This window comes from Polyangiaceae bacterium (genome assembly GCA_020633235.1).
In the GTDB taxonomy this organism is placed as follows: domain Bacteria; phylum Myxococcota_A; class Polyangia; order Polyangiales; family Polyangiaceae; genus JACKEA01.
On record JACKEA010000001.1, the window covers coordinates 1,486,946 to 1,544,616 of the forward strand.

At 65.6% G+C, this 57,671-nt stretch carries 33 protein-coding genes and 1 tRNA gene (2 of these 34 running past the window's edge); 16 read left to right on the forward strand and 18 right to left on the reverse strand.

Features of this window, described 5'->3' with window-relative positions:
• The 3 genes in view from H6717_06625 to H6717_06635 are tightly spaced (at most 8 nt apart) and all read right to left on the reverse strand, a layout consistent with a single transcriptional unit that may run on beyond the window.
• Window positions 1–141, reverse strand: partial view of a DUF1998 domain-containing protein gene (locus H6717_06625; GenBank protein ID MCB9576686.1) — the start only. It extends 3,009 nt beyond the left edge of the window; the window shows 141 of its 3,150 coding nt (coding positions 1–141); the start codon lies at window positions 139–141; its stop codon lies beyond the left edge, outside the window.
• Window positions 138–2,456 carry a hypothetical protein gene (locus H6717_06630; protein ID MCB9576687.1) on the reverse strand — a complete coding sequence of 773 codons (2,319 nt, stop codon included), beginning with the start codon at window positions 2,454–2,456 and terminating at the stop codon, window positions 138–140. The genes H6717_06625 and H6717_06630 overlap by 4 nt, the downstream gene beginning before the upstream one ends.
• 8 nt (window positions 2,457–2,464) lie before the next feature.
• Window positions 2,465–5,749, reverse strand: coding sequence for a hypothetical protein (locus H6717_06635; GenBank protein ID MCB9576688.1), 3,285 nt, complete (start codon window positions 5,747–5,749; stop codon window positions 2,465–2,467).
• Window positions 5,750–5,871: 122 nt separating this feature from the next.
• Between H6717_06635 and H6717_06640 the strand changes: the two genes are divergently transcribed.
• Window positions 5,872–7,032, forward strand: coding sequence for a hypothetical protein (locus H6717_06640; protein ID MCB9576689.1), 1,161 nt, complete (start codon window positions 5,872–5,874; stop codon window positions 7,030–7,032).
• Here the strand turns inward: H6717_06640 and H6717_06645 are convergent.
• From H6717_06645 to H6717_06660, 4 genes are read right to left on the reverse strand one after another with little or no spacing between them, the layout of a single operon-like run.
• Window positions 7,029–8,483 carry a cellulase family glycosylhydrolase gene (locus H6717_06645; protein MCB9576690.1) on the reverse strand — a complete coding sequence of 485 codons (1,455 nt, stop codon included), beginning with the start codon at window positions 8,481–8,483 and terminating at the stop codon, window positions 7,029–7,031. The two genes, H6717_06640 and H6717_06645, sit on opposite strands and share 4 nt — an antisense overlap.
• Window positions 8,483–10,549, reverse strand: a complete 2,067-nt coding sequence (locus H6717_06650; GenBank protein ID MCB9576691.1) for a VWA domain-containing protein — start codon at window positions 10,547–10,549, stop codon at window positions 8,483–8,485. The genes H6717_06645 and H6717_06650 overlap by 1 nt, the downstream gene beginning before the upstream one ends.
• On the reverse strand, window positions 10,549–14,238 hold the full coding sequence (locus H6717_06655) for a S8 family serine peptidase (GenBank protein MCB9576692.1): 3,690 nt from the start codon (window positions 14,236–14,238) through the stop codon (window positions 10,549–10,551). The genes H6717_06650 and H6717_06655 overlap by 1 nt, the downstream gene beginning before the upstream one ends.
• A gap of 50 nt (window positions 14,239–14,288) precedes the next feature.
• The gene (locus tag H6717_06660; protein ID MCB9576693.1) at window positions 14,289–15,020 is read right to left on the reverse strand and encodes an endonuclease/exonuclease/phosphatase family protein; all 732 of its coding nucleotides are present in this window, start codon (window positions 15,018–15,020) and stop codon (window positions 14,289–14,291) included.
• Window positions 15,021–15,075: 55 nt separating this feature from the next.
• On the opposite strand from H6717_06660, the gene H6717_06665 reads away from it, so the two are divergent.
• Window positions 15,076–16,299, forward strand: a complete 1,224-nt coding sequence (locus H6717_06665; protein ID MCB9576694.1) for a serine/threonine protein kinase — start codon at window positions 15,076–15,078, stop codon at window positions 16,297–16,299.
• Between the two features lie 42 nt (window positions 16,300–16,341).
• On the opposite strand, the gene H6717_06670 is transcribed toward H6717_06665, so the two are convergent.
• Both H6717_06670 and H6717_06675 read right to left on the reverse strand, forming a co-directional pair.
• Window positions 16,342–17,625, reverse strand: a complete 1,284-nt coding sequence (locus H6717_06670; protein ID MCB9576695.1) for a hypothetical protein — start codon at window positions 17,623–17,625, stop codon at window positions 16,342–16,344.
• A gap of 13 nt (window positions 17,626–17,638) precedes the next feature.
• Window positions 17,639–18,259, reverse strand: a complete 621-nt coding sequence (locus tag H6717_06675) for a CAP domain-containing protein (protein MCB9576696.1) — start codon at window positions 18,257–18,259, stop codon at window positions 17,639–17,641.
• A 346-nt stretch (window positions 18,260–18,605) separates the two neighbouring features.
• Here H6717_06675 and frr point away from each other — a divergent pair, with 346 nt between their 5' ends.
• Window positions 18,606–19,163, forward strand: coding sequence for a ribosome recycling factor (gene frr, locus H6717_06680; protein ID MCB9576697.1), 558 nt, complete (start codon window positions 18,606–18,608; stop codon window positions 19,161–19,163).
• Window positions 19,164–19,259: 96 nt separating this feature from the next.
• On the forward strand, window positions 19,260–20,174 hold the full coding sequence (locus tag H6717_06685) for a Stp1/IreP family PP2C-type Ser/Thr phosphatase (GenBank protein ID MCB9576698.1): 915 nt from the start codon (window positions 19,260–19,262) through the stop codon (window positions 20,172–20,174).
• Between the two features lie 4 nt (window positions 20,175–20,178).
• Here the strand turns inward: H6717_06685 and H6717_06690 are convergent, their stop codons facing one another.
• The 3 genes from H6717_06690 to H6717_06700 all read right to left on the reverse strand — a co-directional run bounded on the left by H6717_06690 (window position 20,179) and on the right by H6717_06700 (window position 22,100).
• Window positions 20,179–20,754, reverse strand: coding sequence for a hypothetical protein (locus H6717_06690; GenBank protein MCB9576699.1), 576 nt, complete (start codon window positions 20,752–20,754; stop codon window positions 20,179–20,181).
• Window positions 20,755–20,814: 60 nt separating this feature from the next.
• The gene (locus tag H6717_06695; GenBank protein ID MCB9576700.1) at window positions 20,815–21,978 is read right to left on the reverse strand and encodes a cystathionine gamma-synthase; all 1,164 of its coding nucleotides are present in this window, start codon (window positions 21,976–21,978) and stop codon (window positions 20,815–20,817) included.
• 50 nt (window positions 21,979–22,028) lie between these two features.
• Window positions 22,029–22,100: transfer RNA gene (locus tag H6717_06700), tRNA-His, on the reverse strand.
• Between the two features lie 118 nt (window positions 22,101–22,218).
• On the opposite strand from H6717_06700, the gene H6717_06705 reads away from it, so the two are divergent.
• On the forward strand, window positions 22,219–23,127 hold the full coding sequence (locus H6717_06705; protein MCB9576701.1) for an autotransporter domain-containing protein: 909 nt from the start codon (window positions 22,219–22,221) through the stop codon (window positions 23,125–23,127).
• Here H6717_06705 and H6717_06710 read toward each other — a convergent pair whose 3' ends face one another.
• The gene (locus H6717_06710; protein ID MCB9576702.1) at window positions 23,128–24,162 is read right to left on the reverse strand and encodes a histone deacetylase; all 1,035 of its coding nucleotides are present in this window, start codon (window positions 24,160–24,162) and stop codon (window positions 23,128–23,130) included.
• Between the two features lie 116 nt (window positions 24,163–24,278).
• On the opposite strand from H6717_06710, the gene H6717_06715 reads away from it, so the two are divergent.
• Both H6717_06715 and H6717_06720 read left to right on the forward strand, forming a co-directional pair.
• Window positions 24,279–25,727, forward strand: a complete 1,449-nt coding sequence (locus tag H6717_06715; GenBank protein MCB9576703.1) for a hypothetical protein — start codon at window positions 24,279–24,281, stop codon at window positions 25,725–25,727.
• A gap of 314 nt (window positions 25,728–26,041) precedes the next feature.
• Complete coding sequence (locus tag H6717_06720; protein ID MCB9576704.1) at window positions 26,042–26,794, forward strand: HEAT repeat domain-containing protein; 753 nt, start codon at window positions 26,042–26,044, stop codon at window positions 26,792–26,794.
• Between the two features lie 179 nt (window positions 26,795–26,973).
• On the opposite strand, the gene H6717_06725 is transcribed toward H6717_06720, so the two are convergent.
• The 4 genes from H6717_06725 to H6717_06740 form a co-directional block, all read right to left on the reverse strand.
• Window positions 26,974–27,807: a hypothetical protein gene (locus H6717_06725; protein ID MCB9576705.1), complete on the reverse strand. Its 834-nt coding sequence runs from the start codon at window positions 27,805–27,807 to the stop codon at window positions 26,974–26,976.
• Window positions 27,808–27,905: 98 nt separating this feature from the next.
• Entirely contained in the window at window positions 27,906–28,901 is a 996-nt protein-coding gene (locus H6717_06730; GenBank protein ID MCB9576706.1) for an outer membrane beta-barrel domain-containing protein, read from the reverse strand.
• 176 nt (window positions 28,902–29,077) lie between these two features.
• Window positions 29,078–30,316 (reverse strand): signal recognition particle-docking protein FtsY, encoded by a 1,239-nt coding sequence (gene ftsY, locus H6717_06735; GenBank protein ID MCB9576707.1) that lies wholly within the window; start codon window positions 30,314–30,316, stop codon window positions 29,078–29,080.
• A gap of 47 nt (window positions 30,317–30,363) precedes the next feature.
• Window positions 30,364–32,133, reverse strand: coding sequence for a carboxypeptidase regulatory-like domain-containing protein (locus H6717_06740; protein MCB9576708.1), 1,770 nt, complete (start codon window positions 32,131–32,133; stop codon window positions 30,364–30,366).
• A gap of 146 nt (window positions 32,134–32,279) precedes the next feature.
• Between H6717_06740 and H6717_06745 the strand changes: the two genes are divergently transcribed.
• Window positions 32,280–33,092, forward strand: a complete 813-nt coding sequence (locus H6717_06745; protein MCB9576709.1) for a HEAT repeat domain-containing protein — start codon at window positions 32,280–32,282, stop codon at window positions 33,090–33,092.
• A gap of 111 nt (window positions 33,093–33,203) precedes the next feature.
• Entirely contained in the window at window positions 33,204–33,989 is a 786-nt protein-coding gene (locus tag H6717_06750) for a HAMP domain-containing protein (GenBank protein MCB9576710.1), read from the forward strand.
• Between the two features lies 1 nt (window position 33,990).
• On the opposite strand, the gene H6717_06755 is transcribed toward H6717_06750, so the two are convergent.
• Window positions 33,991–34,533, reverse strand: a complete 543-nt coding sequence (locus H6717_06755; protein MCB9576711.1) for a YraN family protein — start codon at window positions 34,531–34,533, stop codon at window positions 33,991–33,993.
• A gap of 979 nt (window positions 34,534–35,512) precedes the next feature.
• Here H6717_06755 and H6717_06760 point away from each other — a divergent pair.
• From H6717_06760 to H6717_06790, 7 genes are all read left to right on the forward strand, one after another.
• Window positions 35,513–37,336: a hypothetical protein gene (locus tag H6717_06760; protein MCB9576712.1), complete on the forward strand. Its 1,824-nt coding sequence runs from the start codon at window positions 35,513–35,515 to the stop codon at window positions 37,334–37,336.
• Between the two features lie 5 nt (window positions 37,337–37,341).
• Entirely contained in the window at window positions 37,342–41,061 is a 3,720-nt protein-coding gene (locus H6717_06765) for a tetratricopeptide repeat protein (protein MCB9576713.1), read from the forward strand.
• 62 nt (window positions 41,062–41,123) lie between these two features.
• Window positions 41,124–42,539 carry a hypothetical protein gene (locus H6717_06770; GenBank protein MCB9576714.1) on the forward strand — a complete coding sequence of 472 codons (1,416 nt, stop codon included), beginning with the start codon at window positions 41,124–41,126 and terminating at the stop codon, window positions 42,537–42,539.
• Between the two features lie 270 nt (window positions 42,540–42,809).
• Window positions 42,810–43,076: a hypothetical protein gene (locus H6717_06775; protein MCB9576715.1), complete on the forward strand. Its 267-nt coding sequence runs from the start codon at window positions 42,810–42,812 to the stop codon at window positions 43,074–43,076.
• Window positions 43,077–43,133: 57 nt separating this feature from the next.
• Window positions 43,134–45,239, forward strand: coding sequence for an AgmX/PglI C-terminal domain-containing protein (locus H6717_06780; GenBank protein ID MCB9576716.1), 2,106 nt, complete (start codon window positions 43,134–43,136; stop codon window positions 45,237–45,239).
• A gap of 374 nt (window positions 45,240–45,613) precedes the next feature.
• The gene (locus tag H6717_06785) at window positions 45,614–46,495 is read left to right on the forward strand and encodes a tetratricopeptide repeat protein (protein ID MCB9576717.1); all 882 of its coding nucleotides are present in this window, start codon (window positions 45,614–45,616) and stop codon (window positions 46,493–46,495) included.
• 155 nt (window positions 46,496–46,650) lie between these two features.
• Window positions 46,651–57,671, forward strand: partial view of a tetratricopeptide repeat protein gene (locus H6717_06790; GenBank protein MCB9576718.1) — the 5' portion only. It continues 271 nt past the right edge of the window; only the first 11,021 of its 11,292 coding nucleotides appear in the window; its start codon is at window positions 46,651–46,653; the stop codon falls past the right edge of the window.

Sequence of the window (57,671 nt, forward strand, 5' to 3'; positions counted from 1 at the left end):
CTTCGAGCTCTGCCGAAGGGCCGACAGCAAGCGCCGCCCGACGAACGTGGCGATGAGCAGGGTGAGCCCGGTCTGCAGCACGGTGCCCAAGAGCGGCGAGTAGCGATACAGCGCCACCAGCTGATCGATGAGGCCGCTCACGACTTGCCCTCTCCGAGCACCACGATGCTCTCGCGGGTGAGGGCCGTACGCACCGTGACCAGGTGCACGCGATCTGGATCGCCGTGGGCCAGGGCTTGCGGCAAGCTGCGGGCGGCCTGTTTCGCTTCGCCCAGGGCGGCCAGCGCCCACTCCGGCGCGAACAGGTACTCGCGCTCCGCCGTGCGCTCGTCGAAGCCGGAAATTTCCAGCGGGACGCCGAGCTTGCCCGACAACTCCCGCACGAACTCCACCACGAAGGGGCCCGCGTGCTCCCCGAGCACTTCCGACGACGGCTCCACGTGGGGCCGCACGGCGGCGAGCACGTTGTCCGGCAACAGGTAGCTCGGTGCGTCCTCGGCGTCCGCGCGATCCTCGGACAGCGACTGCTCGAACAGCTTCTGCGCCAGATCCGGCGGCGGGCGCATGGCCTCATACGTCGAGGCCATCAGCTCCGACGACGCCCGCGTGCGGTACAAGAGGTCGCCGCCCTCGCCGCCCGCGGACTCGCTGGCCATGCGGCTCGCCTCGCCTTCGAACTCGCGCCGCAGGCGCGACAGCGCCGCCCCGATGCCGGTCAGCCGATCGACGTCGCGCGACGTGGCGTCGCGCAGGCGTGACAGGGCGCGGAGCGCCCAGGCGCGCATGACGAAGGCGAGCCGCGCCTCGTAGTAGCGCAGGATCGAGGGCTCGATGGCGTCCGACAAAAAGCGGCCGACGGCAGCGCGGAGATCATCGCGCGCCGCGAGCAGCGCTTCGTGACGTTTCTTCTTGTGCCGCGCGAGCCAAAAGCCGATGGCCGCGCCGAACAAACAAAAAAGCCAGAGGTAGACCCAGGGAGCTTCCACCACGTAGGCGAGGGGCCCCGTCACGCGGATGGAGCTCGCGGATGGAGCGAGGGACAAGAGCGGAACCTTGCGCCACAGCAGCGCCACCACGATCCACTTCGGCAGGAACGCGCAGAGCGCCGTGGCCACCGCCGCGGCCAGCACACCGAAGGCCACCAGCCGGTACGGCCGCGGTCTCAGGGTGCTCTCCTCTCGCAGCCCGCGAAACGCCGACTCGACCTGGTCCGGCTTCGGGAACGGCGGCAGCCGTTCGGTCCGGAGCTTCTTCGACAGCCGCTCGGTCTGCCGCGAGCTCTGGGCGTGCACCTGTTCCGCCAGGCGGAGGGCGAGGCCCCAACCGTGCGGCCCCGATCGCTCCAGCTCGAACAGCGCTGCCCGGGCGTCCGCCAACAGCTTGCGCGAGTGCGTGAGGCCGCGCTCGTCCGCCACCCGGCTGAGCTCGTCCATCTCCAGATCGTCCAGTCGCCGCACCAGCGCATCCACCGTTTGCTCCAGCGACTCGTAGAAGCCCCAGCCGTAGCTCTGATCGCGGATCTGTTCCGGCGTGTCGCGCTCGGAGATGCCGGGAAAGCTCACGTGCGGCGCCTGCGCGCGGAGCAGCTCGATCAGATCCTCGCCGGACTCGTGCTTCACGATGGCGGCTTCGAGATCCTCCGCGCTGGTCACCAGCCGGCTCGCGCGCGCCGCGCCCGATGCAGCACCCGCCGCCGGTACGTCGAGCATGCCCTCGACGAGATCTGCAGCGCTCTTCGCCACGCAGTACTGACCCAAGGTCAGCTCCAGCGTCGCGCAGCCGAAAGAGGCGAACAATCTCCGGTCCCGGAGCTCCCCCGGCGGGCTTCGGAGAAAGTCGCGGATGGGCTGTTCTTGTCGCAGCCTGCCGCGGAGCATCAGCGACAGGAAGCTCACCACGGTGCTGGACAGCTCCGAGAGAGAGAGCTCGTAGCGACTGGTTTGCTGCTCCACCACGAACACCCGGGGGACCAGGGCCGAAGGGTGTTGTTGGCTCGGCGCGGGAGCAAAAGCGTCGGCCTCGATGCGCGTCAGAGCCGCCGCGGCCTCCGCCGGGGCACGTCCGCTGCGCGACCCGCTGAGGCCGAGCACCGGCGAGAGCGTGAGGTTCGGCTGGTCGTGCGCCGAGAAAATGTGGCTGTACCGCGCTCGCAGGCGTGCTCCCACGCGCTGGATCAAATCCGGCACTGCGCTGCAGGCGTCCGCTTCACCCAGGTCCGCCACGATGAATACGTCCAGGGCCGGACGGCGATCGTCGCCGGGCGCGCGGCTCGAAAGCAAACCGGCGAGGCCCAGCAGGCGCTCCGCGGCGGCGAGCACGCGCTCCACGGGATCGCCGTCGCTCTGACCTTCGAGCAGGAGCGTCTGCGCCGTTTGCAGCGGACGGAGGCGCGCCACCACCTCGGCACCAAAGCTGCCGAGGCCGAAGACGATGGTGGGGCTCGAAACCCGGCTCAAGGCGCCACTTACATCTTGGCGAGCAGCGCCTCGAGGGCCTGCTGGGCAGCGGCGAGCTCTTGCTCGACGAACACTTGCTCCTTGCCTTCCAGAGCCAGGCGCAGGCGCTTGAGCTCATCGAGGTGCGCGCCCACCAGGCTGTTCGCGCCGGTCTTGTCGCGGTCTTCCACGAACTTGCTCTGCTTCTCGTCGATGGCCTGAACCAACCACTCCCGGATGGGCAGCTTGGCCTCGCGGAAGCGCGCGAAGGCGGCGTCGCGGAACCTGCCGAGATTGCGATCCCGCTCGGGAATGTCCTCGTTCGCGAAGCGGAACTCGCCATCTTCCGTCGCGGCCACCAGGCCCAGGCACTGCGCCCACACGAACTGCACCAGCTCCTCCGCGGCGCGGTTGGACTGCACGCGGTCGCGCTTCTCGAGCCAGGCCTTTCTGCCGTGCCCCGCGACCACCGCCTTGGGCGCGATGTCCGCCAGACACGACAGCTCGTCCGGCGCGCCCTCCCATCGCTTGTCGATGTGCAGCGGTATGTCCGGAACCTTGCGGCCTTCGCAGTGCTCCGCGTGGGTGGCCGCGTGCTTGGGTTGGAACGGCAAATCCTGCCAGCGGTACACCTTGCCCCGGGCGAGCTCGTCCCGCTTCACGTAGTGATAGCGGTCGTAGTAGTCGTCCATGCTCTCGATGCGATAGAGCGGCATGCCGAGCTCGCTCCAGTAGAAGGTGACCCGCTTGGGGTCGTCCTGTCGGAGCACGTCGCCACCCTTGACCGGGAAACGCTCGTTCTCGAGCAGCGCGGCTTTGACCTTGTCGTCGTCCAGGTACGCCGGGTGGGTGACCACGTAGCGCTTGGGCTCGATGCTGGTGGCGCGCTCTTCGCGCCGGAGGCGCAAGAACGGCGCGCACTTCTTCGCCGCGTAGTGGATCTTGTGGTGGATGTAGTCGTCCACGTCGGCGGTGGTCACCGACTCCATGGCCAGCTCCCACTCGCTCAGGTGGTCGCGATAGCGATGCGTGGCCGGGTCGCCGTGGTGCTTTCGCAGCTTGGACCAGGCCAGCGCCAGCCGCGCTTCTTCCCGCAGGCCGGAGGCGATTTCGAGGCCCATTTCGTCCAGGCCCCGCGGCTCGTCCTTGCCCAGCACGCGCTCCGCCCACAGCGTGCGACCGATCTCGACCAGGGCCTCGCTCACGGCCGCGCTCATGTGGCGCTCGTGGTGCACCGAGGCGTAGGCCTTCTGCACGGTGGGGAAGATCTTGCCGGGGTCGTAGTCCGCCGCGGGGTTCTCGCGCCGTTCGAACACCCAGTGCCACATGCGGAAGGGATCCGGATCCTCGTAGTTCTGGAAGATTTCCACGTCGAGCACGTGCTCGTTGGACAGGCCGCCCTCGTCTCGTCGCACGCCGAAGCGGCGCAGCTCCTCGCAGGAGGCCTCGAGCTTGGCGCGGATGTTGGTGAGCTCGGCGAACAGCGCGCCGAGGCGATTCTTCCGTTCCTCCACCGCCCGCAACAGGTCCTCGCACAGGTCCACGGTGCCGGCGCTGGCGAGACGGGTCTGCTCCGGGCCCTCCATGTTGCTCCGGTACCAGGCCATGAACTCGGGGACGATCTCCTGCCCGTAGTCGTTGCCCCGTACGTACTCGATGACGGTCTTGGGGGCGGCGTCGGTGAGCCGCTCGACCCATTGCATGTAGCTCTGATCGCGGGCGCGCAGCACCTGCTCCGCCGTGGACTCCGCGGCTCGCGCCTTGGCTTGGCGCTCTCGCAGCGCGGCGGCGACGCGGATCAAGAACAGCCGCTCGAAGATGGGGCCTTGCTCGCCCACCAGCTTGCCAAAGCTGTGCTCGTGCTGGTCTCCGGCGACCTCCTTGGCGATGAAGCCGGATTCCTGATCGATCTTCTCGCGGGCCTCGCCGGCGGCGGTCTTCCACGCCTCCAGCCGCTTGGGCATCTGGATGCGGACGCTCTCGGGATCCTCGTCGTACTCCAGCAGGCGGTCTTCGCTCCAGCGGGGTAGGGACACGTGCCCCGCCAGACGGCCGCACAGCTCGCCGTCGAACACGCGCAGGAAGCGGTCCACCGCGCCTTGAAGCTCCGGATTGCCGTCGCAGCCGTCCACGATGCGGCGGTAGAAGCCGCCCGTCTCTCCCGGCAGGTTCGCCTGCATCAAGAGGGAGCGGACGAACTCCTGGTCTCGCCGCTCGCGATCCGTGTGAGTGTCGCTCTCGGGCTCCGGCTTGTCGGGCAACGCGAAGGTGTGGTTCAGCGCCTCCACGGCGAAGCGATGCCCGCAGTACTCGAGGATGTCGTTGTCCGGTACCGCCAGCACGCTGAGGCCGAAGCTGCCGTAGCGCTTGGTGTAGTTCTGGTGATCCGTGACGCCCATCTCGCGTTCGTCGTTGTCCGCGGTGGACGCCTGACGGCCGAGGATGTCGCTGAAGATCTGCGAATAGGCGCTGTCCGCGATGGCCTGGAACACCTGTCGGGTGTCGGTGATCACCTCGCGCCCCGCGCCGATGTCATCTACCAAGTACACCTGGTCGAAGGCACGGCGCCGTACGATTTGCCGCTCTTTGGCCCGCGGATCGTACTGGAACTCCACCGGCTCGTCGTCGCTCGCCGCTTGCATGTGCTCGAGCTCCGTGAGCGCGGCGTAGCCGTTGGCCATGATCTTGTCGAGCTGCTGTGCCGGGAGCCCCGCGCGGCGGAACACCGCGGGCAGCACGAAGGTGCCGACCATCTGCGGCCGCGCGTGCTCGCGGAACAGGTCGAACAGCAGGTAGGCGAGGGGCAGGAACGCGCCGCTGCCGGTGCCGCCGGCAAGGCTCGCGTAGAAGTGCACCATGGGCGCCTTGTCCTGGTCCCGGAAGCGCGAGTCGATGCCGAAGGAGCGCCCTACGGCCTGCTCCAGGGAGGTGAAGACCTCGGGCTTGAACTTCAGCGTGAAGTACATGCTCAGGCGAGATTCGATGCGGATCTGCCCGGCGCCGGCGCCCGCCACGTCCCGCGGCAGGTAGTACTCGGGCCACCAGGAGGTGAACAACGGATCTTCCGGGGCGCCGCGCTCGCCGAAGGCGTGCGCAACGAAGGCGCGCTTGTCGAAGTTCGAGATCGGTACCCGGACGTCGACGCTCTCGGCCTGCTTCAGCTCGTGCTGATCGGTATCGAAAGCCATGAAGTGCACGAGGTCCGAGTAGCGCGCGTACTCGCCCTTGCGCCGCTTCAGCTTGCGCGCGATCTCGTTGACGATCTTGCTGCCGCAGCCGCCCAACCCGATGAACAGGTGGGGCGGGATTTTCATCTTTTGAATCATCGACTCCCCGCGTCCGAGTGGTGCGAGGGGAGCATATCGACCGGGCCCACGATGGGGAAGCGCTCCTTGACCAGTCGCGATCCGCTCCGGCCTTGTGGCAGGCTAGCGCCGTGGGTCCCGAGATTTTCATGTTCATTGCCGGGTTCGGCGGAGTGCTCGCCCTGCTGGCATACGTAGCTCGCAAGAGCGCCGACGCGCCCATGCTGCCGCCGCCTCCCCCCATCAAGGCCGAGAGCATCACGATTCCCGGCTCCGGCGATGCCAAGCTCGACGCCTTGGCGCGGGAGTTGGATCTGACGCGCGACGTGGACGCCGTGCGGCGTGCCGGCCCGCCGAAGGTCGTGGTGGAAGCGAAGCCCCACGGGGCAGCGGAGCCGGCGCAGTTGGTGCTGAACGCGGAGATCGAGATCGCGCCGCCCCTGGGGCTGCGGCTCAAGGTCGCGCCGCGGGGCATCGGCGCCTATTTGGGGCTGTCCCCCACGAACACCGTGGTGAGCGAGGCTTTCGACGCGCTGCTCGACGCCAGCGCGCTGCATCTGGATCAGGCGCGGGACTTGTTCGCCGGTGAGCTCGGCGACTGGGCGGAGCAGCTGGCGCGGGATGGCGTGAATCCACGCATCGACGACGACAGCCTACGTCTCTCGATCCCGGGCCGCGTGAGCGAATCGCGGGTCGTCGCGGCCGTGGAGCTCGCGGTTCGGCTGGCCAAGGCGCTGCCCAAGGCGCGGGCCAAGCTGCCGCGCCCGGAGATTGAGCGTGAGGTGCTCGAAGCATTGCGCCCGTTGGCGCTCGCGCTGGAAGGACGCCTCGACGAGCAGCGCTTGTCGATTCGATCCCAGCAGGAGCTGGCGACGATCGAAGTGGACGCACAGTTCTCCGAGGAAGACGGCTGGCGCACGCAGTTCTCCGCCTTCTTCGAGCGGCCGCTCTTGTGCGAGGTGCAGGTGACGGATCGCACCGCGCACTCGCGTTGGGAGCTTTGGCGATCGCCGGACATCGAGCTCGGGGACGCGCCGTTCGACCAGGCCTTCGTCATCCGTGGAGAGCCCGAGGACGAGGTGAAAAGCGCCCTTTCCGCGGCGGTCCGACAAGCCCTGCAGAAGCTGTCGGAGCTGACGGATGCAGTGAGCATGGATCGCTCCTCGCTGTCCGCCGTGGTGGAAGATCTGGTTCCGGACGCCGCGCGGGGGGAAGCGATCGTGCAGGCCCTGCTCGAGGTCGTGGCGCCGCTCACAGCTCGCAGCGGCGGCGACCAGGGCGCGTATCGTTAGAGCGGCGTGACGCGCACCACCAGCTGGTGCTCGGCGGAGCTGCCCTTGCCGCAGCCCACTTCGAACACGCCGCTGCCGGCGTCGGTGAAGCTCACGCTGGCGCCGTCGCACTCGGCGCTGATGGGCGTTCCCAAGACGGGCGCAACGGCGATGCGATGGGGCGCGCTCACCCGCGGGTTGCCGCTGAAGCTCAGGGTCATCACGCCGCTGCTCGCGTCGTAAGAAAAGCTCTTGGGCCAGCCAGCGACGGCGGCCGGACGCACGCGGGCGAGCGCGCGCTTCACGCTTTCGCGCTGGTGGAAGCTGCCGTCGTAGTCGAAGCAGCCCCAGTGCCCTTGGCTCTGTTCCTTCCACACCCAGAAGAAGGACGACGCGCGGTATTCCTCTTCCAGCTCGCTCTGCCAGCGGAAGTAGTTTTCGGCTTGGATGCCGTTCGGATCGTAACCCCACTCGGTGATCACCAACGGCGCGCTCCAGCTGTCCGCCTCGGTGCGGGCGTTCTCGTTGGAGCGGCGCAGGGTCTCCTTGGTCATCGCTTGCTTGTCGGCGTCGGAGCCGACGAAAGCGAGGGTGTACACGTGGGGTGAGTAGCCCGTCATGGGCCCGAGCGGCGCTTCCGCCAGGGAAGAAGCGTCGGTGAAGTTCCGGGTGACGGGCGGCTCGAAGAGATACAGCTTCCCGGGTGCAGCGACGCGCATGCGTGGGTACGCTTCCGAGTTCAAGCGCGCGACGCCGTCGTCCGTGGCCTGCGGCTCGTTGAAGATCTCGAAGCCGATCACCGTGGGATCGTCCGCGTAACGCGCGGCGACCTGCTCGGTCATGCTCGCGAAGCGCTGGCGGAGCTCGCTGCCCTTCGCGCCGTCACCGAAGAAGGTCTCGAAGGCGTCCAACACCTGCTTGCTCAGCCGGCGATCTTCCAGATCCGTCAGGGGCCCCTCGAGGAGCTGGGTCGGCGGCGGCGAGATGGCCCACAGCGGCGCTCCATCCTCGCCGATCTCCTTGCTGTAGGCGTCCTGATGAAAATCGATGAGCACCTGGAGGCCGGCGCTGGCCGCCGCAGCCACCGCGCCATCGACCTTGGCCAGGTAGCTCTCGCTCAGGCCGCCGTCCGCCGTGGGCTCGATGCCGCTCCAGCTCACCGGCAGGCGCAGCGCATCGAAGCCGAAATCCCGCATGGCCGTGGCGTCGGCGGCGTCGAAGGCCGGGATCTGTTCCAGAGGCGTGCGGCCGTCGTCGAAGGTCACGTCGAACACACCCTCCACCCGCGCGTTGACGCCGCGCAGGTACACCACGCGCCCCGCCGTATCGACGAGCTCGCCGCAGTGGACCCCCAGCGGATTGCCCTGGGCAGCGGCCGCGGCGCAGGGTGCGTTGTCGCTCGGCAGCGGCTCCGGCGCGTCGTCGCTGCCGCAGCCGGTAGTCGCCAGAAGGAGGAGAGCGAGGGCGCGCATCAAGTTCTAGTGAGCCACACTTCGTAGCGATCGCCCAGACGGTAGCGCTGCTCCCAGCTGCCGCGGAACGGCTTCGTGCGCTCCGCTTCCGGCACCGCGCCCACCTCGATCACCGGTGTGCCCTCGGGTCGAACCTCGAAGCCCGATCCCGAAGCCACGAAGCTCACCAGGGGCTTCGCCTTCTTGCCCAGCGGAAACCGAAAGCGCGCGCTCCGGTAGGCGCCGCGCTTCTGGTAGCGCTTGATGAGGGAGTCGCTCTCGAAGGGCTCGCCGAGCTCCTGGTAGTGGATGCGGGCCTTGGGCGGGAACTTCGCCGCCACGGCGCGCCCGACGAGCCAGATCAGCAGCAACAAGAGCCCGAGGCCGATGGCGATCTCCGTGCGGTATTCCCGCAGCCAGCGCGACAAGGTCCAGGCCCGCAGGGTGCCGTCCACGGGCGCGGTGAACTCGCTCTCGGTGCTCGAAAGCTCGCGCTCCGCAAGGCTCAGGCTGAGCACTCCGCCGTAGCGGCGATCCGTGCTGCGGAGCTCGCGGTCGTTGGCGAATCGGAACGAGAGCTCGGCCTCGCGTCGGTCCGGCCCGAGGCTCACGCGTTGGGGCTCGACCACCAGATCCTTCGCGGCCTCCGGCGGCAGCGTGACGTCGAAGTCGAGCGGCACCGGTAGCGTGGTGGGAGCCGTCAGCCGTACCTTGACGCGCGCGATGGTGCCCGGCTCCGCCATGGTGTCGAAGCGCAGCGGATCGATCGCAAGCGCGATGGGGATCTGATGGATGACGCGCAGCGAGAGCTTCTCGGGCTCCACTTGCAGGAAGCCCTCGGCGTGATCGGCGCTCAGCGTCACCTCGTAGGGCGCGTCCCGCGGGGCCAGCTTGCCGAAGTCGAAGGCGACGGTGTCCTTGCCCCGCGCCGGAATGTTTTTTTGCGGCCGGCCGCTCACGCTCACGTGGAAGGTGACCTTGTCGAGGTAGCTCGGGTCGCGCGCCACGGGCTTGCCCTTGCCACTTCGCAGGGCGGCCTCGCCGCGCAGGGGCGCGGTCTCCGCCAGTACCTTGGGCAGCTTCTCCAGCCTGAGCGACGTACCCACGTCCGCGATGGCCCACACCGAAAGCGGCCCCGAGCCGCTGGTGCGCCGCACGGTGAGGGCGCCGGGCTTGGGCGCCGAAAGGGATGCGATGGCGTAGCCCCGGGGTTTTCGTCCGCGTTCCACCCGCACGATGGGATGGCTCGGCTCTGCCACGCCACCGCGTTCGAGGCGAATGCTGGCCTTGGGGTCGTCGAGCCGCGCCACCACGTGGAGCTGTTCTGCGTCCGCGGGGATCTCCACGCGCACGCTGTCCGACGCCGGCGGCTTGAGCACCGCGGCCCCCACCAGCGCCGCGAACACGTCCGTGAAGAACTCCGGGACCCGGTCCGCGCTGCTCGCGAGCAAGAAGCGCCCACCGGTGCGCTGCGCGACGCTCTCGAGCAGCGCGCGGGAGCGCTTGGCACCGGCCACGGCCTTGCCCAGGCCGATCACGAACACCTTTGCGTGGCCGCGACTCAGCTGATCCGCGGCGCCAAGCACGCCTTTCTCCAGCCGAGCACGATCCGCCTCCGGCAGCCGAGGATTCTCGAATCGCGTCTGCGCGCTGCAGTGGCCGGTGTCGTCCGCGGGATCGTACTCGCCGTCGGTCAAGAATACGACGAGCCTCCGCTCTCCCTTAGGAGCTGGGCTCTTGAATGTTTGTGCGGCGCGGGCAAGACCCTTCGCGTAGTCGGTACACTTCTGGTCCGGCACGACCCCGTCGAGTGCCGCCTCCAGGGCGTCGTGGGCGTCCCCCTTGGCGCTCATCACGGTCTTCGCTTCGCTTCCGAAGCTCACCACGGTCACCTGGTCCCGGGCATCGGCCAGATCCACGAGCAGGCGCGCCGCCAGGCGGGCGAGCTGATCCGGATCGTTCTGCTTCATGCTCAGGGAGGTGTCGAGCACCACCACCACGCGGAGCCGCGCGGGGCTCTCCGCGCGCGCCGTGGCGCTGCACAAGAGCAGCGCTGCCCACAGAAACGCGACGAAACGCTTGGGCATCAGCGCCGCCGGCGGCGGGCCAAGGCCGCGCCGAGGCCCAGGAGCGAGAGCATCAGCGCGCCGCGCGGCGAGCCCTTCTCTCCGACGCGGCAACCGCTGCAGCCGCCCTTGGCAGACAGCGTGGGACGCGAGCTCGAGCCTGCCGTGATGGTCACGCTGGCGGTCGTCTTGTTGTCCGAAAGCGAAGTCTCGCAGCCGATGCCGGACGTGATCTTGGCGTCCACGTGGGCGTTGAAGTCTTCGACGGTTTCGTTCGCCGTCACCGTGAGCGCCACGTTGGCTGCAGCACCCGGCGCCAGGCTTCCGATGTCGCAGCTGAGGCCGCCTTCGGTGGTGCAGCTGCCTTGGGTGGGCTCGGCGCTCACGATGTGAACGCCGCTCAGCGTTGCCGTGAGCTTCACGCTGGCCGCTTCCACCGTGCCTTGGTTCGTGGTGGTGAGGTCCACGATGAACCCGCTACCCGCGTCCACGCTCTCCGGGCTCGCCGAGGTCAGGGCCAAGTTGCCGGTATCGCCGTTGGCCAGGGCCACGATCTCCATTCGCTTGCCGGCCACGTTGTTGTGGTGGAGCAGCAACAGCTTGGGCAGCTCGCCGTTCGTTGCCGCGTCCCCCGCGACGTCCACCAGCACCGGCTCCGAGCCGCTGTAGATGGGCCGCGCGTTCAGGCCGTGGGCGGCGGTGTCCAGCGCCGGATGCGCGGCATCGAAGCTGATCCAATCCGTCTGGTCTCCGCTCACCAGCTGTTCGGTCGTTTGCGTCGCGGCGAGGTAGGAGAACTGCGTGTGCTCTGCCGAGAGACCAATGTCCTTCAAGAACGCCGACAGCACGATGACCGAGTTGTGGAACGGCGCCGTGTCCAGCGTGTCGGCGCTGACCATGTTCAAGAAGCGCTTGGACGCGGTGGGCTGTCCGGTCTTGGCGTCGTACGTGGTGGCGGCCAACACGTCGCCGTAGGGGCCGTCCTTGGTCAGCGCTTCACCGCGAATCAAGTAGTCCTCGGCGCCGTCTTGATCCGAGTCGATCAGGATGTTGACGGTGCTGTAGGGGCCACGCACCGGCGTGGTCCAGTCGCCGGCGACGGCCACGCCGAAGAAGGCCGAGGCGTCGTCGAAGGTGTCGGCTTCGGCCAGGTCCGTCGCGACGCCCACGGCGCGGAGATCCGCCGCCGCCCGCGCCGGATTGCTCTGGCTCGCCGGATCCTCCGGGCTCTCCGCGCCCAGCTGGAAGGCGGTGACCACGGGGTTCGGGTGAGCGGAGGAGCCGCTGATCGTCACGCTCACGGGGCCATCGCTTTCGCCAGTCGCACACTCCGGCAGGGGATCGGCGTGGCGATCCGCCGCTGCGCGCACGATGCCGTAGTACGGCACCACCAGATCCTGCGCGCCGGCACTGGAAGTGTCCGTCAAGGTGACGCGCCCGTTCGCCTCGACCAGGAAGTGTCGCGGCTGACCATACTGCTCGGCGTCCGTCGCGGAGTCGGGGCCCGGCTCTCCGAGCTTCGTCGGATCGAAGTCCAGCGTGGTCGTGATGGTGGCGCTCTGCCCAGCGGCCACGGTGACTTTCGTCGGGGACACGCTGACGACCACGCCGCCCAGCTCGCGCGCCGGCGCGACGCCCACGTCGTAGCTGACGTCCGCGCTGCCGTGATTCTCGATGATGGACGTCTTGGCTTCGCTGGTCGGCTCGCTGGCGATCTCGGTCTTGAAGCTCATGCCCACCACGCCGCCGTCCGGATCTGCCATCGCGGTCACGGTGCGATCCACGGCGCGCTCAACGGCCAGACGGCCCGAGCCGGACATGCCCACGGGATACGGCGCGCCGCTCGGATCCAGCAGCGGATCGACGCTGCCCACCAGGGCCGCCTTGATACGCGTCGGTTCCCAGGTCGGTTGCGCTTGGCGCATCAGGGCGGCTGCGCCGGCCACGAAGGGGGACGCCATGCTGGTGCCCTGGGAGCGGCGCGCCTTGGTGCCGGAGCCGACGCGCGCGGAGTCGATGGAAAATCCGGGCGCGGCGATCTCGGGCTTCAGGGAGTCGTCCGCCGCGCTGGGCCCGCGCGAGGAGAAGCCGGCCATCAGCTCCGTCCCAATGCCCGAGAACTTCACGGCGGGGTCCAGCGTCGCGTTCACGCCACTCGCGAGGCCGCCCTTGATCGTCGCGCCGTCCTTCTTCGTGATCATCACGCCCGGGATCGCCACGCTGCCCGGATCCCCCCCGCTCATGGCAAAGGGGATGGGATCGTCTTGGTTGTCGACGATGACGACGGCGACGGCGCCCGCGGCTTCGGCGCTCTGGAACTTCTTCACGAAGGTGCAGGCGCCGCGGTCGATCAGCGCGATCTTGCCTGCGAGCTCCGACCCGTTCGAGATCCCGCCGCAGCCGTTCGCGGGCTGGGCCATGACCAGGGGGCCGCTCACGGCGCCGGTGTCCAACAGGTGCGTGGTGAAGCCGCCTTCCACGGCGGCGTACTGGCCCGCCACGGACGCGGGGCTCGTGATCGTCAACGCGACGATCTCGTTGTCCGCGCTGGCCGCGACGGTGAGCACCTCCGGAATCGAGCCGGGGCTGCTGACGGAATAGAACGTGGAGCCTTCGTTGCCGGCCGCGGCGACCAGCATGCTGCCGGCCTTGGTCAGATTGGTGATGAGCTCCTCGGAGACCCCGGCACCGAGCGCGTAGGACGTGCCCAGGGACGCGTTCAGCACGTCGAGGCGATCGCTCATGTTGCCGTCCTGGTTGGGATCCACCGCTCGCTCCAGGGCGGACGCGAGGGCGTTGGTTCCGCCCGAGCACCCGAAGATCTTGAGCGCGTACAGCTTGGCTCGAGGTGCCACGCCGGGAGCGACGAGGAAGGCCGCGGGATCGAAGGTCTGTTCGTAGGGGCCGTCGTAGCTCTGGCCGTTCTTGAGCACGCCGGTGCCGGCGGCGATGCCGGACACGTGGGTGCCGTGGCCGCCCGAGACGTTGATGCTCTCGGGCTTCAGGCAGTCCAGTGGATCCGGGTCGGGCTCCGGTGTGGCGTTGCCCGCGGTGGCGTCGTAGTCGTCCCCGACGAAGTCCCACCCCCCGACGACCTTCGCGGTGGGGAACGTCCCGGGCTCGATGATCTTGGAGTCGTTCCCCGCGTACACCCCGGGATCCCCGGGACCACCGAAGTCGGCATGGGTGTAGTCGATGCCGGAGTCGATGATGCCGATGGTGATGCCGTCGCCCTGGAGCGGAGTGCTCTTGGCCCACACCTCGGGCGCGCCAACCACGGGTATGGCCGATGCCAGGGACGGTTCGAGCAATGGAACTCGTTCCGTGCGTCGCACTCCGGGAATGTGCTCGATGCGAGCCACGGCAGTCTCGGGGGCGAGCACCTGGATCACGTTGGCGAGGCGCGTGAGCTCCGCCGTGACCGTCGCGCCGAGCGCTTCGAGCTCGGGGCGCAGGGCGGCGTGCTGGCTCTCGAGCTCCGCGATCCGCTGACGTAGCGCGGGTGCCCTCGCCGGGTCGTCCGCGCGCGCGCCCGCGGGCAGGCTCTCGATGGCGCTGGGTCCCTCCAGCACCACGTACAGCGGGATCTGCTCGCTTGTGTTCGTGAGGGACGCGGCGTTGGAGCGCTCGGCGTCGGAAGGTTTCGATGGGGCTGCGCACCCGGCGAGAGCCAAGGTCGCGACGAAGATCGGGCTCACGGATCGATTCATGGCGCGGTGCTTGGGCATACCATCGCCTGAGGCTCGGGTGTACGCGCGGCTCAGTAGGCGAACAGCTCGAGCTCCGCGCCGAGGGGCAGGTGGTCGGACGCCTGGCGCGCGACGGTGCCGCGCGCCGGTCCCGCGTGACGCACCCGGACGTCGCCCCGCACGAAGAGCCCGTCCAACGGACGCACGGGCAGCCACGCCGGAAATGTTCGGGCTAGCGGTCCCGCGCGCGAGAACCCCGCGGGGTTCAGGAAGCTCGGCCCCAAGGTGCCCCACAGGTCGTTCAGGTCACCGCCCAGCACCACCGGCGTGCGTCCGTGCAGACCTCGGAACGGGTGACTCGACAAGAACCGCTCGAGCTGTCGCCCGCGCTCCGAGCCCGCGAGACCCAAGTGTAGATTGTGGAGCACGACGGTGCGCGAGTGGTTGCCGAAGCGCACGCGCGCCTTGGCCTGCAGCGCGCCCCGCTTCTTGCGCGTGCCAACGGTGAGATCCAGATGGTGGATGTCGTACAGCGGCCAGCGACTGAGTATCGCGTTGCCATAGCCTCCCACGCTGAAGCGATGCTCCGCGCCATAGGCGACGTGGGGCATACCGAGCTCGCTGGCGAGCAGATCCGCCTGGTCGTGGAAGCGCGAGCGCGGCATGTCCGCTGCCACTTCCTGCAGCAACGCGATGTCCGGCGCGAGCTTCGATAGCACCTCGATGGTGCGCTCGAGGCGGTAGCGCCGGTCCACACCCCCGATTCCTTTGTGGATGTTCCAGGTGACGACGGAAAAACGCATTTGTGGCCGGTTGTGGCGCCTGGGCGGTGGCGTCTTGTAAGCTCCATCGTAACCCATGTCCGAGTCGCCCCCGCCCAATCTCGAGGGACTCCTGGTCGCGGATCGCTACCGCGTGGAGCGACTCATCGGTCAGGGCGGCATGGGGAGCGTGTGGGCGGGGCGACACGTCACGCTCGGTCAGCTCGTCGCCATCAAGTTCATCCACGAGAAGCTCGCCGGAAGTCGCGAAGCGCTGCGCCGCTTCGACCTCGAGGCCAAGGCCGCGGCGCGGCTGAAGAGTCGCCACGCGGTGGCGGTGTTCGATCACGGCGTCACGCCCTCCGGGCAGCCGTACATCGTGATGGAGCACCTGGAGGGCGAAACTCTGGAACAGAGCGTGCGGCGTCGCGGACCGCTGGAGCTCGCCGAGGTAGCCGAGGTCGTGACGCAGGCGTCGCGCGCGCTGGCGGCAGCCCACGAGGCGGGCATCGTCCACCGCGATCTCAAGCCGGACAACATCTTCTTGGCGAAGGATCCCGAAGCGGTGCAGCGCGGCTACACCGTGAAGCTCGTGGACTTCGGCATCGCCAAGATCGTTCACGACGAAGCCGCGGGGGGTGCCGCGGCAACCCAGGCGGGCTCCGTGCTGGGCACGCCGCACTACATGAGCCCGGAGGCGCTCACGGCGTCGGCGCCGGTCAGCGCCGCGTCGGACATCTGGTCACTGGGCGCCTGCGCCTTCGCCGCGCTCACCGGGCAAACGCCGTTTCAGGGGGACGCCATCGGCGAGGTCGTGCTCAAGGTGTGCGCCGCGCCGATGCCCGTGCCCAGCAAGGTGAATCCGCGATTGCCGCGCACTTTCGACGCCTGGTTCGCCAAGGCGTGCACCCGAAACCCCGCCAGTCGCTTCGCCTCCGTCACGGAGATGGCGGAGGCCCTCTCCAATCTGGATCGCTGGGCCGGCGTGGAGAAGGACAAGACCGCGTACGAGCTCCGCGCCGCGACGCCCAGCAGCCTGGAGCTCGACTTGCCGGAGCCGAGCTCGGGGCGCGGCCGCACTCTCGCCGTGGTGCTCGTGTTCGCGGCCGTCGCCATCGGCGGCATCGGCTTCTATGCGATGCAGGTCGCGGATCGCGCCAACCAGGCCGTGCAGCAGACGGCGGCGAGCGCCGCGGCAGTGGTGGAGACGGAAAACGACAAGAAGCTCCGCGAAGCCGAGCAAGCGTTCTGGAACGACGTGAACGACGGCGGCGCCGAGGGCGGCGCGGACGCCGGCAAGCACCGCAAGAAGCCGCGCTGAGGCTGGCGCGACGGGTATCGCGCCGGACCAACAATCAAACGATCAGGGGGCGACGCGGGCGATGGCCACGGCTTGTTGCTGATTGGAGACCACCGGCGTGGTGGGGCCCCAAGCCGAGCCGCTGAGAGAGCCGACCAGAACGCCGCCGCCCGAGATCAGGGCCACGTGCGCGGAGAAGCTGCCGATGCCGAGGGCCAGAGATGGCGACGCGGTGGTGGTCGTCGTGGGGTAGGGGGATTCCGGCGCGCTCCAGCTGCTGCCGGACAGACGGCTCGAGTGCAGCTTGTCGTCGGAGCCGCGGTAGGCGAGCAGCACGTCGCCGCCGGGGAGCGCGAGCAGCGCGACGGGTGAGGTGCTGCTCGCGCCACTGGCGACGGCCGCGGGGGCGGACCACGCGGTCTGGTTGCCCTGCGTCCACATCAACGCACCGCCCATCTGGGCGTAGACCACGACCCAGCTGTTGCTGCCGTCGCGCGCCACGATGGCGGGGGTGACGCCGCCGAGCACGTGGGTGGACAGGCCGTGGCCGTACGCGGCTTGGAAGCCGCCGCTGGTCCAGGACTGGGAGTACAGATCGCCATCGGAGCCTTCGAAGACCAGGCAGCGTTCGCTCGCGCGCGCGGCGAGCGCCGGCGCGGCGGGACCGAAGCTCGGATTGGCGCCCACGGTGACGGGCGCGAAGGTCGTCCAGGAGCTGGTCGCGTACGTGGTGCTGTAGAACTTGAAGTCCGTGCCGATGAACGCGAGGTACGCGCTCGTGGCGCTGGCCAGCGCGGGTGTGCCGAGGGTCCAGCCCGCGGTACCCACCGGCGCGGCGGAGCTCCAGGTGCCCGCGCTCCAGCTGACGTAGGTGAGCTCGTCTTGAGCGTTGGCCCGCAGCACGCCGAGGGCGCCAAAGCTGCCGCTCACCAGCGCGGGCGCGCTCGACGTCGCCAAGCTGAGGGGGCTCGTGGACCAGCTCGAGCCATCCCACGCGCCCAGCGTCACGCTCGTGGTGTTTCGGCTGATGAGCAACAGCGTTCCGGGTGGGCTCGCGTCCGGTGTGACGTCGACGACGACGTCGGCGAGGGCATCGACCGGTGCGTCGATGGGAGCATCGACAGGAGCGTCTTCCGAGGCGTCGGCGCCGGCGTCCTCGCTCCCTGCGGCGCCGCCGCTGCCGGCGCCTCCCCCCGTGCCGGCGCTGCCGCCCGTGGCGCCGCTGCCTTCCGCGGTCGCATCCACGTAGCCGCCGGGCACCTTGCGAACGGGGTCGTCCTCGCTCGTGGCGCAACGCGCGCTCGCGAGCAGCAAGATCAATGCAGTGCCGCTCCGCCGAAGCATCATGGGGTTTAGCACCTCAGCGATAGAAGTCCTGGGTGATCCAGACGGCGCCGCTCGAGGTGACGTAGAAGCCGCAGGCCACCGTGCGATAGGAGGGCTCCATCATGTTGGTGTAATGGCCGTGCGCAGAGCCCGAGCCGGGACCCTCCTTGAACATCATGTCGAGGCAGGAGTCGACGACGGATTCCGGCGTGCCGCTCCAGCCCGGGCACTCGTTCTGCGCCGCCTCCGAGCACTGGCCGAAGGCGCCGTGTGCGGTTTGGGCCAGGGCGTCCTTCTGGGCTTGGCCGTCCACGCAGGCGAGCTTGCCCGCATTGCTGGACAGCGGCGCGACTCCCGCGCTCCCACGATAGGCGTTGATGCGATCGAGGCAGCGGGCGCGAGCGGCGGCGAAGGGGTCGGAGGGTGCCGGCGGCGTGGTGGCAGTGGGCGCGGGGGTTGGAGGCGTGGTGGCGGTGGGGGCCGGCGTCGAGGGCGGGGCACCGCTCGGCATGCACGCCATGCCCACGGGGGTCGACAGGCAGGCCGCCCCGGACTTGCAGTCAGCGCCGCTCTGGCAGCCGCCGCAGCGGCCGTTGATGCAGCGACCGAAGGGGCACTGCAGGTCCGTGTCGTAGGCGCAGGGCAGGCCGGCCACGGGCGTCGGGCCGCTGGCGGGGGGACTCGTCGGAGCAGGCGTGGGCGCGGGGGCCGGTGCGGTGGGGGCCGGCGCGGGCGCCGTAGGGGCCGGCCCGGCCGTCGGTCCGGGCGCCGGAGGCATCGGGTAGGCCGTAGGCACGGGGGTCGCTGGAGGAGGGGATTCCTCCTGCTTGCAGGCGCCAAAAAGCAGGACGCAGAACGACAAGGCGAGCGAAATCCGGATCGGTCGCATCAGACCGCCGGTTATCCCTCCGAGGCGCCCCCCTGTCGAGGGCTGGGAAAGGGAAAATACCGGGCTCGCCGTTCGTTTCCGCGGGTGTTATATCGGCCCGACGGAGGACACGATGATCGAGGACGTGCTGAGCGAGCTCCAAGACGCCACGCAGAAGGCCCGAGAGGCACTGAAGCGGGAGTTGGGGAAGCTGCGCACGGGCCGGGCCCATGCGGGCATGCTCGATTCGGTGCGAGTGGACTACTACGGTCAGAGCACCCCAATCTCCCAAATGGCGACCGTCGCGGTGCCGGAGCCCCGCATGCTGACGGTCAAACCCTGGGACAAGTCCCAGCTCCAGGTCGTGGAAAAGGCGATCCGGGAGAGCGATCTCGGGCTCAACCCCCAGGCGGACGGCGAGATGCTCCGAGTCCCGATCCCGGCGCTCAGCGAGGAGCGGCGGAAGGACCTGGTCAAAGTCGCCAAGAAGCACGGCGAGGAATGCAAGGTCGCCATCCGCAAGGCACGCCACGACGCGCTCGACATGCTGAGCACCATGAAGGAGGAGGGGGACGCCAGTGAAGACGACGTGGAGCGTGCCAAGAAGAAGGCCGAGGAAATCGTCCACGAAGCGGGGACCGACATCGACCACATCATCCAGTCCAAAGAGAAGGAGATCCTCGCCGTTTGAGTGCCGCCTTGACAGGGGGCCGGCCGGAGGCGAGCATTTCTGCCTGTTTCACAGGCACTGCCGAGCTGCATGGATGGTGAATTGATGGCGTCTCGATTGCGCGCAGTGGCAGCCGGCATAAGTGACGTCGGCCTGCAACGCGATCACAACGAAGACAGCTTCGCCATCCTGAACGACCAGGAGCTGTACGTCGTCGCCGATGGCATGGGTGGGCACCGGGCGGGCGACGTGGCCAGCCGCCTGGCGACGGACGCGATGGTGGAGTTCTTCCGGGCGACCGCGGCGGACGACGTGACCTGGCCCTTCCATTTCGATGCGCGGCTGTCGGAGGAGGAGAACCGACTCCTCACCGGCATTCGCATCGCCAACCGTCAGATCATCGAGCGCAGTCTGCGTTCGCGAGAATGTCACGGAATGGGGACCACCATCGTCGGCGCCCTGTTCAGCCCATCGAAGAAGAAGATGTTCATTGGGCACGTGGGTGACAGCCGCGCGTACCGGGTGCGCAAGGGCAAGATCGCACAGCTGACTCGGGACCACTCACTGGTCAACGACTACCTCTTGGCCATGCCGGAGCTCACGGAAGAGCAGCGCAGCGAGCTGCCGAAGAACGTGATCACCCGCGCCCTCGGTATGCAGGACCACGTGACCGTAGACCTGCAGAGCGACGAAGCCGAGGAGGGAGACCTCTACGTGCTCTGCTCAGACGGCTTGAGCGGCATGATCGGCGACGAAGAGATCCTCGAGATCTCCCGCGCCACGGACGATTTGCACGAAGCCTGTCGCCTGCTCGTGGCACTGGCCAACGAGCACGGCGGGGAAGACAACATCACGGCCGTCGTGGTCCGCATCGAGGAAGGGCCGTCCGTCACCACGCTGGCTTCCACGGAGCTCCCGGACGCCAAGACGGAGCCGGCGGAGGTGTTTGCGGAGGCCTCCACCGAACCGGGCACAAAGAAAGAAGCGGAGGACGACGCGCCGCCGCCCTCCGCTCCGAGCCCGGAAGAGTAGTCCGCTACTCGTCGCAGTTCTCGAACACGAACCAGCCTGCTTCTGCCTCGCAGAACAGCGGGCCGTCGGGTTGGCTGATGTCCACGAAGGCGGGGCACTTGAACGCGGCCCAGATGCGCCCGCTCGCCACCTGCAGGGGTTCCGTCACGGTGACCTCGCAGGGCGTGTCGCTGGGGTTGCCCAGGGTGGCCAAGCTCGTGGGGTCGTAGGTGGTGACCTTGGCGGTGCCCGCGCCGCTGGTCACCTCGCCGTTCACGTAGAAGGTGACCTTGTTGTGCTGCGCGGTTCCATTGAACTTGTATCCGCTGCCGCTCTTGGCCACGCGGCAGGACACGCTGGCGCCGCCTTCGCCATCCACCACGCGCTTGCCGGGGCTGGAGCCGCTGGGCGGCGGATTGCCGATCTGGGCGGAGTGGCCTTGGATGCTGCACTTCCGACCGGCGGGCGTCACGCCGGCGGGCGCTGCATTGATCTCGACGTAGGCACCACCCTGGGAGGGCGGCGGCACCGGGTCACTGCAGCTCACGGTCGAAATCGCCGCCACCGCCGCCGCGCCCATCAATAAGCTCTTGAGTGCCATCTGTTGGTCCCTCTCGATGAAAGATCGCAGCAATTATTTAGCGCAGTCCGGGGTAGTCGATCAAATCCGCGCCTTGGCCAGGGCCTGGTCGAGGTCCTGCCACAGGTCCTCCACGTCCTCGAGGCCGACACTGAGGCGGACGAAACCGTCGGAGATCCCCAGGGCCTCCCGGGCCTCCGGGGGAATGGAGGCGTGCGTCATGATGGCCGGGTGCTCGGCGAGGGACTCCACGCCGCCGAGGCTCTCCGCCAGGGCGAACACCCGAAGGGCGCTCAAGAACGCTCGGCTCTCCGAGAGGCCCCCCTCCAGGTCGAGGCTGATCATGCCGCCGGGCCCCCGCATCTGACGGGCGGCGAGAGCGTGGTCGGGGTGGGACTCGAGCCCTGGGTAGTGGACCGTCTTCACTCGAGGATGCTCGCTCAGGCGACGGGCCAAGTCGCTCGCGCTCTTGACGTGTTGGCGCATACGCACGGGAAGCGTCTTGATGCCGCGCAGGACGAGGTAGCAGTCCATCGGGCTCGGCACTGCGCCGATGGCGTTCTGCAGGAACTGGATTCGCTCCGCCAGCTCGGCGTCGGCGGTCACCAGCGCGCCGCCCACCACGTCGGAGTGGCCGTTGATGTACTTGGTGGTGGAGTGCATCACCACCGTGGCGCCCAGCGACAGCGGAGACTGCAACACGGGGGACGCGAAGGTGTTGTCGACCACCAGCGGCACGCGGTGTTGCTCGGCGATGTCGGCAATCGCGCGGATGTCGAACACCTTGAGCAGCGGATTGGTCGGCGTCTCCATCCAGATCAGCCGGGTGCGCTCGTCCATCGCCGCCTTCACGCGCTCGGGGTCGCGCATGTCCACGAACGTCGGCTCCACGCCCATCGGCTTCAGCACCTTGTCGAACAGGCGGAAGGTGCCGCCATACACGTCGTCCCCGCTGATCAGTCGATCCCCGGGGCGCAGCGTGTTGAGCAGCGTGAGCGTGGCCGCGCTCCCGCTCGCGAAGGCGAAGCCGTGGCTGCCCCCTTCGAGAGCCGCCAGGCAGCGCTCGAGGGCCTCGCGCGTCGGATTGCCGCTGCGGGAGTATTCGTAGCGCAGCGGCTTGCCGGGCTCCGGTTGGGCAAACGTGCTCGACAGCACGATGGGCTGCATCACCGCGGCGTGGACCGGATCCGGCTCCTGCCCAGCGTGAATGGCGAGGGTGTCGATGGACTTGGATTCGACGCTCATTCTGTCGCGTCTATAACGCGATCAGCTGCGGGCTGCCGCGAGAGTTTCGGGGTGAGTGACGGGAATTGAACCCGCGACACCTGGAGCCACAATCCAGTGCTCTACCACTGAGCTACACCCACCGAACGTCCGGTGACGCTCTCCGGCGGACCGAAGAGGGAGCATTTACTAAATCACTGCGGGCTGTCCTGCAATGGATTCGGCATAGGCAGGCGGGCTTTCGGCCGGTACGATCCAACGGTGACGAAGCGTTGGCCGTTGGGTGTGCTGGTCTTTTCGTGGGGGGTCGCGGCGGGGGCCCAGCCAGCGCCAGCGCCTGAGCCCGAGGCGCCCCCTGCAGCGCCCCCGGAGGCTTCCGCGCCGGCAGAACCCAATCCTGCCCCACAAACCCCAGCCCCGACGCCACAACCGGCTCCCGCTCCCCCTGCCTACGGCCCGCCGCCCGCCTACGGCCCGCCACCCGCCTACGGCCCGCCGCCCGCCTACGGCCCGCCCCAGCCCGGCTACGGCTACCCGCCGCCCGCGTACGGTCAGCCCGGGTACTACTACCCTCCTCAGTCGCCTCCGCCGCCGCCGCCGCCCGACGACACCGTCCATCGCCACGATGGCTTCTACCTCGGGTTCGGTCTCGGCTTCGGCTACTTCAAGAACACCGTCGACCAGGGATCGGGGCCGGAGCTCAAGATCGACAAGGGCGCCGTCGGTATCGAGCTATTGATGGGCGGCACGCCCGCGCCCGGGTTGGTGATCGGCGGCGGTTTGATGGGTGTGGGCGTGACGGATCCCAACGTGGAAGCCGATGGCCAAGCCGTCAAAGGCAACACGCTGAAGAGCATGAGCCTGGCGACCTTTGGTCCCTTCGTCGACTTCTACCCCGACGAAACCGGCGGCTTTCACTTGCAGGCCTTCATCGGCTACTCGCAGATCTCCTTCGAAGACGACCAGGGACAGTCATCGAGCTCGGACGAGCCGGAGGGCTACACCCTTGCCGGTGCCGCGGGCTACGACTTCTGGGTTGGCGAGCAGTGGAGCATCGGCGTGCTAGGGCGCTTGATGTACTCGTCGTTGGTGCTGAGCCACGGGGACAACCCGGACGACACGCACCACGTGCTGTCGCCCATGTTGGGCGTCCGCGCGCTGCTGCACTGATCAAAGCTTCCAGTACGTGGACTGTACGGCCATCACCCGGGCGAGATCTGCCTCGTGCTGAGCGGACAGGTCGCGCTTCGCGGGGGCGGCGTGGGCCAGGCTGTCGTCCAGCGCGCACACGGTGGCCGCCAGCGAAGCGCCCAGGGCGCTGAGATCGTAGCCACCCTCGAGGACCAGGCCGAGGCGACCTTCCGCGCCGCGAGGCAGGGCGTGGGCGAGGGAAGCCGCCATGTGCTCGTAGCCCTGTTCCGTGAGCGCCATGCTGGCGAGAGGATCGCGCTCGTGGGCGTCGAAGCCGGCGCTCACCAGCACCAGATCGGGATCGAACTGTGCGGCGACGGGCAGCACGACCCGATCGAAGGCGGCCGCGTAGACGGCGTCATCCGCTCCGGCAGACAGCGGGACGTTCACGGTGAAGCCGCGTCCTTCGCCCTCTCCAACTTCGTCGGCGGTGCCGGTGCCGGGATAGAACGGAAACTGGTGCAAGGATACGAACAGCACGTTCGGGTCCGCGTAGAACATCTCCTGCGTTCCGTTGCCGTGGTGCACGTCCCAGTCGACGATCAGCACTCGCTCGGCGCCACGGGCGCGCGCATGGGCCGCTGCAACCGCCACGTTGTTGAGCAGGCAGAACCCCATGGCGCGGTCGGGTCGTGCGTGGTGACCCGGGGGGCGGAGCAGAGCCAGGCCGAAGCCCGCCTGCTCGTCGAGCAGTGCTTCGACCATCTGCGCCGCTGCGCCCGCGGCCCGCCGCGCCGCCGCCACGGATTGGGGCCCGAAGTAGGTGTCGGGATCCAAGTAGCCATGCTTGCCGGCCGCTTGGCCGAGGCTCACGAGGTAGCGCTCGTCGTGGACCCGCCCCAGCTCGTCGTCCGAGGCGTCTCGGGCTGAGAGCCGCAGCCGAGGCAGTCCGTGGGGCTCGGACTTCAATAAGCCCGCGCGGGCGGCATCCAGCCGCTCAGGGCACTCCGGATGGGGCCCATCCGGCCGGTGCTCGGAGAAGAGCGGATCATCGAAGAGGGCCAGGGCGTGCATGGGCTTTTCGCGGGGACGGGTCGAATGATACCCTCGCGCCGCGTCCCGTGGGGGCCATAGACGGTATCCGAATTTCCGGTGCCGCCGGCAGCGAGTGATTCGAAGGGGTCCAGAAAATGCGGTGGAAGATCATCGTCTTCAATGCCCTCATCGTGATGGTGGTGGGGGTCTTGACCTACGTGCTCCTGGCGACCTCGCTGAACGATGTCGTGAGCAACCCCTCGGAGCGCAAGACGGAGGTGGCCCAGGCCTTGCGCGCCGCCTCGGCCCAGCTGGCGCTGGACGCCCTGCGTCTCGAACGCTGGATGGACGAGCGGACCAACACGGACGCCGTCCGCGGGGTCTATTCGCCGGGAACCCCCGAGGCCCGCAGTGAAGCCGCTACGGTTCAAGCGAACAAGATCCGGGATGCCGCGGTCGCCGAACCCTCTTTCGCGAAGATGGCGCCGGCCCTGGTGCTCTTCGTCGACAAGCAGGGTGTGGCCCTGGGGCGCAATGGCTCCGCGCTCATGCGGGGCGACAAGATCGCCGAAGCGTACCCGTCTCTAGCCAAGGCGCTGGAAACCGGGAACACCATGAGTGACGTGTGGCTCAACCGCACGCGTCAAGAGCAGCTGCTCGCGAGCTACGCGCCGGTCCGCGGCGAAGGCGGCGAGATCATCGGCGCGCTGGTGGTGGGCACCCCCCTCAACGACGACCGCTTGTCCCGCACCAGCGAGCTCACCAGCGGCCATTTCCTGGCGCTCAGTGTCGTCTCCGGCCAGAGCGTGGAGCTGGTCGCCAGCAGCGGAGAGGCAGGCCCCGGTGTGGTGGAAGCCGCGGGTTCCGACATGTTGAAGTCTGCGGCGCAGGTGGCCCTGTCCACCGCCAACGTCGCTGCGGCGGATTCGGTCCAAGCCGGCAACGTGTTCGGTGTCGGGCCCCTCGTCGGCTACGGTGACGACAAGCGCGCCGTGCTCACCGCCGCGGTTCCCGCCTCCCTCGTGGGGAGCTTGGGCTCGCTGCTGTGGCCGGTGTTCGGCGTCACGGCTCTCGGCGTGATGCTGGTCATCGTCACCGGCGTGCTCCTCGGCAACTACTTCTCGCGTCCGGTTTCGGAGTTGGAAGACGGCCTGCTCGCCATCATCAATGGCCGCACGGATCTGCGTTTCCAGATCGAGCACCCGGATCTCGGTGGCCTCGTGTTCCGCATCAACTCGCTGCTCAATCAGCTGATGGGCGTACCGGAGGACACGACGGACGACGAAGGCCGCCCCAGCATTCCCGCAGGCGCTGCGGCTTTCGAGGACATCGCGGTGTCCTCGCCCGCTGCGTCGCCGCCGCCCGAGCAGGCCAGCGCCCTCGCCAACGAGCCGGCGGAGAGCTACTACCAGCGGCTGTTCAACGAGTACATCGCCGCCAAGCGCCAGATTGGCGACCCGGTGGATCACATCACCGAGACCGCCTTCGTCGCGCACATCCGTCAGAACGAGCAGCAGGCCCTGCAGCGTACAGGATCCGCCGTGCGCTACCGCGTGGAGCTCCAGAACGGCGCCATCACGCTGGTGGCCGTCCCGCTCCCCTGAAGCTCCCATCAGCACCATTTTCATGAGGATGTCGGTGCGGCGCGAGCCCACCCGGACGTCCCTCGCTCGCCTGCGCGGCCCTTTCAAGCCATCTCGAGCGCCCGTGAGCCTGGGCGCAGCAAGCACTGACGCGGAGCGTACTCACAGCTGAAACGCCGCCTTCGTCCCGGACCCGCGGGCGTTCCTACTGCCGACATGCCGCAGTAGTGGTATGAGCCGTCCCGGTGCGGCCATTGCCGCCGCCCCGGACGTTGGTGATAAGCTCCGCGCGCGCGGCGCGGGGCCGCAGAAAACACGAGGCGAGACGCGGGAAGATGGGTCTGTTCGACTTTTTCTCCAAGGGCAAGGCCAGCAAGGGCGAAGGCGGCGGCAAGAAGGTGAGCGAGCGAGAAATCGCCCGCATGGCCAAGCTGGTCTCCACCAAGATGAGTCAGAACTACGACCGGCAAGAGGCCATCGAGGAGCTCGGCCGGATCGGCACCGCGGACAGCTCGCGTGCGCTGTTGAAGCGGTTCGACTGGACCATGGAGCCCTCCATCACGGACCAGGAAGAGAAGGAGGCCGCGTCCCGGGGCATCCGCTCCGCGGGCTCGGACGCCATCGGTCCCATCCGCGAGTACTGCAAGAAGGCAGAGAGCCTCACCTGGCCTTTGAAGACCCTACGGGACTTGGTGCCCGACCAGGGCTACGTGGAAGAGCTACTGGGCGTCCTGGATCTGTTCGACACCGAGTACGTGCGGAACGCCGAGCCCAAGGTTCAGCTCATCAACCTCCTGGAGGAGTACCCCTCGGAGGACGTACGCATCGCGGTCGAGCCGTTCATGACGGACGCCAGTGAGCCTGTGCGCTTCGCTGCGGTCACCACCGTGTTCGCGATGAACGACGAAACCAGCGTGCCGGCGTTGGTCAGCGCGCTGGCGGAGGAGGAGTCTCTGCGGGTGCGAAATCGCATCGCTCAGGGTCTCCTGGATCGCGACTGGGAAGTGCCCGAGAATCTGCGCGAGGCCTGCACCGAGGCGCTGCCCGATGGCTACGCGCTCAGCGGCGGCAAGGTGCGGCGCGGCTGAGTCTGCGCTGGGGGAGGGGCCACACACGGCCCGTGGCGAGGGTTACGGGCCGTGCCGCGTTTGTCCTGGGCGAGCGAGACGCGAGGTTCCGCGGCGGACCAACAAACCTGCGGCGACAACAAAACACGACGGCCCGGTGGCGAAGACGCCCCGGGCCGTTCGAGGTTCCCTTCGGAAGACTATTCGCTGACGCGGTAGTCCCGCGGGAAGTAGAAGTTGTAGCTGATGGTGAGCAGCTGGTTGAAGTGGAACTGACGGTCGTCCGCACTGATCTTGTCGTCCGGGAACTCGCCGTCCTTACCGCCACCCTTGGTGTCGATGCCGCCGGTGTTCCAGGCGAAGGGCAGGCCGCGCCACTCGAACCCGATCGCGTTCCACTTGTTCACGTAGAAGGTGAACCCGAGACCGAAGGTGGGCGCTATCGCGACGCGACTCCCTCGGTCGAACGACTGATCCGTGGTGCAGCCCGAGTTCGGATCTCCCGCCTTGACCTCGCAGTCCTTGCGCTCGCTGACGCCAATGAATGCCGGGCCCGCGAAGAAGTACAGATCCGTGTCGACGTAGATGCTCTGGAACAGAGCGAGCTTGCCGCGGAACGGAACGCCGGTGAGCTGCGGCGCGACGATCCAGTCCATGCTGCCCAGCTGCTTGGTGAAGTCCGGGCCCATGTTGACTGCGGTGAGCCGTCCGTCCGTCGTCGTCCGATAGTTCGGATTCCTACGCCGATTCTCGTTCACCCCTTGGATCTTGTCGGACAGGCTGGTGGGGATCTTGACGGCGCCGTACGCGCCGTACGCGCCGATCGCGAGCCAATCCGTGATGTTGTAGTTCAGCCTCGCGCCGAACAGGATCTCGCGCTGATACTCGTCGAGCAGAGTGAAGCTCGCGAGGGGCGCAATCTCGATGCGCTTCTCGCGGTAGAGGCGCAGCTTTCGCACTGCTGGCGCGCCCGCGAGGGGGCCCGTCAGCAAGATCTCCTGCGCCTCCGCGTTCTTTTCCGTCGCGGCAAGCAGCGCCAAGCCGGCGGCGAACGTGCAGAGCAGCCGCCGGGTGGTTGCCGTTCTCTTCATCGTGGTCGCTCCCATGACTACCTGACCTCGCCCCTGGCCCATCACTTCGGCAACCTGTACTCGAAGGAGAACGGCAGGAAGATCGAGACGCCGAGCTGCGCCTGCACGTTGTTGGTGAGCTTGCTATCGCCGTACCACGTGCCCGAATCCTGCTGCTCCTGGAGGGTGACGCCCGTCTCCGTGTTCTCGAGCTTGTCGTTGAACACGTAGTCGCGGACCTCGAGAATCGCGGCGAACCAGCGATTGAAGAAGATTCGAAGGCCCAGGCCGGCGTTGAACGCGATCTTCGGCTCGAAATCGAAGTTCCGGTTGTCGGGGTCGATGACCGGAATGGGTCGGGTGCTGATGGCGCCAACACCGCCCACCACGTACGCGTCGTAGTGGAAGATGAAGTCGCCGAATCCGGCGAACTTGCCGTACGCGGGCACGTACGTGAAGTTCAACGCGGCGCCCCAGTCATACTCCGTCAGCGGTACGCCCACGCGCGCCGCGCGGCGCACCTGAGCGTTGAACTCGCTATCGACGTTGAATGGCCGGTAGTAGTTGAAGTTCGCACCAATCGCCAAGACGTTGGTGATGTAATAATTCAACGCCAGACCAGGAGCGGGGTGACTCACGAACTGGTCGTTCAGGGTGACCGACCAGTATGGGTTCACCTCGAAGCGTCGGACGCGCAGAGCAAAGAGCTGCTGCACCGCGTAGATTTGCTCTTTCAGCGGTTTGGCAGCCTCCTTGTTCATGTCCAGCTTCGGGCAGGCGGCCGGATCGATCTGGCAGATGTCGCCCAGACCTTCTCCACCGGGGAGCTCTTCGGGCAGTTCACCGCCCGGGACCTCCTCGCCACCTTCACCTTCGCCTGCGGCGCCTTCAGCGCCTTCGCCTGCCGCGGCAGCGTCACCGCCTTCGCCAGCAGCTCCCTCTCCTTCGGCGCCTTCCGCGGGGGCCTCCTTGTCAGCTGCCTTCTTCTGGCCCCAGGCGTTAACCGGGAGCACACAGAGCGCAGCCGCAACGAAGAGCCCGATGCGCGTGTTCTTCATCGATGCCTCTCGACGTTTCCTCTACAACGACCGCTACAACGAAACCGCTACTACGAGAACTGCAACTGCCTGAAACTATTAGCGAAATCCGTTAAGCGCGAGTGCCGGGCGACTATATCACGCGCACTTTTTTACGATCAACAACCAAAATGCGGCCTTTCGCTGGGACCGCTCAATCAAGCAGCACTCGCCTCGCTCTCCTTGCCCAATAGTGCCTCTACGAACTCGCTCGGCGAAAAGTCGTGCAAGTCGTCGGGGCGTTCGCCCAGTCCAATGAAACGCACGGGTAACTCGAGGGTGTCGCTGATGCCGAGCACCACTCCTCCCTTTGCCGTCCCATCGAGCTTGGTGAGCACCAAGCCGGTGAGGGGCAGCGCCTCCTTGAATTCCTTTGCCTGTGCCAGCGCATTCTGACCGTTGGTGGCGTCAATCACGAGCAGGATCTCGTGCGGCGCGCCGTCCATGGCCTTGTTCGCGGTCTTGGCAATCTTGGTCATCTCCGTCATCAGGTTCGTCTTCGTGTGAAGACGCCCGGCGGTATCAGCGAGCACTACGTCGGCGCCGACTTCTTCCGCCTTCTTGATGGCGTCGAACACCACGCTCCCCGGATCGGCGCCGTCCTTTCCTCGAACCACTTCGCATCCGACACGCTCACCCCAAACGATGAGCTGTTGGACGGCAGCGGCGCGGAATGTGTCGCCGGCTGCGAGGACGCACTTGTGACCTTGAGCTTCGAGCTTGGTGGCGAGCTTGCCGATCGTCGTCGTCTTGCCCGCGCCGTTCACTCCTACCATCAGCACCACGGTAGGCTTCGCCGTCAGCGGAAAAGCACCCGCTTTGCCGTCCACATCGAGGATCTCTCGGGCCTCCGCCCGAAGCGCCTCCCACACCTTGGAGGAGTCCACTCGATCGCCCTGGGCCAGGGACTCGCGCAGCCGAGCGAGAATGGTCTCCGTCGTCTGCACGCCCACGTCGGAGGACAGCAGCACCTCCTCTATGTCCTCGGCGATCTCCGCGCTGATCTCTTTGTTGCCGGTGAACAGCGCCCGCAGCTTGCCAAAGAAGCCTTCGTCGCCCCGCGACTTCGCGAGGCCGCGACGCAGGCTCTGCACGTCGCGCGTGTGGGTCAGGGAAGGGCGCGCCGGTTCTTCCGGCTCCTCTTCTTCGACCGGGATTTCTTCTTCCTCGGTGGCGGCCGCGGGTGCTTCCGACGGCTGCGTCTTCTTCTCTTCGGGCTTCGCCGCTTCGCGCTTGGGCTCCGCCTTGGTTTCCTTCTTCTGAGGCTCCTTGCGCGCGAGCTCCTTCTGACGAGGCGCTTCGATCTGCTGGGGCTCTGCCCCGCCCTTGCGCAAGAACAAGAAGTAGATCGCAGCCAAAGCTGCAATCCCAAGCACTACGTAGATGACGAGATCCATGTGGAGCCGCGCTGTCGGCGGACTATAGGAAGCGGGCCTTTGTCACGTCAACGTCTGCGTGCAGGGTCATGGCGATCAGGCTCGATGTTCTTGACGCGAGGCGGCTCCTGTTGGTCGACTTCACGCTCCCTTTGCTCGTCGAGTGGCTCCGGACCATAGGCCGCAGCTTCCACGCCCTTGGCCCAGCCCTGCACCTCCGCCGCATGGCGCCGTCCTGCCACCCGTCTTACGTGTCCTGGGGTTGGTTCGTCGCGCCCACTCCAGGGCGGACCCATTTCCTTCGCCCAGTCTACGAGACGAGCCAGAAGCGCCCGGCGCCTGGAAATCAAGGCGATCCCCATCTCGCCAGCTGGGGGCAAAGGACGCACCAAGGTTGCGTGCCAGCGCGCCCAAACCTCCAGCTGGGCACCTTCCACGGAGTCCACATGGCCAAGCTCGAATCGTCCCGTGCGATCCGTCGTCACCGAGGCGGCAATTCCATCTCCGCCAAAAGATGGTACCCGGATCGTAATTCGGGCTTCGGGGATGGGGTTGCCATCGTGTGCGTCCGCCACGCGGCCTCGCCAGCCCGAGCGAGCAGGTCCGGCGGCGATGACCTCCAGCGAAGGACGGCCGGACGGGGGGGGCGCCTCGCTCCCCATTCGTGCTTGTCTCCGCCCGGGCCGCAGCCAGCCTCGGATCACCCACGCCGTCACCACCATGACGGCGATGACCCACGGCAGCGCACGCCACGGGCTCGGTGGGGTGACGGGTACGGCGACGGCGAGCGGCTCGCCCGGCAGATACCACGGCGCGTCCGGGAGATAGCGAACCCCGACACTCACCTCGCTTCTTCGTGGCGCTTCGATCAATCCGGTCCAACGCGCGGCGCCTTCCGTCACTGGCGCAGTGCCCAGCGAGCTTTCTCCCGCGACGATCTCGATGGCCCCGCCCGGCACGGCGCCCAGAGTAGAGCCCGCCGCAACGTTCAGCGTCGCGCCGTCCGAGTCCGCCGTCACGGGTCCAGCGAGTGAAAGCACGACCCGCACCGTGCGCTGAATCGACGCTCGCGCCTCCGCCGGCTGCAGCGCGTGGGTTCCGGTGAACTGAACGCTCAAGGTCGCCGGCCCTGGGGCGCCGAGGTCCGTCGCTTTCACCCGCAGCTCTGCTCGCTCTCCAGGGGTGATGGTGCTCCGAGTCAGCACGTGGCTCGAGCCGCCTCGTTCCACCATCGTCAGCTGCAGCTGGATTGGGGTGACCTCGTCGCTCGAGTCCAACGGCGGCTCTACGCGTGTCTCCACGCATACGGACTGCTCCGCACGATCCAAGGACAGGACTCTCGGCTCGGGAGAGAAGCGCAGGCTGAGACTCCGGCGGGAGCCATCGATGTCCAGCTCGACTTCGCTCCGGCCGTACAGCGGGTCACCTTCGAAATGGACTTGGAGCTTCCCCGTCAGACCGGGCTCGGGCAGCAAGAAACAGAAGCTGCCGGCTCCGTCGGTGTCCACCACGACTTCGTCGGCGGAGGCGTGGAGTTGGCGCCGCTCGGTGGTTTGGCAGGCCTGGGGTGGGGGAAGCGAGCGCGCCCCGGCCGCCGCCCGAAGCGTCGCGCGGACATGGGCCTGCCCGATGGGGCGACCGGAGTCGTCCTTCAGCACGCCGCGGACTTCGGTGCCGGTGGTGCGCGGGATCACACGTGCCGACAGGGAAGATTCCCCGCGCACTCGCAGCTTGGGAGCCGCTCGAGCCGAATTCGGCCCGAGCAGCAGGCCGAGGCTCAGCAGTCCGAGACCACCCCATCGCACGGCGGAGCCAAATGTGGGTGCGGTGCGGGGCACGACGGGGAGCATAGCGCCGGGGGTTGCCCAGCATGGCCAATTTCATCTGGGGCTGAAGCAATCCCATCGATCTGCCGTCACACATAATCGAGGCGCGCTGCGCGCCGAGCACGGATGAGCGAAAGGTCGTGATAGTGTCGAGTCGGATGTCTCGCCGCTGGGTCAGCGTGTGGGCTGCGGTCCTCGCCGCCGTCGTGCTCTTCTCGACCAATGCGTTCGCGGAGGACAAGATCAGTGCCCTCATCAAACGGCTGCGCTCGAGCGACGACTTCCGCGTGCGAACGCAAGCAGCGCTCGCCTTGGGTGCGTCCAAGAGCAAGCGCGCGATCAACCCGCTGTGCTCGGCTTTGGAGGACTCCAGCACCACGGTGAGAGCGGCGTCGGCGGCGGCGCTCGGCAAGCTGCGGCTCGGTGGCAAGACCTGCCTGGAGAAGCGCTTATCGGACGAAACCTCCAGCTCGGTGAAGAGCACCATCAAGAAAGCGCTCGCGCGTTTGGAGGGTGGCGGAAGCGAGGGCCCTGCCATCAGCGGCAGCACCGACGTCTACATCGCGATTGCGAAGACGTCGGACAAGACGGGGCGATCCGCGGGAGAGGTGGACAAGCTGGTCCGCACGGCGATGTCCAAGGCGGCCGCTTCCATGTCGGGCTACGCGGTGGCCCCCAAGAGCGAGACGACGAGCGAAGCCAAGAAGCTCCTGAAGAAGTACAGCCGAGCGAAGGCGTTCTACCTGTCGCCGAAAGTGCAGAAGCCCGAATACGGTGGTGGCAACCTCACCATTCGCTTCGAGGTGGCGATCTTCACCTACCCCGGTAAGGCCCTCAAAGGCTCCGTTCCGGTCAAGCTCACCCAGCAGGACGTGGCCTCGAAAGACACGTCGGCGGAAAACGACCTGATCGTGATGGCAGCGGAACGCGCGATGGAGAAGTTCTCCAAGAACGTGGAGCGCATCCAATGAATCGGGCCTTTTCGGCCCCGATCTTGCTCCGCCCGCCTGCCCCGCCGTACGCTAGGCTCGAGACACTCATGGACTTCAGGCAGGGCGGAAAGGCCGCGTAGGAGTTATCCCATGGCAGAAGCGAGCGCGGCGCCGGCAGCGGCGGGCGGGCGTCACCAGAGACGCCTGCGCAACTACCTTCTCGATCAGCGCTTCCAGCTCAAATACACGGGCTATCTCGTCGCCATCGCCGTGGTGCTGAGCGCGGCCCTGGGCTTGGTGCTGTGGCGTACCAGTCGCGCCGTCATTGCTCAGAGTCACGAGGCAGTGAACCAGGGGGAACAGGTGGTGTCCCTCGGTCGCGAGGTCGTGTCGGAGAGCCAGAAGGTGAGCGCCGTGGTCCAGATGAACATCGTCAAGGACCCGGTCTACAGCGACAACCCTGCACTTCTGGACGCGTTCAAGAGTGACGCATCCAAGCAAGACGAGCGACTGAAGAAGCAGCAAAAGGCCCTCGAAGAGCAGGCCTCGTTGCTCAAGCAGCAGTCCGTGGATCTGACAGCCCGTCAGCACACCATGTTCGTCACGCTTTTCTCGGTGCTGGGCCTGTTGGTGGTGGGGATCGGTTTCGCCGGCATCATCGTGACTCATCGGGTCGCGGGACCGATCTTCAAGATGAAGCGCCAGATCCGAGAGCTCGGCGAGGGGAAGTTGAAGATCCCTGGCAAGCTCCGGAAGGGTGACGAGCTCGTCGACTTCTTCGAGGCTTTCGATCTGACGGTGCGCAGCCTGCGTCAACGACAAGAGCACGAGATTGCGCTCCTCGACGCTGCGATGGAGAAGCTCGAAGAAGGATCCGCAGGGCTCGAGAGCCTGAAGGAGCTCCGCGCCGAGATGCAGGACGCGCTCGACGCTTGATTCAAAAGGCCGCCGGGACGTACTCGACTTCCGCGCGCCCATTTACGAAACGCACGCTGGCAGCGTCGAATCTCAAGCGGAGCGCGCTGGCGTCGTTCTTGTAGCGTCGCTGCCACAAGCGCTCGCCGGCTCGCCGAATCAGCTTGCGTTTGCGGTAGCCGATGCTGCCGAGACCGCTCGTCCAGGCGCCGTCGCCGCGCGTACGCACCTCGACCACCATGATGGTGGGGCCGTCGCGGGCGACGATGTCGATCTCGAGACGCCCAATGCGAAGATTGGTCGCTACGATCCAATAGCCACGACCACGGAGAAAGGCGACGACCGCCTCTTCCGCGCTGCGGGCGACTGCCGCGCGTTCGGCGCTACGGGTTGACGCCGTTGTTTCCGCAGTAGCTCGGGGAGCCTTCCGCGGAGCCCGCGATGCACTGGTCCCCGCCGGTGGTGGTGGGGTCGTACTTGGTGTTGTCGCGGATGCAGTAATAGCCGGCGAGCTGGGAGCTGCCGAGGCCGAGGTCGTCGAGCAGCTTTTCGCAGGAGAACCCACTGGGGCAGTCGCAGTAGCGCGCGCCGTCATCGGTGTTGCCTTGGGCGTTCTTGCAGCGACAGGAGCAATAGACTGCCTTGTCGGTCTGCCGCTTCGCCAGTTGCGGCTTCACCTCGGTGTCGATCGTGTCACTCGGATCGGCACCGGTGGTGCCAGGAATCCGACAGCGCTTCCCATCCACGCCGGCAAGCTCGTCACCAGTGTCGGCCTTACCGTCGGCGCCCAGAGCATCTGTCCCGGTTTGACCGTACGGACAACTGACGCGCCCCTGAAAGTGGTTCACCAGACACACGCGCGTCTCGCACTGGAACGAGCGGCTCTCCACGTTGACCTCGTCAACGGCGTAACCGGGGAACGTTTGCTGGTACTCGTCCTCGGGGATGCAGGGGTCGCCCACGCCAGTGGACTGGCAACCGCCAGCCACGAGCCCGAGAAAAGCGAGGATGGACAGAGTGCTCGGAATCCTACGAGTCATCGCTTGCTGTCACCTGAAGTGGAGGACGTGCTGCCGACCAGGCGCAAACGTAGTCGAGCGAAACGAGATGCGTCAACGCTAGAATTTGACCCAGGGATCATGCGGGGTTGGGTGTCCGAAACAGGGCGCGTCGTGGCGACGGTGGCACGGCGAAAAAGAACTCCGACGTCACGTTGCGCGCGCGATGGCTCCCTTCGCACGCTCGAATCTGGTAAGCGTTGCATCGCGCCTCTGTTTAGAGGTGCATCGCGGTGTTCAGAGACCCATCCGGTGGCATTCGAAAATTCACAGCAGCGCGGAACCGCGCGAGAGCTCTACGCAAGTTGGCGTCGGTGCCGCTTGACAACGCTCGTTGCGGATATCTAACATCGCCTCGGCCGCGGTGGTATCTATCGATTCTCATTGAAGTTTTTTCGGGACTGTCGGAGCTGAGTGGGAGAGCCGGAGCGGTCGCCGCGTCGTCCCGGTCTGCGCCTGAACTCTAATTTTTGAAGAAGAGGATCCATGTTGCGAAAGCGCCTAGTCGCAGTCTGCATCCTGGCTGCCGCCACCAGCGGCGTCGTGCTCCCGCGCTATGCCCATGCGCAGGAGGTCATCGATCTCGATGAAGAGGCCGCCAAGCAGCCACCCAAGAAGGGCGGCAAAGCGCCCAAGAAAGGTGGTGCCAAAGGTGCTGCCAAGGGAGCCGGAAAGGGCGGTGGCGACAAGAAAGCGGGCGGCGACAAGAAAGCCGGCGGAGAGGGTGTCGATATCGACCTCGACGAAGACTCACCAGCCGAGCAGGGCCCCGTCGTTGCGGGGCAGATGACGGAAGAGGCTGCCGCAGCCAAGAAGCTCTTCGATCGAGAGCGTTGGGCGGAAGCTGCTCAGGCGCTGCATCGAGTCACCAACGGTGAGACGGGCGACGACGCCGGCAACAAGCAGCTCGCGCAGTACTACCTCGCGATCTCGCTCTATCGGTTGAAGTTCTACCAAGCGAGCTACGCGATCTTCAGCGTGATCGCGGACAACAAGAACCACCTCAAATTCAAGGAGACGTTGCTGTGGCTGGCCAAGCTCGCCACGCAGCTGCCGGAGCCCGCGGACATCGTGGAGCGCGTCGGCAAGTACTCGGACGAGCAGGTCGCCCGCTTCGACAACGATCAGCAGCGGGATTTGTACTGGCAGCTCAACTACATGCTCGGCCGCTACAAGTACCGCAACCGCCAGTACGAAGAGGCCATCCGCCTGTTCCAGAAGGTGGATCGTCGCAGCGAGTACTACGTGAAGGCGCAGTTCTTCACTGGCATCAGCTACGTCCAACTCCGAAAGTCGGTGCCCGCCGTCGAGGCGTTCCAACGCATCGAGAAGTCTTTGGAGGAAGGCGTCGAAGGCGTGGAAGACGAAGCTCGCATGCGTGACCTCGCCTACCTCTCCATGGCGCGCACGTACTACTCCGCCTCCATTCGGTTGGACCCGGAGACGAACGCACCCTCGGTAGACGAGAAGAAACTGTCGGCTGCCGTCAAGTACTGGAACCAAATCGACGTGGCGAGCGAGTACTGGCTCGATGCCTTGTTCGAGCAGTCCTGGGCGTACTTCATGGCCGGCGACTATCCACACGCGCTTGGCAACATCCACACGCTCCAGTCGCCCTACTTCCCGAACGCCTTCTATCCAGAAGCGGACGTGCTCAAGGCGGTGATCTACTTCGCCAACTGCAACTACGACGCGGCGACCATCGTCGTGGCGCGGTTCAACAAGAAGTACGTGCCGATCAAGGACGAGCTCGAGAAAATCCTGAAGCGCTTCAAGGGTGCGAACCAAGAAGAGCCCTTCTTCAAGTTTCTACTCGAGGTGCGAGAAGGAAAAGCCCAGCTGGATCCCAAGATCCGGCCCATCGTCGAGAACGCCCTCAGTGACCGCCAGTTGCTGAGGAATATCGAGTACGTCCGCGTCTTGGACGACGAAATGGGCCGCTTCAAGAAGGCGCCGCCTTCTTTCCGCGGCTCCTCTCTCGGTCAGCAGGTCGAGGATTCCCTCAAGCTGGCCAGGGACCTCGCCATTCGCCAAGCCGGCGAGCTGGCCCTTCAGCGCTACCAGCGCAACGTGGACGAGCTGAACGAGCATCTGCGCAACGGTGAGAAGATCCTCATCGACATCACGGCCGCGCAAAGAAACCTGTTGGACGAGAAGATCTCCAAGGGCCAGGTGAGCAAGGCCGAGTCGAAGATTTACGGCGTCGTCAAGCCCGATGAAGAGCACGTCTTGTGGCCCTTCGATGGCGAGTACTGGCGCGACGAGCTCGGCTTCTACCGTCAGGTGGTCGAGTCCGCATGCGGGAGGTGACAACGATGAACGCCACCAGAGCTTATCCCATCCTCGCGGTCCTCCTCGGGCTGCTCGTCGGTGCTCCGACGGTTGCTCGTGCGGCGTCGGACGGTCATGGCGACCTGTCCAACGCGTGCGTGGGCCCGGAAGCAAAGAAGAACCTGCAGGAGTGCCCTGGTGGCCCCAGCAAGTTCGTGATCAAGCAGAAGCGCGGCGCAGCCTTCAAGAGCGCTCCTCCTCCTCGCGAGCGGAAGAAAGAGAGCGAAACGAAGCCGCACAACCCGACCGAGGAGATGGCGGCGGGTCAGCGCGATACGCGCAAGACACGTCTCAAGGCACGTGCTCGCGCCCTGCTCATCACGGAGATCCAGGGCCTCGAGCGCTTGTTCAAGCGCACCCCGAAGAAGTCGCCCGATCGCCCGCAGCTGATCCGACGTCTGGCGGAAGGGTACGTCGAGCTCGAGAGCGCCGCCCTGCGTGACAAGACGGCGGCGGACATTCGCGCTCAGGACATGAAGAAGAAGAACCCGTCGGCTGCCAGCAAGGCGCGGCGGGATGCGACTCAGGCCAAGAAGATCGTCGCAGCGGCGCGCAAGAAGGCGATTGCCTACTACACGCTGATGAAGAACGCCTACCCGAACTACTCGAAGATCGACGAGGTGCTCTACTACCTCGCGTACGAGTACGAACAGGCAGGCGACCTCAAGAACGCGCGCAAGGTCTACTACGAGCTGATCCAGAAGGCGCCCAAGTCGCCTTACATTCCGAACGCGTACCTGGCCTTCGGAGAGCTCTTCTTCCAAGAAGCCCAGGGCGATCCCAGCAAGTGGGACCTGGCGGCTTCCGCGTACAAGGAAGTGACCAAGTACCCGCCGCCGGACAACAAGGTGTACGGCTACGCGCGCTACAAGCTCGCGTACGTCCACTGGAACAAGGGTGACTATCCGAACGCGATGAACGAGTTCAAGAAGGTGGTCGAGTACGGCGATCAGTACTCCAACCTTCCGAACGCGAAGCAACTCGCCAAGAGCGCTCGACGCGACATGATCCCGGTTTATGCCGCGGCTGGCGCTCCAGAGCGTGCTTACAACTTCTTCAAGCCCCTGTCCGGCGACAAGGGCGGCGAGCAGGCCAAGACCATCGACATGCTCAATGAGCTTGGCTACGCGTACATGGACACTGGGCACTATCCCGAAGCCATCACGCTCTACAAAGACCTGATGAGCCGGGACAAGGGGCCACGCACCTGTCACTACCAGGCGCAGATCACCCAGGCCGTTCAGGCCGTGAAATCGTCTGACAAGGATGCGATCAAGAAGGAGCTGGATCAGCAGCTCGCGGTTCGGAACGAGTTCATCAAGAGCGGGGTTCCGGCGGACAAGAAGCTCGAGTGTTCCAACAAGACCGCGGAGCTCCTCGCAGAGACCGCAATGAGCTGGCACCTCGAGGCCGTGGGTACCGGTGGCGTTCGCGGTACCGGCGACAAGAAGACGATGGATCTCGCCGCCTACCTCTACAAGAAGGTGGGTGAGAGCTTCACTGCGCAGGACTTCGCCAAGTTCAAGTTCCCCCGCATCGTGAAGTCGGACTGGCCCACGCTCTACAAGATCAAGTACGCAATGGCGGACTTGCTCTACTTCCAGCAGCGCTGGGAGGAGTGCGGTCCGGCGTTCGATGCCGTGGTGGCAGAAGACCCCAAGGGCGAGAACGCGGCGGAGGCAGCCTACGCATCGGTGCTCTGCTACCAGAAGATGTACGACCAGATGTACAAGGGCCAGGCGGACCGCAAGGGCAAGGGCCTGGGTCCCACGGGCGCTGGTGAGGAAGCCAAGAAGGGCGAGTGGGAGAAGTTCAAGCCCAAGCCCTTCACGGACCTGCAGAAGGGCATGATCACCGCGTTCAACCGCTACGTCTGCTACATCCAGCCGCCCAAGGGCGACAAGGAAGCAGAAGAGCAATACGTCGAGGTCAAGTACGCCCGCGCCCGCACCTACTTCGAGGCGCAGCATTGGGAAGAGGCGGCCCTCGCCTTCCGCGACGTTGCCCTGAACCACTCTGACAAGGACGCGGGCATCTTCGCCGCTCAGCTGTACTTGGAGTCGGTGAACGTACTGGGCTCTCGCGCCGAGCCACCGCGGCCGGCGTGTTTCGAGGACATGGCCAAGGACGTTCCGGTGTTCCTCGACCTCTACTGCAAGGGCAGCAAGTTCGAGGACAACAAGGAGCAGTGCGAGCTCCTGACCCGAATCCAGTTCGACGTCCAACGCCTCAAGGCCCAGAAGCTCGTCGAGCTCGCGGATTCACAGGCAGAAAAGAACAACTACCGCGAAGCGCTCGAGAACTATCGCAAGGGTGGCGACTCCTACCTGGAGCTGTGGCGTACCTACTGCGAAGAGCCGCTGGGCAAGGGTGAGCACCCTCAGCAGTGCGAGAAGGCGGACGAGATCGTCTACAACATGGCCCGCGCGTATCAGGCGGGTCGCTTGTTGGCGAAGTCGATTCAAGCGCGTCTCATTCTCCTCAACCCGAAGTACGGGATGGAGAAGTCGGACTTGGCGCAGAAGGCCACGTATGAAATCGGCGGTAACTATCAGGCCATTGCTGTGTACGACCGCGCCGCAGACTTCTACGAGCGCTATGTCGACCAAACCTGCAAGAAGCTACGCAAGTGCGGGGAGTCGGCGGATCAAGCCCTCAGCGACGCTGTGGTCCTGCGTCTCGGCTTGGGTCAGGACAAGCAAGCCATCGACGACGCCAATGACTTCAACAGATACTTTGGCGCGAGGAAGCCGGACCAGGTTGCTCAAATCGCCTTCGCCGTTGCGGCTCACTATGGTGAGAAGAAGGACTGGGAGAACGCCCGCAAGCGCTTGGCAGCAAGCATGCGTCAGATCGATTCCAAGGCGACACTGGACGTTCGAGTGCAAGCACACACTCTGCTGGGCCGTGCCTACGCGAACATGAACAGTGATCGTGGCGCAAACGGCGAGTACGCAAAGGTCGTCAAGCTGTGGGCGGACCCCGCGAAGGCTGTTGCGGAAATCGACAAGGGTGAGGGCGACGCGAGCGCCAAGCAGCGACGCCTCGGTCGAGCTCTCGAGTCGGTTGGTGAGGCTCTCTTCTACTTCGCGGAGAAGAAGAAGCAGAAGGTCGATGCCGTCAAGTTCCCAGAGTACAAGGGACCCGGCTCGAAGGACGCGGTGCTCAAGCACATCCAGACCAAGGTGAAGGACTGGATCGGCAAGAAGAAGCCGCTGATCGAGGACGCGACGAAGGAGTACAAGAAGATCGTCGATCTTCAGCCTACTCCGCCCCCGAGCTGGGTCATCGCTGCCGGCTCCCGCGTGGGTGACATGTGGGGCACCTTCGTGAAGGAGTTCCGTGCTGCACCCATCCCGGACGCCATCAAGAAGGACTACGAGCTCCGGACTACCTACTACGGCGCCTTGGACGATGCGTCCGAGCCGCAGAAGAGGGTTGCGAAGGGCGCTTATGAGACCTGTCTTGGGTATTCGGTGAAGTACCAGTACTGGGACCAATACAGTCGTAACTGCGAGGAGTGGTTGGCCGAGAACTACAAGGCGGACTACCACCTCATCGACGAATTCCGGGGTGCGCCGACTCGCGTCAACGACCCTCTGCGTGAACAGGGATACCCGTTGAGGCTCGGTGGCGAGCCCCTCGTGACGCAGGCGGCGCCCCCGCCCGAGAAGCCCGAAGAGAAGAAGGAAGACAAGAAGTGAGGCAGTTGGCCGCGGCGCGAGCGCGCCGCGGCCGCGCTCGAGGTTTTTCGAGGAGGATCCCGATGTTGCGATTCAAGAGCGTAGCGGCGCTGGCCTTGTTGTTGGGCGTAGTCGCGTGCGGAGGCGGCAAGCCGGAGGCAAAGTCGCCGGTCAACAAGAGCGGCAAGACAGACCGCTCTGGCATGGCGGTGAGCAAGGCCGCAGCGGAAGGCTTCGAGCGAGCGCTCGACGCCTTCGCCGGCCACGATCGGAAGGGTGACTGGAACGATGGCGCGTGTACGAGCGTCGCCCAGCAGTTCCTAGATGCGTCGAAGGAGCAAGAGTCGGCTACCAACCGTAAGCTGCCGGAAGCTCACTACAACGCCGGTCTCGCCTACCAGCGCTGCGGCAAAGACACCGAAGCGCGCAAGGAGTTCGAAGCGGCGCTGAGCGTGGACAAGAGCTTCCACCGAGCGCGGGCGCAGATCGCGCTCTACGACTACGACAAGTCGCACGACCTCGACGGCACCATCAGCAAGTTGGAACAAATCATCCGCGACGCGAAGTTCCAGAACGTCGAGGCGTTGGTCGGCGTTGCCGCACTCCAGATGGAGCGCAACAACGATACTCCGGACCAAGACGGCAAGAACGATCTGGAGCGGGCACAGCGCAACTTACAGCGTGCACTGGCCATCGATGACAGCTTCATGCCGGCCTTCAACCAGTTGGCCGTCTACTACCTGGAGCAGGCCAAGGCGAAGGCTCTCGCGGAAGAGGGCAAGAAGAAGTCGCGTCGTCGTGGTTTGGTGGCTGCGAGCTCAAAGGGTGCGGACGTCAACTCGCAGCAGCTGGACTTGGCAGCTCTCGTGGCTTCCCAAGCGGTTCGCAAGAATCCGAACTACGCCCCGATCCACAACACCGCGGGCCTCATCCAGGTGGAGCTCAAGAACTTCAACGGCGCGGTGAAGAGCTTCGCGACGGCGCGGCGGCTCGACCCGCGTTTCTTCGAAGCTCACATGAACTATGCCGCAGTGAACCTGTCGTTCCGCGGCTTCCAAGAGGCTGAGAAGGCGTATCGGGATGCACTGAAGCTGCAGCCGAACGAGTACGAGGCGCATCTCGGCCTTGCTCTCGCGTTGCGCGGCCAGATCCGCCCAGGGGATCCCGACAAGCTCATCCCCAAGGTTCAGGCGGAGCTCGACGCTGCCAAGAAGCTCGAGCCCAATCGGCCTGAGACCTACTACAACGAGGCGATCCTGACGCAGGAGTACAAGAGCAAGGGCTCGGAGAAGTCCGCCATCCCCATGCTGAAGAAGGCGGCGGATCTCTATCGCCAGTTCATTTCCAAGGCCGGTTCAGATGCGGCGTTCGCCGATGCCGTGAAGCGCGCCAAGGAGCGCTCTCAGGATATCGAGGACACCGTCAAGTTCATCGAAGAGGGTGACCAAGCGAAGAATGCCGGAGGTGGAGCTCCCCCGCCGGCGCCCCCAGCGAAGTGAACCCACTCGTACCAATGGCTCAATCACCCAGGGTGGCGTCGCCACCCTGGGTGAAACTTTGTGAGCACAAGCGATTTTTCTTTTGACCGCCAACGTTGTGGCTGCGTCAGGAGTCACATTGTGGGAACTTGCGTTCGTCCGGAGTGTCTTTCCCCAACGTGTCAGTTCGGTGGGAGAGCAAGTCGGGCAGCGTCGTTTCGGTTGACGGACAACCAAACCAATCACTACAATACCACTGTAATTCAGTCCAAAATGTTCAGGGAGGCTGAAATGGCTCGCTCGCTCAAAGTTGGAATCACCGCGTTGGCACTGGGTGCTGCTGCAATGATCGTCGCGCCGTCGGCGTTCGCGCAGGCTGCGGACAAGAAGGGCGACGAAGGTTATGGATACACCTTCGACGACGATCCGTTGAACGCGGGTGGGTTCGGGCCGAATGACGCCACCATCCGAGTTCGTCCGCGTGCGGCACGCACCACGTTGATTCGTCCGCGCACGTCTTTCGTGCCGGAGATGTTGAAGTCCGTCGAGAACATCTGACGGGCGACCGGCAGGATTCTGCCGGCGGGTCGCGCGAGGAAACAGGAAGAGAGACGCATGGCAAAGGCTGTTCTCACATTTGCGCTCTACCAGGGCGAGGCTCTGCAACGGAAAGAGACCGTTGCTCAGGACGTCGTCAAGGTCGGCAAGGATCCGAAGAGCCACCTGAGGGTGGATGACGAGCAGGCGTCCCGCATGCACGCCGTCATCGAGGTGTCCGGTCCAGAGGACATCACCTTGATTGACCTCGGAAATGAGCCGGGGACGATGGTCAATGGAGCTCGCGTGAACAAATGCAAGCTCCACGTCGGTGATCAGATCCAAGTTGGCGGCACGGTCATCGTGCTGGAGAGCGCCGAAGCGGCTCCGGCTGAGGCCGCCGTGGCGCAAGCCCCGGCGGTCCCGGCACCGGGCGTGCCGGCCGCTGCACCCGCGCAGGCCGCCGCGCCCGCTCAGGCGCCGGCGCCTGCCGCCGCTCCCGCGGGCGCGAATCCCTTCGGAGGTTCGAATCCCTTCGCGGGTTCGAACCCGTTCGCGGCCGCTGCTGCGTCGAGTCCGTTCGCGGCCGCGTCCAATCCCTTCGAGGTTTCGGCGGTGAACCCGTTCGCTGCAGGTGCGGCGCAGCAGGCTCAGCTCGATGCGTTGAAGGTACCCGACGACGCACCTCCCGGGACCTACACGTACACGCTCATCAAGAGCGGGCCCGACGTGTCGCCGGACGAGGTCGAGTTGCCTCACGTGCAGTCCGTCGAGGTCATGATCATGTGGGGCGCGAACGTGCTCCATGTGTCGCACCTGACGCCGCCTCGCAACTTCTATGTTGGCGAAGAGCAAGGGAAGAATCTCGCTTGCGACTTCTTCATTCCGGCAGAGAAGCTCGGTACCACCAGGATGCCGGTGGTCGTCGGCGATCGCACGTCGCTTGCCGTCGTGATTCCTCCGGGTGCAAAGGGCCACATCGAGCTGCCCGGTCAGCCTCGAATGACGCTCGACGAGGCGCGGGCCAAGGCCCAGCCCAGTGCAGAGGTCAGCGGTGGACACCAGTTCCCGCTGCCCGGCGGAGGCCGAGCGCGGGTCGAGATGGACAACTTCGTGTTCCAGGTGAATGCGGTCAACGCGGGCAAGCCGTTGAAGCACGGCGTTGGAGCGGGGCTCGATTGGGCGGTGTTCATGTACTTCGCCCTATCGTTCCTGGCCCACGCGGGTCTGATTGCCGCGATGGCCTTCTTCGTGCCGCCGCTCGGTCTCACGGACGACGAGGACATCAACAAGGACCAGATGTTCTTGATTCAGCAGTATTTGAAGAGCGCTGCTGAACGTGAGCAGGAAGAGAAGGAGACCGAAGAGGTCGCCGAAGAGAACGCGGACAACAAGGAAGGCGGTACTGGTACACGCGCCAAGGGTGAGGAAGGCTCGATGGGCAATCCCACGAGCAAGGCCACCAACAAGCGCTACGCAGTGCAGGGGCCGAAGGACAACCCGGATCCGCACATTGCGCGTCAGGCTGCACTGCGCGAGGCCCAGGAGTTCGGCATGATCGGCCTGCTCAACACTGGCGCCGCCGGCGACCCGAATGCGCCCACGGCTCCTTGGGGGCGTGACACCTCCTTGGGCATGGACGACATGAGTGCCCGCGGCAACATGTGGGGTGACGAGATCGGAGACGCCTTCGGCGCCGGCGGTCTGGGTCTGTCCGGCATTGGTGAAGGCGGCGGTGGCCGTGGCGAGGGCATCGGTCTCGGATCCATCGGTACGCTGGGTCACGGTGCTGGTACCGGTACCGGTCAAGGGTTCGGTTCGGGCCACGGCCGGCTCGGCGGAGCTCACAAGACGCGCGCGCCGAAGGTCCGCATGGGCGCCACGAGCGTGAGCGGTCGTCTGCCGCCTGAGGTCATCCAGCGCATCGTGCGGCAGAACTACGGCCGCTTCCGCATGTGTTACGAGCAAGGGCTGTCCCGGAACCCGAACTTGGAAGGTCGCGTGTCGGTCCGCTTCGTCATCGGTCGTGACGGCTCGGTGTCGAACGTTTCGAACGGTGGTTCGGATATCCCGGACAGCGGTGTGGTGGGATGCGTCGTCTCGGCGTACTACGGGCTGAGCTTCCCGCAGCCCGAGGGTGGCATCGTGACGGTCGTCTATCCGATCATGTTCTCGCCCGGCTGACGCAGCCGAGCAGAGGCGACGAGGCGCGTGACCCAGGTCACGCGCCTCGTTCGTTTTGTGGACTCGAGCAGCGACGTTGGCTGAGGCTTGGTGAGCCAAAAACCTGAACGAATCCGGGCGAAAGTAGGCGACGAACCGCCTTTACTTCGCGGCACTCGTCCGCCTATGCTGTAGCACCATTTGGGCCGATCACCCCGCGAGTGGGGTGTTTTCCGCTCGGGCAATCCGGGCGAATTTCGGTGTTTTAGGGAAGTCCAACCAAGCCTGAGTCGACTCTGCCGCTATGGGTCCCACCGCCCGACGGGGATCGAAGGAGAGAGGGTGAGCTCACGATGAAACTGCGCATCGCAACGAAGGCCGCCGTGCTGGCCATCATGCTTTCCGGTGCCGTTCTCGGCTGCAGCCGCGACCACATCGAAGCGATCAATCTGGCCAACGAGGGCGACAAGTCGCTCAAGGTGAACGTCGAAGGCGCCATTCAAAAGTACGAGCAAGCCATCCAGCTGGATCCCACCAATCACCGGATCCTCTGGAAGCTCGCCAAGGCCTACGAGAAGAAAGAAGACTGGGACAAGATGGCCTCGACGTTGTCCCGCGCGGTGCAAGTGGCGCCCGACTTCGCAAACTACTGGTTCAAGCGTGGCTATGCGTTGGTACGCCAAGCGCAAAACGGAAACCCGGACGCCTACGAGGAAGCGAAGGAGCCGCTTCAAAAGTGCATCGAGAAGGATCCGAACTACGCGGAGTGTTACCACTTCCTCGGGGAATCCGATCTGTGGACGAATGACGAGCAGGGCGCCTTGGACAACTACACCAAGGCGATCGAGCACGATCCCACCACGGCGTACTTCTACCCATCCTTGGCGGAGCTTCTCATCACCCTGAAGTTCTACAAGGAAGCGGAGGCGGTCCTGAAGGAAGGAACGCGCATCATTCCGCCTGGCGAGAAGACGAACAACCAGCTCTACGGGATGTACATCCTCCGCTTCGAGGTCGCACAGGCGAGGGACGACAAGACCGAAATGGTCGCCGCCATGGAAAAGGCACAGGAAGTTGCCGGCGACGAACACCCGGAGATTTCCTTCAACTTGGGCAGCACCTACGCCGTGATGGACCCGCCGCAGAAGGAGAAGGCGAACCGCTTGCTCAAGTCGTTCGTCAAGCGCGCGTGTCGTTCGGCAAACGCGGCCAAGTTCAAGGAACAATGCGAGACCGCGAACACGCTCATTCAGAAGCTCGGCGGCAGTGTCAACTGACACCGTGAGACTGCTACGCGAGTCGAGAGCGACACTGTCGGTGGCCGTGGTGCGCGCAGCGCCCACGGCTCTTTGCATGAAGACGATGGATGCGAAGCACGCTGCCCGGCGTGCTTTCGCCGAGGCGCCATAGTGCGTCAGTTGCCCGAGGAAGCATGGATCTAGAGCAGCGTCTGAACCACCTTGAGAGCCACCACGACTGGCAGGGGCTGACTGAAGCCCTGGAGCAGAGCATCGTCAGCTCGGAAGACGCCAGCGTTAAGGCCGACCTCCATCTCAGGTTGGGCCGACTGCTCCACACTCGCTTCTTGCAGGGTGTGAAGGCACTCAAGCACTTCCAGGACGCGTACAAGCTGAATCCCGCGTTGGTGGAAGCCTTGGCCGAGGCACGTTTGATCTATTGGGAGCTCGGCAAGCTCAACATGGTCCAGAAGCTGCTGGAGCTGCAGCTGAAGAACACCGAGGACCCCACCGTTGTCGGCGCGTTGTATCGCGAGCTCGGGGACGTGCACTGCGATCTGGGTGACTACGAGCGCGCTGCGGATGCCTATGCCCACGCACTGTCCTCAGCGGATGGCGAGGCCGACGCGGTCGGGCAGCTGCTCGAGGACGTGATGGTTGGCACCGAGGACTGGCAGGAGCGCATCGGTCTGCTCTTGCGCAGCGCACATCAAGCGCAATCTGCCTCGGAAAGGGCCGACTGCTTCCTCCGCGCTGCCCGAATTGCGCGCCGCTATGCCCCCGAAGAGGTGGAGAACATCCTCGCTCAGGCGTACACGTCCGATCCCGAGAGCGTTTCCGCAGCGACTCTGTACGAAGGGTTGCTCGTCGAGTCCGAGCGAACCGAAGCGATTCTCGAACGGCAGCGCGAAGTTCTGGACTCCATCGAAGACCCAAAGGAGCGTGCGAGTGTCGCGTTTCGCTTTGGCGTTCGCTGGGCGCTGCGGCACGGCAATCCGGAGATCGGCGCAGAGCTGCTCGAGCAGGTGGTGGCGCTCGACCCATCCCACGAGGCCGCGTTCAACTTCCTGCGCGACACCTACGGCGCCAAAGGCGGGGACTGGGAGAGGGTGGTGGTGCTTGCCGAGAAGCTTGCGGACTCCGGCGCCTCAGGCTCGGCATATCTCCTGGCGACCGCCGGCAACTTGGTCTGGAAGGAGATGGGCGATCTGATTCGCGCGCGGAGCTTCTTCGAGAAGCTGGCGGCGCTGGACCCAGACCACCCGATCCTCAAGTCTTTCGAGGCGCAGATTGGGGCGTCGCTCTCGGGAGGGACGCGAGAGGTCACACCGGAGCTCGACGTCGCGTCGGAGCCCGAGACTGCTGCGGAGCCCGTAGCAGAGGTGGAAGCGGAGGCCGCAACGCCAGAGACTGCGGACGTCGAACCCGAGGCCGCGCCGGCAGAGGCCGCTCCGCCGGCGCCAGCGGACGAAGCGAAGATTGCTCAGCTCCGAGCGGACCTCGAGGAACAGGAAAGCGCGAAGCGCTACCACGAGTACGTCAAGACGTTGGTCGCACTCGCCGACGAGGTGCCCGACACGGCGGAAAAGGTCGAGCTGTACATGAAGGCGGCCGACCTCTACGTGAATAAGTTCGTCAACCAGGCCGAAGCAGTTCGGACTTACGAGCACATTCTCGAGGTCGATCCGGAGAATCGAGACGCGATCGACTACCTGCGCCAGATGTACGAGAAGCGCCGAGATTGGGAGAAGCTGATTCAGCTGAACACCCAAGAGGCGGAGCGCATGGAGCCCGGGCCAGAGCGGGTGCAGGCGTTCAAGGACATCGCGCAGCTCGCTACGGATCGCGTCAAGAAGCCCGACGTGTGCATCGATCTGTGGTCCGTCGTCTTGCGCAACGATCCGGACGACCTGGACGCGCTCGGGGCGCTGGGCCAGATGTACGAGCGAGCTCGGGACTACGAAAAGCTCGCTGACGTGCTCGAGAAGCAAGCCGAGCTCACCCTCGAGACCAAGGAACGCGTCCAGATCCTCACCAAGCTGGGTCAAGTGACGGGCGACCGTCTGAAGGACGACGCGCGCGCAGCCGAGGCGTACCGGACGCTCTTGACTCTGTCGCCCGACGACCGTCGCGCGCAAGAGCAGCTCAAGAAGCGCTACATCTCGTTGGGGCGATGGGACGACCTCGAGGTTTTCTACGCCGAGAGCGGGAAGTGGGACGAGTTCATCCGCGTCTTGGAGAGTAACGAATCGAGGGCGGACAGCGACGAGCAACGCATCGGCATGCTGATGAAGGTTGCCGAGCTGTGGATGACTCAGAAGGGCAAGCCGGACCGCGCGGCGCGTGCCTACGAAAAGATCCTCAACATCGACGAAAACAGTCTCGACGCGGCAGAACGGCTCATTCCGATCTACGAAAGTGCCAACAACCCGAAGGGCCTGTCCGGCGCCATCGAGGTCAAGCTGGGGCACGTGCAGGATCCGAATGAGCGCCTGCAACTCCTGCGCAGCGTTGCAGAGCTCTACGAGACGCGGATCAACGACAAGCCCAAGGCGTTCGAACGCTATCTCGCGGCGTTCGAGATCGCGACGTCTGACGAGCAGAGCCAGGCGGATTTGGAGCGGGCCGCTCAGCTCACGGGACAGTGGGACGAGGTCGTGACCGCGTACAAGAACGCGATCGCGGCGGCCGACGAGGCCGGTGACGGCTACGGCGCCAACGCTCTACGACTGCGGTTGGGCCGCGTGTTGGTCGAGGAAGTACAGCGTGTGGACGAGGCGTTGACCGAGTACCGCGCGGTGTACGAGAGCGAGCCGGAGAACGGCGTCGCTCTGGAGGCACTCGAGCGGCTGTACCGCGAAACCGAGCGCTGGCGTGACCTGCTGGACGTCTACGGCAAGAAGCGAGAGCTGGCGGCGGACACGGAAGAACGTAAGCAAATTCTTTATGAAATCGCGCGCTTGTACGAGGCTCAGCTGGGGGAGCCGGCGCACGCGATCGAGACCTATCAGGCCGTGTTGGAAGACGATCCCATCGATGGGGTCGCCCTCGAGGCTTTGGACCGTCTCTACCTCGAGACGGAGTCTTGGGAGAGCTACGCCGACGTGCTTCGACGTCGGATCGAGCTCGACGTGGCGGAAGAAGATCTCGTCGATCTCAAGTTCCGTTTGGCGGAGACGCAACGGAAGCACTTGAGCGAGGACGCTGCTGCACTCACGAACTACCGCGAGATCCTGTTCCTGAACCAGGAGCACGAAGGCGCTCGTCAGGCGCTGGAAGGATTGCTGCGGCACGAGACCCTGAGCGCCGAAGCGGCGAGCATTCTCGAAGCCATCTACGAGGTCCGTGAGGACTGGGAGAAGCTGATCGGAGCGCTCGAGATCCTGGCGGCGGCGGACTCCGAGCAGGAGCGCCGGGTTTCGTTGCTTCGAAAGATCGCGTTCGTGGCGGCGAATCAGCTTGGCGCGCTCGATCGCGCGATGGACGCGCAGGCGCGGGCACTCAAGGAGGATCCCTCCTTGGCAGACTCCAGACTCGAGCTGGAGCAACTGGCAGAGGCCGCTGCCGCTTGGGATCGACTCATCGCGATCTACGGAGACATTGCCGCCGGCCTGTCGGATCCGATCTTGGCGCGCGAGTACTGGATGCGGCTCGCCGACATCGAGGAACGCCTCGACAAGATCGCCGAAGCCGCCGAGAGCTACGAGAAGGTCCTGGCCCTGGATCCTTCGGATACCGAGGCGCTTCAGGCGATGGACGCGCTGTATCGGCGCACGGAGCACTGGGAGGAGCTGGTCGGCGTGTTCCGCCGCCGAATCGACCTCACCGTCGATGGCGCCGAGCGGGAAGCGCTCTACTCGCAGATGGCTCAGGTCTACGAGGAGAAGCTGGGCAAGCCCGACGACGCAATCCTCGCATACCGCGAAGTGCTGGGCATCGACCCGGCCAGCCAGCTGGCGCTCAGCGCCTTGGATGGATTGTTCACCCGGCAGAGCATGTGGAACGAGCTGGCGGAGAACTTGGAGACCCAGCTCACGCTGGCCGACACCGAGCTCGGACAGCTGGAGCTGATGCTCCGGCTGGCGGCTCTCCGGCAGTCCCAGATGGGGCAGACGGAAGCGGCGATCGAAGGATACCGACAGGTTCTCGACCGCGATCCGACCAACCAAGCGGCCCTGGAGGCGTTGGAGCAGCTGGGGCGCGAGGCCGAGCACGAGCTCGCGATCGCGGAGATCCTCGAGCCTTTGTATCGCAACCAAGGCGATTTCCAGAAGTTGATCGGCGTGCACGAGGTGCAGGTGCGGCGCGCGGAGGACACGCACCGCCGAGTCGAGCTGCTGCATCAGATCGCCGAGCTGTACGAAGACGCAGCGGGTGACGTGAACGCTGCCTTCGACACGCTGGCGCGCGCGCTCGCGGCGGATCCCTCGCACGAAGGAACGCAGGCTACCCTGGATCGGTTGGCACGCGTCACCGGTCGTTTTCAGGATCTGGCGGGCGTGTTTCAGCAGCTTGCCGAACGCCAAGAGGACGCAGAGCTCGGCAGCCAGCTCTACACCTTTGCTGCTCGGGTTCACGAGAACGACGTTGGTGACATCGACAAGGCAATCGAGCTCTACCGGCAGGTACTGAGCATCGACCCGATGAACTTGCCTGCTGCGGAGTCACTGCAGGCACTGTTCCAATCCACGGAACGCTACGCGGACATGTCGCTCATCCTTCAGCGGAAGGCGACCATCCTCGACTTGGTCGATGATCAGAAGGCCGCTCTGTATCAAGCGGCGGCCTTGGAAGAGGAGCTCCTCGAGCGCAAGGAAAACGCCATTGGCGTCTACCTCAAGATCCTCGAAATAGACCCGGAGGATCTGCGAAGCATCGATGCGCTGATCAATCTCTACCTCGGGCTTTCGCGCTGGGAAGAGCTTCTGGGCGTCTACGGCAAGAAGGCGGATCTCGTCATCGACATCGAGGAAAAGAAGCTCATCTTCTACCAAGTGGGCGCCGTCTTCGAGCGCGAGCTCAGCGACGTCACGCGTGCGATCGACACCTATCAGCGAGTGCTCGAGCTCGATCCGGACGACCTCACGGCTCTTGGCCGACTCGACGTCTTGTACCAAGCCGCGGAAAACTGGCAGGAGCTACTCAGCGTCCTGACCCACGAGGCAGAGCTAACGGCCGACCCCGCGGAGGCCGTGAGCTACCAGTATCGGATCGCGGAGCTGTACGAGAGACACCTCGACGACGTCGAACGCGCCGTCGAGCTGTACCGTGACATCCTCGGGATCATCCCCGATCACGCACCGACGCTCACGGCGCTGGAGGGAATCAAGAACGGCAGCCGGGCGCCAATGGCAGCAGCCAGCGTGCTCGAGCCCGTGTACGACGCGATGGGTGAGTGGGCCCGGCTGATCAGCGTGCTGCAAGTGCAGGCTCAGTTTGCGGACGACGCCTTCCTCAAGGTCGACCTTCTCCATCGCATTGCCCGACTGTACGAGGAGAATCTCGGCGATCACGCGAGCGCGTTCGAGACCTATGCCCGAGCGGTTGCGGAAGACAGCCAGAACGAGGAGTCTCTCGCGTCGCTCGAGCGGCTTGCGATGCTGATCGAGCGCTGGCCCGCCGTCGCGTCCCTCTACGACCAGGAGCTCGAGAAGCTCGCAGAGGAGCCCGAGCGGTTGGTGGAGTTGGGTCTACGCGTAGCCCAGGTTTACGAAGTCCAGCTCGAGGACGTGGACAACGCCGTCGCCCGCTACCGCCGCGTGCTGGAGGCGGATCCCGAAAACCAGAGCGCCGTTCGCGCACTCGATCGGCTCTTCTCGCAAACCGAGCGGTGGCAGGATCTCGCCGAGATCTTGCTGCGTGAGGCGGAGATCGGGCAGAGCCCGGAGGAGATCCTCGAGTTCAAGTATCGGATGGGTCAGGTCTACCAGGTCCGTCTGGGCGACTTGGAGCATGCCATCGATGCGTACCGAGAGGTGCTCGCTGCAGCTCCGGAACACGTGGAGACGCTGTCGGCTTTGGAAGGTCTGTTCGAGACCGGCACCAAGCAGCAGGAAATCGCTGAGATCCTCGAGCCGCTCTACCAGTCCACGGCCGAGTGGGAGAAGTTGATTCGAGTCCGTGAAGCGCAGCTTGCGCACACCACGGACCCCGAGCTCCGGGCGACGATGTACCACCGGATCGCAGAGGACGCGGAGGAGCGACTGCTCGACGCGGTACTCGCCTTCAATGTCTACGTGCGGGCGATCAAAGAAGCCCCGCTGGACGAGCGGACCGGCGACGAGATTGAGCGGCTTGCCGCCATGATCGACGGCGGTTGGGAGCAGCTCGCCAACGCCTATGCTGACGTGCTTAGTCTGGAAGGCGTGGACGTGTCCGTTCAGGCGCTCATCGGCAAGCGTCTCGCGCGGGTCTTCGAAGAGGAGCTCGCCGACGTGGCGAAGGCGGAGGAGACGTACCGCTACGTTCTTACCGTGGCGCCGGGAGAGGCGGATGCGCTCGAGAATCTCGACCGCATCTATAGCTCCCTGGAGCAATGGGGCGAGTTGGCGGGCGTGTTGGAACAGCGCGCCGCCATCGCCGAAGACCAGCTGGAGAAGGTCGAGCTCTATGCTCGCCTCGGTCAGGTCTACGAGGAGCAGCTGGCGCAGGTCCCCGACGCCATCCGCGCCTACCGCGTGATCTTCGACGAGCTCGAGCCCGCGAACGAAGAGGCCATTGCGGCGCTCGGTCGCATTTACGAGCTGACCGAGTCGTGGAGCGAGCTGGACGCGGTCTACCGTCGCGAGCTGGAGAACGCCGTGGGCGACGTGCAGGAGGCGGAAATCCGCGCCAAGATGGCACGTCTCGCCTCCGAACGGCTGGGCAAGACGGAGGAAGCCGTCGAAGGCTGGAAGCGTGTTCTCGATCTACGCGGCGAGGACCCCGAGGCGCTCTGGGCCTTGGCGGGCCTGTACGAGTCTCAGGGCCAGTGGGCGGAGCTCACGGACGTTCTCGAGCGCCATTTCGACATCGCGGACAGCGACGAGGAACGAGTCAACATCCTCACCCGCCGGGCGCGGCTGTTCAAGGAGCAGCTGGGGCGCGACGACGAGGCGCTGGAGACTTGGCAGCGCGTGCTGGACATCGACTTTTCGAACATCGCCGCTTTGCGAGCGATTGCCAACATCTGGCGCGAACGGCAGGACCCGCAGGAGCTGGTGAGCGCCCTGCACGCGACGATTGATCGCGCTGCGGCGCTGCTCGAGGCGGAAGAGCTGAAGAGCATCTACCGGGAGCTGGGCAAGACCTACGGGGAGGTGCTCGAGCAACCGTTCGACGCGTCCGAGGCATGGCGCCACTTGCTGGACGTCGATCCGGCGGACTTCGAGGCGATGGACGAGCTCGAGAAGTCCTACCGCGCCGAGGAGCGCTGGGCGGACGTCGTTGGCGTGAAGATGCAGCGCGCCGAAGCGCTGCCGGAGCCGACCGAGCAAATCCGCGAGCTGCTCGAGGTCACCCAGATCTGGAAGAAAGAGGTCAACGACTACGACGCGGCGACCCCTGCCTTCGAGCGCGTTCTGGGCATCGACCCCACCCACGAGGAGGCCTTCGAGGCCCTCGAACGGCTGCACACCGCCGCGGGGCGTTGGGAGCCGTTGGTGGAGCTGTACCTCAATCGTCTCGAGACGCGAGAAGAGGTCGAGGAGAAGAGCGATCTACTGCGGCGCATCGCACGAGTCTTCGAGGAGCACCTCGACGACAACAACCAGGCGTTTGACGCCCTGGTCAACGCGTTCAGTGAGGACTTCGGCGATGACGAAACCGTGCGCTATCTCGAGCGCATGGCGCAGGCCACGGGTCGCTGGGGCGAGCTGATCAACACGGCCAATGCCTGGCTCCAGGAGCAGGCTGACGACCGCGCCAAGATCCAACTCTGCTTGCGCCTCGGCAAGTGGTACGGCGAGGACCTCGGCCACCCCGAGTACGCCCAGCCTTACTACGCCCAGATCATGCAGCTGGACCCGAACAACGTTCAGGTCCTGCGGCAGATGGCCGCCATCCACCGCATGGGTGCGCAGTGGCAGAAGATGGGCGAGACGCTGACCCGCGCTTTGGACGTCGCGGTGGCGAACGAGGATCGCAAGGCGATCCTCGTCGACCTGGGTGAGTTGCTCCACAAGCACATGGGGCAAGCCGACCAGGGCATCGCCTTCTACAAGCGCGCCCTGGAAGTGGATCCGCTCCACCTGCCGGCGCTCGAAGCGCTGGAGGTGATTTACGACGAACGCTCCAACCATTCCGAGCTCGTACAGATCTTGAACAGCAAGGTTCAGGCGCTGGAGGACTCCGAGCAGATCGCTCAGCACAAGCTCCGTATGGGCGGATTGTACGAGACGGCGCTCGGCGATTTCGAACGCGCCGGCAAGGTCTATCGCGAGGTCTTGGAGCTGGACGGCTCCAACATCTTCGCGCTGCGTGGTCTCGAGCGCATCTACGAAGCCCTGCAAGATTGGCCGGATCTGGTCGAAATCCTCGAACGGCAGCTCGATGTGGTCGAGACCGAGCGGGAGCGTGTCGACGTACTCCTCAAGCTGGCGAACATCCAAGAGGAGCAATTCCTCAAGGCCGATGTAGCCGCCCAACGGCTGGAGCAAGCGCTGGAGATCGATCCGGGGTCCGAGGCCGCCTACGTGGCGTTGGAGCGATGCTATCGCCGGCTCAAGCAGTGGCTCGATCTCATCAACACGTACGAGCGGCACATCAGCGAAGCCGCGGACACTCCGACCAAGATCGAGATCTATGGCTACGTGGCGCAGGTGTACTCCGACGAGGTCGGAGACACCGATCGCTCCATCGACGCCTACCAGAACATCGTCGACCTGGACGAGAACAACATTCCAGCCCTCGAAGCCCTGAGCCGGCTCTACGAGAAGCAGGATGACCCTGCGCGCGCCATCGACGCCATGTCACGGGTGGCGGACCTGACCACTGACGGCAATCAGCGCGTCGAGACGTACTACCGCATCGGCAAGTCACTGGAAGAGAAGTTGGGCGACCGCATGGCGGCCCAGGAGCGTTTCGAGATGGCGCTCGATCTCGACCCGTCTCACCTGCCGTCCCTCGCAGCCCTGCGCACCATCGCCATCGACGAGGCGGACTGGGATCGCGCCGCGCGTTATCTCGAGCAGGAACAGATGAACACGCAAGCGCCGCGGGCGCGGGCGAAGCTTCTGGTCGAGCTCGGCAAGTTGCGCGACGAGATGCTGAACGAGCACGAGCAGGCCGTGTTGGCCTACGAGCTCGCGATGCAGTGCGACGAGGACTGCGAGGAAGCGGCGCTGCCTCTGGTCGAGGAGTACATCCGCGCGGAACGCTGGGCGGAAGCCGAGCCTCTGGCGGAGATGCTCGTTCGCAAGTCGCGTAACCTCGAGCGGCACGAGCAGCACAACCTCTACAAGCTCCTGGGTAAGGTGCACGCGGCCCTTGGCAACGACGACAAGGCGCTCAAGGCGTATCAGACCGCTCACCAGCTGGATCTGACAGATCAGGAGACCATCCGTGGCATCGCGGACGTCGCCTTCAAGGTCGCGGATTGGCCCAGCGCTCTCACCAACTATCAGAAGGTGCTCACCGCGCTCGGCGAGGACGACGTCGACGAGCGCACGGACGTCTACTATCGCCTCGGCTGCATCAAGCGTGAGCAGGGCCAAGCGAAGCAGGCCGTGAACAACTTCGAGAAGGCCCTCGCGCTCAACCCCGAGCACCGGCCGACGCTCGAGGCCCTTGTTGGAATCTACGAGCACGGCAACGACTGGAAGCAGGTCGCAGCCTACAAGCGACAGATCCTCGACAGCGTGCTCGACGGCGAAGAACGCTACGTTCTGCTGAACGAAATCGGCGACTTGTGGGCCGATAGGGAGAACAATCCGCAGAAGGCCATCGAAGCTCTGGAAGAGGCTCTGGAGCTGAAGCCGGACGATCACGTCCTGCTCCACAAGCTGCTGCAGCACTATCAGGCGGCGGGAGAGTGGAACAAGATGGTGGACACTCTCCAGGCCATCGCAGACATCGAAGAGAAGCCCGAGATCAAGTCGCGGTACTTCTACACGATGGCTCAGCTCTATCGCGACAAGATCGAGGACCTCGACCGGGCCGTGGAGCTTTTCAACGAGTGCTTGGATCTGAACCCGAGCTACTTGCAGGCCTTCGAGCGCATCAACAAGGTGCTCACGCAGCAGAAGAACTGGAAGCAGCTCGAGCGCTCTTACCGCAAGATGATTCACCGCATCGCGGGCAAGGGGAACACGGACCTCGAGCACACGCTGTGGCACCAACTCGGTCTCGTCTATCGCGACCGACTGCAGCGGGCGGACGAGGCGATCGAAGCCTTCCGCATGGCTTCCGCCACGAAGCCGGAGGAGATCCTCGAGCACCAGATCCTGGCCGAGTTGTACGAGGTCAACGAGCGCTTCGACGAGGCGATCTCCACCCAACGGTTGATCCTGGAGCGCGACCCGCTGCGGGTGGATCCGTATCGCGCACTCTACCGGCTGTATCTGCAGAAGCACGCCTACGACGAGGCCTGGACGTTGGCCGCCGCCATGGCGTTCATGAAGAAGGCGGACGGGGACGAGCAGCAGTTCTTCGAGGACTACCGCCCGCAGGGCATGCTGCAGGTGAAGGGCCGGCTCTCGAACGAGCACTGGGCGAAGCACCTGTTCCACGCCGACGAGAATCTCTACGTCTCCAAGATCATGGAGTTCATCGCTCCGGCGGCGCTGCGCGCGAAGATCGCGCAGCTCAAGGCACAGGGGAAGGAGCCGGTGCTGGATGCCCGCTTCAAGCAGGATCCGGCGACCAGCACCGTCACCTTTGCCAAGACCTTCGGCTGGGCGGCTCAAGTGCTGGGTATCCCGTCGCCCGCTCTGTACGTTCGAAATGACGTGCCGGGGTCCATCATGCCCGTTGCCGCGGTTCCGCCTGCTTCGGTGGCCGGACAGACGGTGCTGACGGGTTTCTCACCGCAGGAGCTCACGTTCATCTGCGGTAAGCACCTCGCGTACTACCGTGGCGAGCACTACATTCGAACGCTGTTCCCGACCCAAGCGGAGCTCACCATCATGCTCTTCGCGGGCGTGATGATCGCCTCTCCGAGCACGCCCTTGCCGGGCGACATCCAGACCCAGGTGCGGGCGACCGCTCAGGAGTTGGCGCGACACATGGAGCCCGTTCA

Bases quoted from the DNA above. Each gene is read 5' to 3' on its own strand.
- H6717_06710 (MCB9576702.1), bottom strand. From the start codon at position 24,162: ATGCACGCCCTGGCCCTCTTCGATGATCCGCTCTTCTCCGAGCACCGG.
- H6717_06765 (MCB9576713.1), top strand. From the start codon at position 37,342: ATGAACGCCACCAGAGCTTATCCCATCCTCGCGGTCCTCCTCGGGCTG.
- frr (MCB9576697.1), top strand. From the start codon at position 18,606: ATGATCGAGGACGTGCTGAGCGAGCTCCAAGACGCCACGCAGAAGGCC.
- H6717_06720 (MCB9576704.1), top strand. From the start codon at position 26,042: ATGGGTCTGTTCGACTTTTTCTCCAAGGGCAAGGCCAGCAAGGGCGAA.
- H6717_06715 (MCB9576703.1), top strand. From the start codon at position 24,279: ATGCGGTGGAAGATCATCGTCTTCAATGCCCTCATCGTGATGGTGGTG.
- H6717_06660 (MCB9576693.1), bottom strand. From the start codon at position 15,020: ATGCGTTTTTCCGTCGTCACCTGGAACATCCACAAAGGAATCGGGGGT.
- H6717_06780 (MCB9576716.1), top strand. From the start codon at position 43,134: ATGGCAAAGGCTGTTCTCACATTTGCGCTCTACCAGGGCGAGGCTCTG.
- H6717_06650 (MCB9576691.1), bottom strand. From the start codon at position 10,549: ATGCCCAAGCGTTTCGTCGCGTTTCTGTGGGCAGCGCTGCTCTTGTGC.
- H6717_06775 (MCB9576715.1), top strand. From the start codon at position 42,810: ATGGCTCGCTCGCTCAAAGTTGGAATCACCGCGTTGGCACTGGGTGCT.
- H6717_06665 (MCB9576694.1), top strand. From the start codon at position 15,076: ATGTCCGAGTCGCCCCCGCCCAATCTCGAGGGACTCCTGGTCGCGGAT.
- ftsY (MCB9576707.1), bottom strand. From the start codon at position 30,316: ATGGATCTCGTCATCTACGTAGTGCTTGGGATTGCAGCTTTGGCTGCG.
- H6717_06730 (MCB9576706.1), bottom strand. From the start codon at position 28,901: ATGAAGAACACGCGCATCGGGCTCTTCGTTGCGGCTGCGCTCTGTGTG.
- H6717_06745 (MCB9576709.1), top strand. From the start codon at position 32,280: ATGTCTCGCCGCTGGGTCAGCGTGTGGGCTGCGGTCCTCGCCGCCGTC.
- H6717_06695 (MCB9576700.1), bottom strand. From the start codon at position 21,978: ATGAGCGTCGAATCCAAGTCCATCGACACCCTCGCCATTCACGCTGGG.
- H6717_06635 (MCB9576688.1), bottom strand. From the start codon at position 5,749: ATGAAAATCCCGCCCCACCTGTTCATCGGGTTGGGCGGCTGCGGCAGC.
- H6717_06690 (MCB9576699.1), bottom strand. From the start codon at position 20,754: ATGGCACTCAAGAGCTTATTGATGGGCGCGGCGGCGGTGGCGGCGATT.
- H6717_06645 (MCB9576690.1), bottom strand. From the start codon at position 8,483: ATGCGCGCCCTCGCTCTCCTCCTTCTGGCGACTACCGGCTGCGGCAGC.
- H6717_06750 (MCB9576710.1), top strand. From the start codon at position 33,204: ATGGCAGAAGCGAGCGCGGCGCCGGCAGCGGCGGGCGGGCGTCACCAG.
- H6717_06655 (MCB9576692.1), bottom strand. From the start codon at position 14,238: ATGAATCGATCCGTGAGCCCGATCTTCGTCGCGACCTTGGCTCTCGCC.
- H6717_06785 (MCB9576717.1), top strand. From the start codon at position 45,614: ATGCTTTCCGGTGCCGTTCTCGGCTGCAGCCGCGACCACATCGAAGCG.
- H6717_06760 (MCB9576712.1), top strand. From the start codon at position 35,513: ATGTTGCGAAAGCGCCTAGTCGCAGTCTGCATCCTGGCTGCCGCCACC.
- H6717_06670 (MCB9576695.1), bottom strand. From the start codon at position 17,625: ATGATGCTTCGGCGGAGCGGCACTGCATTGATCTTGCTGCTCGCGAGC.
- H6717_06770 (MCB9576714.1), top strand. From the start codon at position 41,124: ATGTTGCGATTCAAGAGCGTAGCGGCGCTGGCCTTGTTGTTGGGCGTA.